Genomic DNA, 57,671 nt, shown 5'->3' on the forward strand with positions numbered 1-57,671 from the left:
GGAGGTGGGACGACGAAATCGAATTCTAACGAATGACCGATTTCTGTCCCACTCTCTTTTTTTGTTTCAAGGAGTAATTTGCTGGGTAAAATATCGATTTCTACTACCCTTCTCCTATAAAAAGTGGTAAAATGGTGGAAAGAAAGAAGGAACTGAAATGACAACATTATTTTCTAAAATCAAAGAAGTAACAGAACTTTCTGCTATCTCAGGTCATGAAGCACCTGTTCGCGCTTATCTTCGTGAAAAACTAACACCTCACGTGGATGAAGTAGTGACAGATGGGTTGGGTGGCATTTTTGGTATCAAACATTCAGAAGTTGCGAATGCTCCACGCGTCTTGGTGGCATCTCATATGGATGAAGTAGGCTTTATGGTTAGTGAAATCAAACCAGATGGAACTTTCCGAGTAGTCAGCATCGGTGGTTGGAATCCAATGGTTGTTAGTAGCCAACGTTTTAAACTCTTTACTCGCCAAGGACGTGAAATTCCAGTAATTTCAGGTTCAGTGCCTCCACATTTGACTCGTGGCACAGGTGGGCCAACCATGCCGGCTATTTCAGATATCGTTTTTGACGGTGGTTTTGCGGATAAGGCTGAGGCTGAAAGCTTTGGTATCCGTCCTGGAGATACCATCGTCCCAGATAGTAGTGCAATCCTAACAGCAAACGAAAAAAATATCATCTCAAAAGCCTGGGATAACCGTTATGGTGTTCTCATGGTTAGCGAGTTGGCTGAAAACTTATCAGGTCAAAAACTAGGAAATGAACTTTACCTTGGGGCTAACGTCCAAGAAGAAGTTGGCCTTCGTGGAGCCCACGCATCAACAACAAAATTTGATCCAGAAGTATTCCTTGCTGTAGACTGTTCACCAGCAGGTGATGTTTATGGTGGTCAAGGTAAGATTGGTGATGGAACCTTGATTCGTTTCTACGATCCAGGTCACTTGCTTCTCCCAGGTATGAAGGATTTCCTTTTGACAACTGCTGAAGAAGCTGGAATCAAGTATCAATACTACTGTGGAAAAGGTGGAACTGACGCAGGTGCAGCTCATCTGAAAAATGGTGGTGTCCCATCAACAACAATCGGTGTTTGTGCCCGTTATATCCACTCTCACCAAACCCTTTATGCAATGGACGATTTCCTTGAAGCTCAAGCTTTCTTACAAGCCTTGGTTAAAAAATTGGATCGTTCTACAGTAGATTTAATCAAAAATTATTAAACAGAAATGATGGAGGTAATAGGGATGGAAGAACCAAACCTAGAAACCTTGATACGGGATCTTTACAATCATGCCCGTCAAAACCTGAGTGAGGATTTAGTGGCTGCGCTCCTAGAGACTGCTAAGCAATTGCCCAGCACTAATGAGCGCTTGCTTGCAGTCCGACTTTCAGGGCTAGTCACACTTGAACTACTCAAGAATCCTAGAACACCTTCGCCAGAGTTAGTCAATCTGGCCCGCTTTATCAAAAAGGAAGAAGCGAGATACAGGGGTGCAGCCGCATCTTCATTTATGATTGGAGAGCTATTTAAAATGCTTTGATTCGAAAGAATCAAAGCATTTTTTTCGTTTTAAATTTGTTCTGCCAAAACCTTTTCAGCAAGGTTCATAGCGTGGTCTGATACACGAGTGTAATGTGAAATAATATCGATAAAGTTGACACCTGCTTGAGGAGAACATTCACCGTTATTTAGACGTTTGATGTGAGTCTTACGAAGGACACGTTCCATCTTGTTGATGTCTTCGTGTCGCTCGACAAGAGCTTGAGCTTTCTCGAGGTCGTTGTTTTCCACACTCTCAAGAGCATCTTTGACGAAATCACTAGTTTTAAGATAAATCTCTGCTAGTTCTTCTAAGGCAGCCTCAGAGAATTGAACATTCTTGCGTTGTAAGTAATCGTTAAGATTGATCAAAGCTTCAGCGTGGTCTCCGATACGTTCCAAATCTCGTGAAGAGTCGAGGATGTTGGTTAAGACTTCACTCTCTTTTTGACTCAATGCTTCACTAGATAGACTAATGAGGTAGCGCGTCAATTGCTCATCAATGGTATTGATGGCTTCTTCAGTCTTATGTCCCTTTTCAGCAACTTTTTCATTAGAGTTGATGATATAGTCGTAAGAGAGGTCAAAAGCTTTCGCAGCATAATTACCCAAGTGTAGCAGTTCTTTTTTAGCATTTCCAAGAGCGATAGATGGAGCTTGTTTGATCAGTTGCTCATCAAGGTAGAGAGGTTCGTATTTGACAACTTCATCTTCACCAGGGATGAGTTTAGTTACGATGAAGGCAAGAGCTCCGATGAATGGGAACTGTATAATCGTGTTGGTAATGTTGAAGGTTCCGTGGGCAAAGGCAATGGTCATTTCTGGAGCCAGATTTAAGAAACTCTCAAACCATTGGATTAAAGATGTAAATGGAACGAGGAAGATAATACAGATCACAGTCCCGATAACGTTGAAGGCCACATGGGCTGCTGCCACACGTTTGGCTGCAATATTCGCACCTAAGGAAGCAATAATAGCAGTGATGGTAGTTCCGATGTTATCCCCAAAGAGAACAGGTAGGGCTCCTTGAAGGTCAATCAGATGGCTAGCGTAGAGATTTTGTAAAATCCCGATGGTCGCTGAGGAGGCTTGAATCAGAAGGGTTAAACCTGTTCCGACAAGAACACCCAAGATTGGGTTCTTACTCAGTTCTACCATGTAGTCTTTAAAGACTTGTAAATCCTTAAGGGGTTCCATAGCGCCACTCATCAGATTGAGGGCAAAGAAGATACCACCGACACCAAAGACAATCCGTCCGATGTTATTGATGGTTCTATTTTTTGTGAAGAAGAGACAGACTGCTCCGAGAAAGAGCATAGGTAATGCGTAGTCTCCCAATTTAAAACCTATGATAAAGGACGTGACGGTTGTTCCAATATTGGCACCCATGACAATCCCAATAGCCTGACGCAAGGTCAATAGTCCGGCACTAACCAAACCAACTGTAATAACTGTAACACCTGAACTTGATTGAATCAGGGCAGTCATCCCAATTCCAACTAAAATTCCAAAGAAAGGATTGCTGGTATATTTGTCAATGTAATATCGAAGACGATCACCAGCTGCTTGTTGCAAACCGTCCCCCATGGTTTTGATACTATATAAGAATAGTCCCAAACCACCTAAAAAGTGAAATGCAATTTCCTGCCAATTAATGGACATTTTCTTTTCCCTCCGAAAACTAATCGCGGAATTTCTCCCATTCTATTTTAAAGGATTCTAAACAATCTAACAAGTAGGAAACGCAGTTTTTTTAGAAAAATATCAGTAAAATGGAGAAAAAAGGCAGTTGATTGTCTAATTTATATTATTTATTCACTCCTTTATAGATACTTTAGGATGAGTGTTGACTCTACTTATAAATAGCGTAAAATAAACATGAACAGTTCTGCTATTTGAGAGGCAGAAACTTTTTTAAAACAAAAATAAAAGCGCTTACTTTTTGGAAGTAAAAGGAGAAAAAGATGAAGAATCCATTTTTTGAGAAACGTTGTCACTATAGTATTCGAAAATTATCTGTGGGTGCCTGCTCCTTGATGATTGGATCGGTTTTGTTTGCTAACCAGGCTTTTGCAGAAGAAGTCGCCCTTCCAGCAAATGAGACCACGACCACTGCTGTGGCTGCAGAACAAGCAGCAAATAGCACAACAGAACAACCAGCAACTGCTACAACAGAACAACCAACAACAGCTTCACCTGAAGTCTTGAAGCAGTTGGAGGAGACAGAAAACAAGGTTAGTGAACAGCCTATTTCAGAAGAAAAACCAACCTTGGACCAATTGACTACAGCTGATAAGGAAGCAACTAGCCCAGTTACTGAAACTCCTAAGGTTGAAGAAACACATGCAACTACAGAAAATAAGCCAGAAGAAAAAGCTACTGTTTCTGATGTTCCTAAGAAAGAAGAAAAAAGTCTCCGACCAAAAGAAATTAAGTTTGACACCTGGGAAGATTTGTTAAAATGGGAACCAGGTGCCCGCGAAGACGATGCTATTAACCGCTCTTCAGTAGAATTGGCTAAGCGTTACCGCGGTCATGTCATCAATGAAAAAGCCAATAAGGATGCCAAAGTCGAAGCCCTTGCTAATACCAACTCTAAGGCTAAAGACCACGCTTCTGTAGGTGGTGAAGAGTTTAAAGCCTACGCTTTTGACTACTGGCAGTATTTGAATTCCATGGTCTTCTGGGAAGGCCTCGTTCCGACTCCAGATGTGATTGATGCTGGTCACCGAAATGGTGTTCCTGTGTTGGGAACTTTGTTCTTCAACTGGTCAAATAGCATTGCGGATCAAGAAAAATTTGCTGCAGCTCTTCAACAAGATGAGGATGGAACTTTCCCTATCGCTCGTAAGTTAGTTGATTTGGCTAAATATTATGGATTTGATGGATACTTTATCAACCAAGAAACAACAGGAGATATCGTAACGCCTCTTGGTAAGAAAATGCGTGACTTCATGCTTTATACCAAGGAGTATGCTGCCAAAGTCAACCACCCAGTCAAATATTCTTGGTACGATGCCATGACTTATGAATATGGTCGTTACCATGAGGATGGACTTGGTGAGTACAACTATCAATTCATGGAAAAAGAAGGCGATAAAGTGCCTGCAGATCACTTCTTTGCAAACTTTAACTGGACTAAAGAGAAAAATGATTACTCTGTAACAATGGCGGAATGGATTGGACGCAGTCAGTATGATGTTTTTGCAGGTTTGGAATTGCAACAGGGTGGTTCTTATAAGACAAAAGTAAAATGGGATGCCCTTTTTGATGAAAATGGAAAACTTCGCTTGTCACTTGGACTCTTTGCGCCTGATACTATCACGAGTCTTGGAAAGACTGGAGAAGACTATCACAAGAATGAAAATATCTTCTTCACAGGCTACCAAGGAGATCCGACTGGTCAAAAACCAGATAACAAGGACTGGTACGGCATTGCCAACCTCGTAGCTGACCGTACACCAGCAGTAGGTCGTACCTTTACAACATCCTTTAACACTGGACATGGTAAAAAATGGTTTGTGGATGGTAAAATCTCTAAGGATTCTGAATGGAACTATCGTTCTGTATCAGGTGTTTTGCCTACATGGCGCTGGTGGCAAACTTCATCAGGAGCTAAACTTCAAGCTAATTATGACTTTGAAGATGCCTACAATGGAGGAAACTCACTCAAGTTTGCAGGTGATTTAGCTGAAAACACCAATCAAGATGTTCGTCTTTACTCTACAAAACTTGAAGTAACAGATAAAACAAAACTTCGGGTCGCCCATAAAGGTGGTAAGGGAAGCAAGGTTTATGTAGAGTTTGCGACTCAGAAAAACTATACTTATGGTGGAGAGAATACTCGCAAAGAACTGACTCTATCTGACGATTGGACAAAAGACGAATTTGACTTGAGTGAATTGGCTGGGCAAAAGATTTATGGGATCAAACTCACCTTTGAAAATACTGCAACTGTCAGGGATTACCAATTCAATCTAGGAGAGTTGACTGTTACAGATAATCAAGAGGCTCCTCAAGCACCAACAACTCTAACAGTAGCTAAGCAATCTCTTAAAAACGCACAAGAGGCAGAAGCCATTGTTCAATTTAAGGGCAATAAAGATGCTGACTTCTATGAAGTTTATGAAAAGGATGGCGATGCTTGGCGTCTATTGACAGGATCATCAGCAACTACTATTTACCTACCAAAAGTCAGCCGTTCAGCTAGTGCGACTGGAACCAATCAAGAGTTGAAGGTTGTTGCAGTTGGTAAGAATGGCCTTCGCTCTGAAGCTGCAACCACAAACTTTGACTGGGGCATGACTGTCCAAGATACAAGCCTTCCAAGACCACTTGCAGAAAATATCGTTCCCGGAGCCACTGTTATTGGAAGTACTTTCCCAAATACAGAAGGTGGAGAGGGTATCGAAGGTATGTTGAATGGGACCATAACTAGTCTATCTGACAAATGGTCTTCTGCTCAGCTAAGCGGTAACGTTGATATTCGTTTGACACAACCACGCCGTGTTGTTAGATGGGTCATGGACCATGCTGGTGCTGGTGGAGAATCCGTCAACGATGGTTTAATGAATACGAAGGACTTTGACCTTTACTACAAGGATGATGCTGGAGAATGGAAACTAGCCAAGGCTGTTCGTGGCAATAGAGCTCATGTTTCAGATATCACCCTTGATAGTCCAATTACTGCGCAAGAATGGCGCTTGAACGTCATCACATCTGACAATGGAACACCATGGAAAGCCATCCGTATCTACAACTGGAAGATGTATGAAACTCTTGATACGGAGAGTCAAAATATTCCAATGGCTAAAGTTGCAGCGCGTGTCCTAACGGACAATAAGGTTCAACTTGGTTTCTCAGAAGTTCCTGCTGGAGCAACAATTACAGTCTATGACAAGGCAAATTCACAAACTCCAATCGCTACCTTAAATACAGTAGTTGGAGGAGATTTGGCGACAGATTCATTGACCTTCGAAAAACGTCCGAGCCTTCTTTACTACCGTACACAATTGCCAGGTAAAGAAATCAGTAATACCCTTGCTGTAACAATTCCTCAGGATGAGAGAAAGATTAAGGCTGTCAGTCTAGAAGTAGCACCTAAAAAAGCAACTTATCAAAATGGTGAGGAGTTGAATCTTAAAGGTGGTCTTCTCCGTGTCAAATACGAAGGGGAAGAAGCAGATGAAGTCATCAACCTCAGTCATGCAGGTGTAGTTGTTAACGGCTATGATTCTCACCATCATGGTGAACAAGAGTTAACAGTGACCTATCTTGGTTTACCGGTTGCAGGAAGCTTCAAGGTTCAAGTGACTGGTGAAGAAACTGGTCCAAAAGAAGTCGCAGCCTTGTATATTAGCAAACAACCGAAAATTGACTACTTGGTAGGCGATGCTCTGGACTTATCAGAAGGACGCTTTAAGGTCTTGTATGACGATGAAACTGAGACAGAACATAGCTTTACAGACGAGGGAGTCGAAATTACAGGCTATGATTCTCAAAAAACAGGCCGTCAAAAACTTCAGTTGCACTATCAAGGTCAAACTGTCGACTTTGATGTCCTAGTATCACCTAAAGCAGCTGTCAACGACGAATATCTGAAGCAAGAAATCACATCTGCTCAAGGACGTAAAGGAACGACAGCTTATACATTTGCGGATGCAGAAAAACAAGCAGCTCTCGTTGAGAAGATTGAAGCAGCAAAAGCTATCCTAGAAAACCACGACGCTAGTCAAGAAGCAGTTAACCAAGCCTTGAACGACTTGAAACAAGCTGGTGCTGACTTGAATGGTGTACAGCTTTATCAAGCAGCTAAGGAAGAACTTGAAACTCTTCTAGGGAAAGTTCGTGAGAAAAATGCAGATGATCCAATCATCGCTCAAGCAGAAACTCTCATTGGTTCAACAAATCCTACTCCAGAAGCCTTTGCGGACATGAAAGAAAAGCTGAATAAGAAACTAACTCCTGCAGAAGAAAGCCATCATGTAGGTAGCTTAGAAGATGAAACTGCTCCAACAGTTGAAGCTTTACCTGAGTTAGTGGTTGAGACAGAAACTCAAGTCTTCGAGCGTCAAGAACGTCCGTCAGGAGACCTCTTATTGGGTGAACGTCGAGTCGTTCAGGCAGGTGTAGAAGGTCAGACTCGTCGTCTGATTGAAGTGGATGCTAAAGGCAAACGCACTCTTCTTAAGACAGAAGTAGTCAAAGAAGCAGTGGCAGAAATTACTGAAGTTGGTACGAAGGTAGAAAGTCGTGTTCAGCCAGTGGATGGAGTCAAAGATTTGACCATTAGCAACCCAGCACTAGTGATTGAGGAAGAAACAGTTGCATACGGACATGAAGAACGACTAAACCCTAGTCTTAAAGCAGGTGAACGTCGCCTGGTTCAAGCAGGGGTTGAAGGGCTTCGTAGAAATCTTGTAGAAGTCGATGCAGAAGGCAACCGTAGTCTTAAGGGGACAGAAGTAGTTAAAGAAACCGTAACTGAGATTGTTGAGATTGGGCCAAAAGTAGCTAAAGCTCCAACTACCCAACCAGTTGAGTCTACTCCAGCGGCTCAGGACACTAAGAAGGAAATTACAAAAACAGAACCTAAGACTGAAACATCCGTTGCGCCAGTTCAAATAAGTCAAGCAGCGAAGCAAGAACCAGCAAAAGAAGAAGAACAAGTTGAGAAACCTGAAGGAAAACAACTTCCAAATACAGGTGAAGAAGTCGATGCGAATCTCCTTGCCCTTGGATTGGTTGGAGTTCTGGGTGGTTTCGGATTACTTGCCCAAAAGAAAAAAGAAGATTAAGTTATATAGTGTATCTAACATTTATTTCATACAGTAAAAAGATTTGACTATTAGTAGTCAAATCTTTTTTTAGACTTGCTGAGGTGAAAAACGAGAAGTACCTATCGTTGCTTGAGGGATTCTCTATATTTACCAATGAGAAATGGTTCAGGGGAAAAGTTTAAGGTTTTGCTATCTCTTTTATTGATTTTGTGATATAATTAACACGTAAAAAAAAAGAAGGAGTCATATCTAATGGCAAAATTGACTGTTAAAGACGTTGACTTGAAAGGGAAAAAAGTTCTCGTTCGTGTTGACTTCAACGTACCTGTAAAAGATGGCGTGATCACTAACGACAACCGTATCACTGCAGCTCTTCCAACTATCAAGTATATCCTTGAACAAGGTGGACGTGCAATCCTCTTCTCTCACCTTGGACGTGTAAAAGAAGAAGCAGATAAAGAAGGTAAATCACTTGCTCCTGTAGCTGCTGACTTGGCTGCTAAATTGGGTCAAGAAGTTAAATTTATCCCAGGTGTTACTCGTGGTGCTGAATTGGAAGCAGCTGTTAACGCTCTTGAAGATGGACAAGTTCTCTTGGTTGAAAACACTCGTTACGAAGATGTTGACGGCAAGAAAGAATCTAAAAACGATCCTGAACTTGGTAAATACTGGGCATCACTTGGAGATGGTATCTTCGTAAACGATGCATTCGGTACAGCTCACCGTGCACACGCATCTAACGTTGGTATCTCAGCAAACGTTGAAAAAGCAGTTGCTGGATTCCTTCTTGAAAACGAAATTGCTTACATCCAAGAAGCTGTTGAAGCTCCAGAACGTCCATTCGTGGCGATCCTTGGTGGTTCAAAAGTTTCAGACAAGATCGGTGTTATCGAAAACTTGCTTGAAAAAGCTGATAAAGTTCTTATCGGTGGTGGTATGACTTATACATTCTACAAAGCTCAAGGTATCGAAATCGGTAACTCACTTGTAGAAGAAGACAAATTGGATGTTGCTAAATCTCTTCTTGAAAAATCAAACGGTAAATTGATCTTGCCAGTTGACTCAAAAGAAGCGAATGCATTTGCTGACTACACTGAAGTGAAAGACACTGAAGGTGAAGCAGTAGACCCAGGATTCCTTGGTCTTGATATCGGTCCTAAATCAATCGCTAAATTCGACCAAGAATTGACTGGTGCGAAAACAGTTGTATGGAACGGACCAATGGGTGTATTTGAAAACCCTGACTTCCAAGCTGGTACAATCGGTGTGATGGACGCTATCGTGAAACAACCAGGCGTTAAATCAATCATCGGTGGTGGTGACTCAGCTGCCGCAGCGATCAACCTTGGACGTGCAGACAAGTTCTCATGGATCTCTACTGGTGGTGGAGCTTCAATGGAACTCCTTGAAGGTAAAGTTCTTCCAGGACTTGCAGCTTTGACTGAAAAATAAGAATATAAAAAAGGAGGCTGGGACAAAAGTCCTAGCCTCTCAATTGTCTTTGGATTGTCGAGCAAGACGCAGTGGTTGAGTGGGCTCTACTACGCTGATTTCATCAGCTTTTACAGCCCTACTCAACTGTGCGGAGGTGGGACGACGAAATCGAATTCTAACGAATTACCGATTTCTGTCCCACACTTTTTTTTGCGCTCTTTTAAAGTTTGAGAGTAGCGAGGGATAATTGGACAAAATCAAAAAAAAACAGTAAAATAGAGGAATACCAATCTAAATGAAATTTGAGTGATAATCGTGGAAAAAAGAGACAATCATACAAAAACAGCTATTTGCGGTATTATCAATGTCACCCCGGATTCTTTCTCTGATGGGGGCCAATTTTTTGCTATTGAAGAAGCCTTAAAACAAGCTCGAAAATTGATTGCTGAAGGTGCTACTATCTTAGATATCGGTGGTGAATCTACTCGACCTGGAAGTAGCTACGTTAAGGTTAAGATAGAAGAGGAAATCCAACGTGTTGTTCCAGTCATTCAGGCTATCCGTCAAGAAAGTGATGTTCTGATTTCGGTCGACACTTGGAAGAGTCAAGTGGCAGAAGCAGCTTTACAGGCTGGGGCCCATATAGTCAATGACATTACAGGTCTTATGGGGGATGAGAAGATGGCGGAAGTTGTTGCCAAAGCTGGAGCTCAGGTAGTCATCATGTTTAATCCAGTAATGGCACGCCCTCAGCATCCTAGTTCACTTATCTTCCCTCATTTTGGCTTTGGAGAGCCTTTTACAAAGGAAGACTTAGATGAGTTTGAAAAACTACCAGTAGAAGAATTGATGACAGCTTTCTTTGACCGTGCTCTAGTAAGAGCGGAAAAAGCAGGAATTTCGAAAGAAAAGATCATGCTAGATTCTGGGATTGGCTTTGGCTTGACCAAAAAGGAAAATCTCATACTTCTACGTGACCTTGATAAATTACACGAGATGGGCTATCCTATCTTTTTAGGAGTCTCTCGCAAGCGCTTTGTCATCAATATTCTGGAAGAAAATGGTTTTGAAGTAAACCCAGAAACTGAAGCAGGCTTCCGAAATCGTGATACTGCTTCAGCTCATGTGACCAGTATCGCTGCTAGACAGGGTGTAGAAGTGGTGCGTGTACACGATGTAGCCAGCCACAAGATGGCAGTCGAGATCGCGTCTGCTATTCGTCTGGCAGATGATGCGGAAAATTTAAACTTGAAACAATATAAATAAGATGAATAAAAACGAAACGAATCAGTGGATAGCTAACTATCGGACAGACCAACCGCATTTTGGTTTGGAGAGGATGGTGGAGCTATTAGCCCTACGTGGCAATCCCCATCTGAAACTCAAGGTTATCCATATCGGAGGCACCAATGGCAAGGGTTCTACCATAGCTTTCTTGAAAACCATGTTAGAAAAGATGGGGCTTAGAGTTGGCGTCTTTAGCTCACCCTATCTGATTCATTACACGGACCAGATTGCTATTAACGGGGAATCCATCCCAGAAGCGAGATTAGAGACCTTGATGGCGGACTATCGCTCACTACTGGAAGGAGAGCATGCTCCGGCCTTACAAGGAACGACAGAGTTCGAGATTATCACCGCTATCGCTTATGACTATTTTGCTTCTGAGCGAGTTGATGTCGCTATTATGGAAGTTGGGATGGGTGGTCTTTTGGATAGCACCAATGTCTGTCAGCCGATACTAACGGGCATCACAACTATTGGGCTGGATCACGTCGCTTTGCTGGGGGACAGTCTGGAAGCCATCGCAGAGCAAAAGGCTGGCATTATCAAACAAGGAGTTCCCCTAGTAACAGGGAATATTGTGCCTGAAGCCTTGGCGGTAATCGACCAGATTGCGAAAGCGAAACAAGCTCCTAGGCTTGCTTATAGGGATGATTATCAGGTCAGCCATCATGAGAGTATTGAAACTGGAGAGGTCTTTGACTATACAAGTTCGTTTAGACAGGGTCGTTTTCAGACAGGTCTACTTGGCATTCATCAGGTAGAGAATGCTGGGATGGCCATAACCCTGTTGGATACCTATTGCCAAGAGACTGGACGAGAATTGGCAAGTAATGACTTGATTGCTCAAGCTTTAGAAGAAACAAGTTGGCCAGGACGCTTGGAAATTGTTTCTAAAGGTCCCTTGGTGATTTTGGATGGAGCCCACAATCCCCATGCAATCAAGGCTTTGGTAGCAACCTTGCAAGAACGCTTTGCCGACTACCAGAAGGAAATCCTCTTTACTTGTATTAAAACTAAGGCTTTAGAGGATATGTTAGATTTATTAGAGAACTTACCAGGTACTAATCTTACACTAACACATTTTGAGGATGGTCGGGCGACCGACGAAGAGGTGCTAAAAGAAGCAGCCCGTTCTAGAGAGCTTAACTATCAAAGTTGGCAGGAATTTCTAGATCAAAAAATGACAGACGATGAAGAGAAAAAAACAGTTCGGATAGTGACGGGCTCCTTGTATTTCTTGAGCCAGGTGAGAGCCTATCTGATGGAGAGGAAAAACTAGAGAATGGATACACAAAAGATTGAGACAGCTGTTAAAATGATTATCGAAGCTGTTGGTGAGGATATAAACCGCGAAGGCTTGCAGGAAACTCCTGCACGTGTAGCCCGCATGTATCAGGAGATTTTTTCAGGACTTGGTCAAACGGCGGAGGAACATTTGTCAAAATCCTTTGAGATCATTGATGACAATATGGTAGTAGAAAAGGATATCTTTTTCCATACCATGTGTGAACACCACTTTTTGCCTTTTTATGGGAAAGCTCATATCGCCTACATTCCAGATGGACGAGTAGCAGGTTTGTCTAAGCTTGCACGTACAGTTGAAGTTTATGCAAAAAAACCACAGATTCAAGAACGCTTGAATATCGAAGTGGCAGATGCTTTGATGGAATATCTAGGTGCCAAAGGTGCTTTCGTTGTTATTGAAGCAGAGCATATGTGTATGAGCATGCGTGGTGTTCGAAAACCAGGAACTGCAACCTTGACAACAGTAGCTCGTGGAGTATTTGAAACGGATAAAGATCTTCGAGATCAAGCATACCGTCTCATGGGGTTATAAAAATCGATTCAAACGATTTTTTCTAGAAAGGACTAGTTATGGATCAATTGCGTATTAAAGATCTAGAAATTTTTGCCTATCATGGTCTTTTCCCTAGTGAGAAAGAACTGGGCCAAAAATTTATCATTGATGCAAGCTTATCCTATGATATGACCAAGGCTGCTACGGACTTAGATTTGGAAGCTTCTGTCCATTATGGGGAGCTCTGTCAGCAATGGACGACTTGGTTTCAGGAAACCACTGAAGACTTGATTGAAACAGTTGCCTACAAACTAGTAGAGCGCACTTTTGAAACCTATCCAATAGTTCAAGAAATTAAACTGGAACTCAAAAAACCATGGGCGCCTATTCATCTACCACTAGACACCTGTTCAGTAACCATCCATCGCCGCAAACAAAGAGCCTTTATTGCTCTAGGTAGCAATATGGGGGATAAGACGGCTAATCTCGAACTAGCTCTTGACAAGATGCGTACTCGTGGGATTCGTATTCTCAAAGAGTCTAGTGTGATTACAACTGAGCCATGGGGTGGTGTAGAGCAGGATAGTTTTGTCAATCAGGTCATTGAAGTAGAAACATGGTTGCCGGCTCCAATCTTGCTAGAAACCTTATTGGGCATTGAGTCAGAGATGGGACGGATTCGAGAAGTACATTGGGGACCTCGATTGATTGATTTGGATTTGCTCTTTGTCGAGGATCAAGTCATCTACACAGATGAGCTTATCTTACCGCATCCTTATATCGCTGAGCGACTCTTTGTCTTAGAGTCTCTGCAGGAAATTGCACCTCATTTCATCCATCCAGTCTTGGGACAACCGATTCGTCACTTATATCTTCAATTGGAGAAAGAAAATGGCCAAGGTTTCTGAAACTTATAGTAAATGGAAAAGTATAGGGGAAGGTCTTGTAGCTATTGTCTTAGGCCTTCTCTTGGTTTGTTTTGGGCAGGTAGTTCCGATACTGGGTTACCAACTTCTGATGGCCTACTTTTTCTTGTCGGCAGTGTGGCAACTATTGACGCGATGGTTTCAAGAAAAGTCCCGGAGAGAAAATATATTTGTAACTCTAGCCAAGCTCTTTCTTGCAGTCATCCTATTTGATTCAGTCATCTTACAGGGCATCGCTCTCTATCTCTTGGTTATCCTCATTGGAAGTTATCAGCTTTTTACAGGCCTAATCAGTCTGATTACCTGGTTGCTATACCGGAAAAATCATATTCATCCAAGGATTAATTACTTATTTGATGCTGTATGGATGATGGGATTTGGTCTCTATAGTATTTCTCCTTTTCATGATGCGACAAATTTTGAATTACTCTTACTTGGTTTTTACTTGATTATGTTGGGGGCAAGCAGCCTCAGAGATGGATTCTTTTTTGAAAAAGGGAGAAGTAATCCTAAGCTCAAGCGTAGAATGAGAATGACCCTGCCTATATTCATGACAGCCTTGATTCCCATCAGCACCTTACGACGATGGAATGAAAGGTTATCTAGTCATCAGGTAGAAGAAAATGAAGTGCATTTGGAGAGAAAAAATGAAAAATCTGTTGATTTAGAAATTTTCATCCATACTTCAGAATCATCTTTCTTCTTGGCCATGGGTCATGTAGATATCTGCTATCAAGGTCAGGTTATTTCCTACGGCTCTTATGACCCACATTCAGAACGCTTGTTTGGTACAATTGGCGACGGGGTTTTATTTAAGGCTAATCGTGAAAAATATATTGAACTTTGTAAGAGAGAAAGCCAGAAAACCCTATTCGCCTATGGTTTAAGCCTGTCTCAACAACAGAAAAAAGCCATCGAAGAACGATTGAGAGAGATAGAAGGCCTCTTGATACCTTGGGAGCCAAGTTCACAACTACTGAAAAGAAGGGAAGGAGAGGTCAAACATACCTACTCTTATCAGCTGAAACACGAGGCTGATGCAACCCTCTATAAGTTCACATCATCTAAATTTAAAACCTACTTTGTTCTCAGTACAAACTGTGTTCTATTGGCCGACTCTATTGTTGGAGAGGCTGGAACAGATATCCTGAGTCCCCAAGGTTTTATCGTCCCTGGGACTTATCAGGACTATCTTGATTTAGAATTTAAAAAACCGAGTGGTATCGTGGTCAGTCGTTCTATTTATTAAAAAAAGAAAACTCTAGTCAGAAGACTAGAGTTTTTAAAATAGGTCATTTTCTTCAGGTAGGAGGATGGTTTCCTTACCGTCCATATCCATAACAAGTACTTTCGGTGGGTACAATGGGTCAAAGGGATGATTAAAATCGAAGTCAATCGTAGTCGGTAGGTGCTCACTTGAAAAACGGAAGGTGATGGAACCGTTACTGTTTAAGAGCTGAAATTCCAACTCATCTTCTAATTCAAAAACATGCTTTAAAAAATGATCAATAATGTACCAGATTGAGTCAATCACATCGTCTGGGAGATTGGTTACCACACCAAAGCTGGCACAACGTCTATGAGAATCCGTAAAAGCCATCCATTCCTCCTGCTTAATTTTTTATTATCATACTGCAAACTGGCCTAAAAATCAAGAAAAGTAAACTAATTTCAGAAAATATGATTTTTGATACATTTTTTTCAAAGAAAGTTTATATATCCCTTGAAAATGCTTACAATAAATGATAAACTAGAGATAGTGTAAACATGAAAACAAAATTTTCAACATTAGAAAGGAAACGGTATGAACACAGATGATACAGTAACAATTTATGACGTTGCCCGAGAAGCAGGAGTTTCAATGGCAACTGTCAGTCGTGTAGTCAATGGCAACAAGAATGTCAAAGAAAACACTCGTAAGAAAGTTCTAGAGGTGATTGATCGCCTAGACTATCGTCCAAATGCAGTAGCTCGTGGCTTGGCAAGCAAACGAACAACAACTGTTGGGGTTGTCATCCCAGATATCACTAACACGTATTTTGCTGCGCTAGCAAAAGGAATTGATGATATTGCAGAGATGTACAAGTATAACATCGTCCTTGCGAATAGTGATGAGGATGATGAAAAAGAAGTGGCAGTAGTGAATACACTCTTTTCAAAACAAGTTGATGGTATTATCTTTATGGGCTATCACTTAACAGAGAAAATTCGCTCAGAGTTTTCACGTTCACGTACCCCTGTAGTTCTTGCAGGAACAGTGGATGTAGAACACCAGCTTCCAAGTGTTAATATTGACTATAAGAATGCTACTGCGGATGCTGTTCGCCATTTGTTGAAGCGTAACAAAAAAATTGCCTTTGTGAGTGGCCCATTGGTAGATGATATTAACGGTAAAATTCGCTTGGTTGGCTACAAAGAAGCTTTGAAAGCAGCAGGAGTCAACTATAGTGAAGGACTTGTATTTGAATCTAAATATCGCTATGATGATGGTTATGCTCTGGCAGAGCGCTTAGTTTCTTCAAAAGCAACTGCAGCGATTGTGACCGGTGATGAATTGGCAGCTGGTCTCTTGAACGGCTTGGCTGACCATGGAGTTTCAGTACCAGAAGACTTTGAAATCATTACGAGTGATGATTCTCAAATCGCTCGCTTTACTCGACCAAGCCTTACAACTATCGCACAACCCTTGTATGACTTAGGTGCGATTAGTATGCGTATGTTGACTAAAATTATGCATAAGGAAGAATTGGAGGAACGTGAAGTCCTCCTACCTCACGGTTTGACAGAACGCAAATCAACTCGCAAAAACTAATAAAAAACCAGGAATCTAGCTGATTTCCTGGTTTTTTATTATCCTTCCATATATGTTCGGAGTTGTTCGCCCTTAAGTCCGGCATTGATTGCGATAAGAAGTTTCAGTCGTGCTTTTTGAGCGTTTAGTTCTTTTACAAAATATACACCATCATTCTGAAGACAAACACCACCGCCTTCGTAGGCGTAAACAGGTTCTGCAATCCCATTGAAACAACGTGAGACTAGTGCAATAGGAAGTCCTGCTTGACTGAGAGATTTTAATTTTTCAGCTGTTTCCTTTGGTACATTTCCAGCGCCAAAAGCCTGAATAATCAATCCATCTAGTTGGTCAACAGGAAGTAAATCGAGAAGTTCATCGGTCATGCCCGCATAAACAGGGATAATAGGGACCAACCCTTGAATGCTCTCAAGGTCAAAACGAACACGAGGTTCTGCCGTTTTGAAGTAGAGAATTTCCTGCTTCATAATGAGTCCGAGTGGTCCATGAGTTGGTGTTTGAAAGGTACTAACGTTAGTAGTATGCGTTTTTGTGACATATTTAGCGGCGTGAATTTCATCGTTCATAACGACCAACACACCCTTATCTGCAGCCTTATCATCACTCGCAACGCGTAAGGCGCTAAGATAGTTGTAGACACCATCACTTCCCAGTTCATTGGAACTTCTCATAGCACCTGTCAGGACGATAGGCATATGAGGTACCTCCATGGTGTCGAGGAAATAAGCTGTTTCTTCTAGTGTATCTGTCCCATGTGTAATGACAACACCATCATAGGCCGATGCCTCTTGTTTAATCTTTTGGTAGAGGGCTAACATATGCTTAGGCTTGATATGGGGACTAGGTAAATTTAAAAAATCCAAGGAATGGACTTCGATACCTTCGAGAGGATTAGAGATATGATTCATAGGGTTATCAGCACTAGTCCTTACAGCTCCAGATTCATCTGCCTGCATGGAGATAGTGCCACCAGTATGTAAAACAAGGATTTTCTTAGTCATGATTCACTCACTTTTTCTGAAATGTGGTATAATCATTGTATCATAAAAGAAAGGAATGAGATAGAATGGAAGTCAAAGCTGTGTTTTTTGATATTGATGGAACGCTTGTAAATGACAGTAAGAGTGTTTTGAAGTCCACAAAGGAAGCTATCAAGATTGTGAAAGAACAAGGGGTGCTTGTTGGGGTAGCAACAGGGCGAGGACCTTTTTTTGTTAAGGATTTGATGGATGATTTGGATCTGGATTTTGCAGTGACCTACAATGGCCAATATATCTTTAACAAAGATCGTGTTCTTTTTGCTAGCCCTATTGATAAGAGAAGCCTCAGACAAATCATCTCTTATGCTAAGAAAAATCGAAAAGAGATTGCCATGGGAACGCGACAAGACGTTGTCGGTTCTCGGATTATGTCCTTTGGGCTCAGTCCTCTTTCACAGCTAGTTAGTCGATTTGTACCTAAATTTTTGACTCGTACTGTTAGTCATTCCTTTAATCGTATGGTCAGTAAGGCCCTTCCTCAGAAGGAAGATGATTTGTTGGACCTAATCAATCAACCGATCTATCAGGTGCTTATGTTGATGACGCCTGAGGAGACTAACCATGCTGCTGAAGAATTAAACAATCTGAAGTTCACCAGAAGTAATCCTTTCGCGGCCGATATTATCAATCAAGGGAATTCCAAGTTAGAGGGTATCCGTCGTGTCGGAAAAGAGTATGGTTTTGAACTCAATCAAGTCATGGCCTTTGGGGACTCGGATAATGACTTGGAAATGTTGGCTGGTGTTGGTATGTCTGTTGCCATGGGAAATGGTAGTAGCAGTGTAAAAGAAGTTGCTAAGCATATTACTACCAGTAACCAAGATGATGGGATTCACAAGGCTTTGGAATATTTTGGAGTCTTGGCTTCTGAAAAAGTCTTTGTCAGTCGTGACTATCATTTCAACAAGGTTAAGACCTTCCATCGTATGATGGATGAGCGAACTCAAGAAGAACCTATAGCTTGGGATTTAGAAGGGGCGACCCACCGTGCTGGCTTTAAGATTGAAGAGTTAGTTGAATTTGTCCGTGCTGCAAGCACTTCTGAAGAGGAATTCCAACAAGCTGTGCATGATTTACACCAAGCACTTGATATAGCTGCCGAAAAAGTATCTCAGTCAACACCAGCTGAGAAAACCCTCGTTGGTCAAGTGGATGCTTTGATTGACACGCTCTACTTTACTTATGGAAGTTTCGTTTTAATGGGGGTAGACCCAGAGAGAATCTTTGAGATTGTCCATCAGGCAAACATGGGTAAAATATTCCCAGATGGTAAGGCTCATTTTGATCCAGTAACCCACAAAATCTTGAAACCAGATAACTGGAAAGAAAAGTACGCTCCAGAGCCTGCAATCAAAAAGGAACTTGAGCGTCAGATTAGAGCTTATGCACGTCATAAAGAAAGAAAAAATAAACAATAAAAAGGAGCGCATTGGCTCCTTTTTTTAGTCTAATTATAAAGTTTTATCCTTGTCTCGGACGACGAGAAGGTCAACGCTTGTATGGCGTAGGATATATTCTGATGAAGATCCGACAAGCAAACGTTCGAAGGCGTTAAGCCCTGTTGCTCCAACCAAAATCAAATCAACGTGTTCTTGGTCAGGGATTGTTTTAGCCAAAAGAGTTTTAGGATTTCCCATTTCGATGACAACTTGAATATCTTTAAGACCAGCGTCTCTTGCACGCTTTTCATATTCTGCCATCAAATCTTGGGCCTCAACTTGTAACTCTTCGTAAACTTCTGCATCGAATGTTGAAATGCTTTGAAGAGCACGAGTATCGATTACATGCGCAATGGTTAATTTAGCCTGGTTACGTAATGCTGACTGAACTCCTTTGATAAAAGCCAAATCAGCTTCTTTAGAACCGTCGACTGCTACCATGATGTTTTCGTAACGTTGTGTCATAGCAAAAACCTCCTCATTTCTTATCACCTTCATTGTAATCCTTTTCACTAAAAAAGTAAAGTAAAACATAATAGCAAAAATGCTTTTTGACTTTGATTTTGAGAGTGCTATAATTAAAGGAGAGAATGCAAGAGGGAATCATATGACAAAAATTGCGGTACTTTCAGATATCCATGGAAATACAAGAGCACTGGAAGCTGTTTTAGCAGATGCAGAGAAGGCAGGCGCTGAGGAATATTGGCTTTTGGGAGATATTCTCATGCCTGGGACAGGACGAAAAAATATTCTCAGACGATTAGAAGACTTGCCGATTACGATTCGAGTTCTGGGAAATTGGGAAGAGAGTTTATGGCGAGCTGCTCATCGAAAATTAGATACAAGTAGACCTAGCCATCGCTACCTCTTGCGCCAATGCCAGTATATTATGGAAGAAATTAGTCTAGATGATATTGAAGCTCTACAGGCATTTCCCATGCACACACACCGCCAGTTTGGAAATTTGAAGGTAGGGATAAGTCATCATTTACCGGATAAAAATTGGGGAAGAGAACTGATCCATCTTGGCAAGCAGGAGGATTTTGATCGTTTGGTAACCAATCCTGACTGTGATATTGCAATCTATGGACACATTCATCAGCAGTTTCTTCGCTATGGAAGTGGTGGGCAACTCATTTTAAATCCAGGCTCAATTGGGCAACCATTCTTTTTATCAGCAAGTCTACGTGAGGATTTGCGAGCCCAATATATGATTTTGGAATTTGATAACAAAGGTTTGAAGGATATAGATTTTCGTCGCGTTGATTACGATGTTGAGTCAGAATTACAATTGGCTAGAGATTTGAAATTGTCCTACTATGAGGTGTACTATGAAAGCTTAGTCAATGGAATTCACCATACCCATAATCAGGACTTGTTGCACGAAATCGCCCAGAGTCAAGGACATGATGTTGAATTGGACGACTGGCTTAGTCGTAACTCTTGACATTACAACTCTAGGAGATATAATAATATAAGAGAAGAATGAGCTTTGTTGATAATAAAGGAGGACTGCATGCAAATTTCAAGCCGATTTACCATTGCGACACATATGTTGGTAATCATTGCCCTAAAAGGGAAGGAAAGCAAGGTGACTAGTGATTTTCTAGCTAGTAGTGTTGGAGTCAATCCTGTTATTATCCGAAAAACTTTGTCCCAACTGAAAAAAGCAGACTTGATTTCCGTCGCGCGTGGAACTGGAGGGGCAGAGATTATCAAAAATCTTGAGGATATCAGTCTTTTGGATATTTATCAAGCTGTGGAATGCCTTGGAAAGACTGGACAACTCTTTAGTTTCCATGACAATCCTAATCCTGACTGTCCAGTAGGAGCTAACATCCATGGGGTTTTAGATGAAAAGTTAGATAAAATTCAAGAAGCCATGGAAGAAGAATTAAGCCAAACCAGTCTTGCTCAAATAGTGGCAGATGCAGAAGCAAGAATAAAAGAATAAATTTTAAAATAAGGTACACCTGAATTTCTAAGCTGAAAAGCTTGGTTGTTTAGGTGCTTTTTTCGTAATTAAATATGCTGGGTGTTAGCTGAAGTGGCCTGAGAATTTAGCCAGGAATGTGGTTAGATTAGCAAGAGAAAAACAAAAATCATGTTATAATAAATAAATAGAATCGTAAGAAAGAGTGGATATTTGTGTGATAATTCCTACTTATAATTGGCAATTTGCACCTCAAGTTGAGGATGCGGATTTTACAAAAATCGCCAAGAAAGCTGGGCTAGGGCCTGAAGCTGCTCGTTTATTATTTAGCCGTGGTATTAAGGATGAAGATAGTTTGTCTCGTTTTCTGGCACCAAGTCTAGATGATTTACATGATCCCTATCTTCTCCACGATATGGATAAGGCAGTGAATCGTATTCGTCGTGCTATAGAGCAGGGGGAATTTATTCTCGTTTATGGAGATTACGATGCAGATGGGATGACATCAGCTTCAATCCTTAAAGAAACATTAGAACAATTAGGAGCCGAGTGTTTAGTCTATCTTCCTAATCGTTTTACAGATGGTTATGGTCCTAATGCTAGTGTTTACAAGTACTTCATTGAGCAACAAGGGATATCCTTGATTGTAACTGTAGATAATGGAGTTGCAGGCCATGAGGCTATTGACTTGGCTCAATCTATGGGAGTAGATGTCATTGTGACAGACCACCACTCCATGCCAGAGGTTTTACCAGATGCTTATGCAATCGTCCATCCTGAACACCCAAAAGCAGATTATCCATTTAAACATTTGGCGGGTTGTGGAGTTGCTTTTAAACTAGCTTGTGCCCTCTTGGAGGAGGTTCAGGTTGAGTTGCTTGATTTGGTTGCTATTGGGACAATTGCTGATATGGTCAGTTTGACAGATGAAAATCGCATCATGGTTCAATATGGTCTAGAAGTTTTACACAACACCCAACGAATAGGGCTTCAAGAACTATTTGAAATTGCAGGGATTTCTAGTAGTGACCTTACAGAAGAGACGGTTGGTTTTCAGTTGTCGCCTCGCTTGAATGCCCTAGGGCGCTTGGATGATCCTAATCCTGCTATTGAGTTACTAACTGGCTTTGATGATGAAGAGGTGCGTGAGATTGCCCTCATGATTCAAGAAAAAAATGAAGAACGCAAGGAAATCGTTCAAGCCATTTATGAAGAAGCTAAAAGTTTGGTAGACCCTAACAAAAGTGTTCAAGTTTTAGCCAAAGAAGGTTGGAACCCAGGAGTGCTTGGGATTGTAGCTGGTCGCTTGTTGGAAGAATTAGGGCAGACAGTTATTGTTCTGAATATTGAAGATGGCCGTGCCAAGGGGAGTGCTCGTAGTATTGAAGCAGTCGATATCTTTGAAGCCTTGGATCCGCATCGGGAACTTTTTATCGCCTTTGGTGGGCATGCAGGCGCTGCAGGTATGACACTTGAAGCGGAACAGCTAGACGCCTTATCGGAAATTTTAGAAACCTATGTAAAAGACAAAGGGATAGATGCCAAGGGCAAGAATACATTATATCTAGATGAAGAATTAGATTTGGAAAGCCTAAGTTTAGAGACGGTTAAAAGCTTTGAACGATTAGCCCCTTTTGGAATGGATAACCAAAAACCTGTTTTTTATATTCGAGATTTTCAAGTTGAAAATGCTCGTTCTATGGGAGCGGGAGATAGTCATCTAAAATTAAAGATTTCCAAAGGGACCGCGAGCTTTGAGGTAGTAGCTTTTGGTCAAGGATCAAAGGCTACAGAGTTTTCTCAGGTAAAACAACTGGAATTGGCAGTTACCCTTTCTGTTAACCAATGGAATGGGCAAACAACCCTCCAGTTGATGATGGTAGATGCCCGTGTGGACGGTGTTCAACTTTTTAACATCCGTAGTAAGAGTGTAGAGCTACCAGAGGGAGTGCCTGTCCTAGATTTTACCAGTGATTTACCAGAAATGCTTTCTAGCCCAGCAATCGTTGTAAAAAATATTCCCGAGGATCTCAGTCTTCTCAAACAAGTGTTGCAAGAACAGGATTTCTCTGCTATTTACTTTAAAAATGATATCTCTAAAGCATACTATTTGACAGGTTATGGTACAAGAGAGCAATTCGCTAAGCTTTATAAGACAATCTACCAGTTCCCAGAATTTGATATTCGTTATAAGCTCAAGGACTTATCAGCTTATTTGAAGATAGAACAGATCTTGCTAGTCAAAATGATTCAGATTTTTGAAGAACTTGGTTTTGTCACAATTGAGAATGGTGTAATGAAAGTAAATAAAGATGCTGCCAAGCGGGACATCGCTGAAAGTCAGATTTATCAAAACCTCAAACAAACTGTTAAAGATCAAGAAATGATGGCACTTGGAACAGTACAGGAAATATATAATTTCTTGATGAAAAAATAAATACAAAGAGGCTGAAGTAACCTATTTCAGTCTCTTTTTGTAAGTGATTTTTAACTTTATGTAGTAAAAGTATACAGATTTGTAACATGACTACAACATAAATCTAAAACAACTGACATGTAAATCAGGTATGATTCTCTTATCAACATAAAAATTAAAAATTATCAATAAAATTTTAGGAGAAAATTGTTATGAAAAAAACAGTTGCTAAACTGACTCTTGGTTTAACATCTACAGCTATTTTGGCTACAATTGGGGTTCAAACTGTAAGCGCAGACTCTTACGTTGTTCAAGATGGTGATTCATTTTTTGGTATTGCTGCTGCAAATGGTATGGATCCTTATGTGTTGGCGGCAAATAATGGAAAAAGCATTTTTGACACCATCCACCCAGGTGATGTGCTAGAAGTGAGTGGTCTAACTCAAGCTAGCTATTCATACAATGCTCCGGCTTATGAAGCAACTAGTACTGTGAATGGGGTAGCAACTGCTGATGTTGTCGTAAATACTCCTACAAACTACGGAAACTCATATCCTGTTGGTCAGTGTACATGGGGCGTGAAAGAAATGGCTCCTTGGGCTAGCAACTGGTGGGGAAATGCCAACACTTGGGCAATCTATGCTAGTGCACAAGGTTTTAGGACAGGAACTGTGCCTGTAGTAGGCGCAATCGCCGTTTGGGACGGTGGTGAATATGGACACGTTGCTTATGTAACAGATGTACAAAGTGAAAATTCTATCCAGGTATTGGAAGCAAACTATGATGGTAGTGGAACTCAACCAATCGGAAATTATCGTGGATGGTTTAATCCGACAGCATCAAGAGGTACTGTAAGATACATTTATCCAAATTAAAGATACTTAAAAAGATTTAGAGCTTCTAAATCTTTTTTTATGTACTCCAGCCTAGTTTTTAGGATTTTGGTCAGCTAGAAATTTCGGAGCTTCATTCGATTTAATCGTTTAATGATTTTAGACGAAGCTTAAAAAAAGAACAAAGGAAGCCCGATGTGGCTATTAGAGTGAATGTTCTCTAGTTGAAATCCTATCTTCATTTTGAAAATTAGTAAAAAAATGGTATAATGAATGGAAAAGATTCGGCTGAAAGTGAATTGGACTTTCAGAAAAAGAGAGCATTTAAAGCTCTACAAACAGTAGAAATGACTATTCGGAGGAAAAATGAATACTATTAAACTAACAACACTTGGGGGTGTACGTGAAAATGGTAAAAACATGTACATCGCAGAAATTAACGACTCGATTTTTGTATTAGATGCAGGTTTGAAATATCCTGAAAATGAACAGTTGGGTGTCGATGTCGTTATTCCAAATATGGACTATTTGTTTGAAAATAGCGACCGTATTGCTGGGGTTTTCTTAACACACGGGCATGCGGATGCGATTGGCGCCCTTCCTTATCTCTTGGCAGAAGCTAAGGTTCCTGTATTTGGCTCAGAGTTGACCATCGAACTGGCTAAACTCTTTGTTAAGGGAAATGACAGCGTCAAGAAATTTGATGATTTCCATGTGATTGATGAGAATACAGAGATTGATTTTGGTGGAACGATAGTGTCCTTTTTCCGTACAACCCACTCTATTCCAGAAAGTTTGGGTGTGGTCTTGAAAACGTCTGAAGGAAATGTTGTTTACACAGGAGATTTTAAGTTTGACCAAACGGCTAGTGAATCCTATGCCACTGACTTCGGTCGATTGGCAGAGATTGGTCGTGAAGGAGTTCTGGCTCTTCTAAGTGATTCTGCGAATGCAGATAGCAATATCCAAGTAGCCAGTGAAAGTGAAGTTGGTGTAGAAATCACGCAAACTATCTCTGACTGGGATGGACGTATCATCGTTGCTGCAGTTGCAAGTAACCTTTCTCGTATCCAGCAGGTTTTTGACGCAGCTGCGGAGACAGGACGCCGTGTTGTCTTGACAGGATTCGATATTGAAAATATCGTCCGTACAGCGATTCGTCTGAAAAAATTGTCTTTAGCAAGTGAAAATCTTTTGATTAAACCAAAAGATATGTCGCGTTTTGAAGATCATGAGTTGATCATTCTTGAAACTGGACGTATGGGTGAACCAATTAACGGCCTACGCAAGATGTCTATCGGTCGTCACCGTTATGTTGAAATCAAAGAAGGTGACCTAGTTTATATCGTTACAACACCATCAATCGCCAAGGAAGCGGTTATGGCACGTGTAGAAAATATGGTCTACCAAGCAGGTGGAGTTGTCAAGCCAATTACTCATAGCTTGCGTGTGTCAGGACATGGGAATGCGCGTGATCTTCAATTGATGATTAATCTTTTGCAACCTCAGTATCTCTTCCCAATCCAGGGTGAATACCGTGAGTTGGACGCTCATGCCAAGGCTGCTATGGCTGTTGGGTTGTTACCAGAACGCATTTTTATCCCGAAAAAAGGTACAACCATGTCTTATGAACATGGGGACTTTGTCCCGTCTGGTGCAGTTGCTGCAGGTGATGTCTTGATTGACGGAAATGCCATTGGAGATGTTGGGAATGTCGTTCTTCGTGACCGTAAGGTCTTGTCAGAAGATGGGATTTTCATCGTGGCTATCACTGTTAACCGTCGTGAGAAAAAAATCATTGCTAAAGCTCGAGTGCACACGCGTGGATTTGTCTATCTCAAGAAGAGCCGTGATATCTTGCGCGAAAGTACAGAGTTAGTCAATCAAACAGTAGAAGACTATCTACAAGGTGAAGAGTTTGATTGGGCAGAACTCAAAGGTAAGGTACGTGATAATTTGGCCAAGTTCCTCTTTGACCAAACCAAGCGTCGCCCAGCTATCTTACCAGTAGTCATGGAAGCAAAATAGGATCAAATAGCAAGAGAAAGTCGAGTTTCGGCTTTTTCTTATCTTAAATGAATAAGGAGCAAGTTATGGCAGTAATGAAGATTGAGTATTACTCAGAAGTTTTAGATATGGAGTGGGGAGTGAATGTTCTCTACCCTGATGCGTCTCGGGTTGAGGAGCCAGATTCTACGGATATTCCTGTTCTTTATCTCCTTCATGGGATGTCAGGAAATCACAACAGTTGGCTCAAACGGACCAATGTAGAGCGCTTGGTGCGAGGGACCAATCTGATTGTTGTCATGCCTAATACAAGTAATGGTTGGTATACAGATACTCAGTATGGCTATAACTACTATACAGCTCTAGCAGAAGAACTGCCTAAAGTGCTCAAACGTTTCTTCCCTAATATGTCTAGCAAGCGTGAAAAAACTTTTATCGCTGGCCTTTCAATGGGAGGCTACGGTTCCTTCAAGTTGGCTTTGTCAACCAATCGTTTCTCACACGCAGCTAGTTTTTCTGGTGCTCTTAGTTTCGAAGAGTTTTCTCCAGAGAGTCAAAATCTTGGAACGCTTGCTTACTGGCGAGGAGTTTTTGGCAAGCTTGATAACTGGGAAACTAGTCCTTATTCACTTGAAACCCTTGCTAAAAAGTCAGACAAGAAGACCAAGCTCTGGGTTTGGTGTGGCGAGCAAGATTTTTTGTATGCTGCCAATAACCTAGCGGTGAAGAACCTCAAAAGGCTTGGTTTTGATGTGACCTATAGCCATAGTGCAGGAACTCATGAATGGTATTATTGGGAAAAACAATTGGAACGGTTTTTGGCTACACTGCCGATTGATTTTGTTTTGGAAGAGAGATTGAGCTAGTTTTTTATCGATAAAATAATATAGACTATTTCTCTAAGGTTAAAAATGAAAATGAGAGTTTATTTTCACTAGACTTTTTAATTGAAAGTAGTAAAATAGTAATGAGATACTAGGTGAAAGAGAGTGAGATATGTATCGTTATCAAATTGGTATTTCTTCGTTAGAGCATGATCGATTTATCGAACAACATGAGTTGGTCAATATATTACAAAGCAGTGCCTGGGAAAAAGTGAAATCTGATTGGAATCATGAGAGACTTGGTGTTTATGAAGGGAAAACATTACTGGCTGTGGCTAGTATTCTCATTAAGTCTCTGCCTTTGGGGTATAAAATGTTTTATATTCCAAGAGGTCCCATATTGGATTATAGGGATACAGAACTTTTAAAGTTTGTCCTGCAGTCTATTAAGTCTTATGCTCGCAGTAAGAGAGCGGTTTTTGTGACTTTTGACCCAAGTATTTGCCTATCTCAAAGTTTAATCAATCAGGAAAAGACAGAATATCCTGAAAATTTGGCTATTATTGATAGTTTGCAACAAATGGGAGTAAGGTGGTCAGGAAAAACGGAGGAAATGGGAGACACTATTCAACCTCGTATTCAGGCGAAAATATACAAGGAAAATTTTGAAGAAGATAAACTTTCTAAGTCAACAAAACAGGCTATTCGAACAGCGCAAAATAAGGGAGTAGAGATCCAATTTGGTGGAACTGAATTATTAGCGCCTTTTTCCTTTTTGATGAAAAAAACCGAGAAGCGAAAAGAGATTCATTTGAGGAATGAAGATTATTATAAAAAATTGTTAGATAATTTTAAGGACAAGGCCTATATCACGTTGGCAACCTTGGATGTCTCTAAACGTTCGCAAGAATTAGAAGAACAGTTAGCGAAAAATAGAGCCTTGGAAGAGACGTTTACTGAGTCGACTCGCACTTCAAAAGTAGAAGCGCAGAAGAAGGAAAAAGAACGTTTGTTAGAGGAATTGACTTTCTTGCAGGAATATATAGATGCAGGTCAAGCAAGAGTTCCTTTAGCAGCTACCTTGACTTTAGAATTCGGACAAACTTCTGTCAATCTATATGCTGGTATGGATGATGTTTTTAAACGTTATAATGCACCAATTTTAACTTGGTATGAAACAGCTCGCTATGCCTTTGAGCGAGGTATGGTGTGGCAAAATTTAGGTGGTGTTGAAAACTCTCTCAATGGTGGACTTTATCATTTTAAGGAGAAATTTAATCCAACGATTGAAGAATACTTGGGTGAATTTACAATGCCCACTCATCCTCTCTATCCTCTGTTAAGACTTGCTCTTGATTTCCGTAAAACATTAAGAAAAAAACATAGAAAGTAAGTACATGGCACTAATTACACTCACGAAAGAAGAGTTTCGTACTTACTTCTAATCAGGTTTCTTCTCGTTCCTTTGTGCAATCTGTCCAGATGGGTGATTTGATAGAAAAAAGAGGAGCTCAAATTGTTTATCTTGCTTTAAAACAAGAAGGAGAAATTCAAGTTGCAGCTCTGGTTTATAGCTTGCCTATGCTAGGTGGTCTGCATATGGAGCTCAATTCGGGGCCGTTTTATACCCAACAAGATGCCCTTCCAGTTTTTTATGCGGAGTTAAAAGAATATGCCAAGCAAAATGGTGTATTAGAGTTGCTTGTAAAACCCTATGAGACCTGTCAAGCTTTTGACAGTGATGGGAAGCCAATAGATGAAGAAGAAAAAGTATTATCCAAGATTTGTGTAATTTAGGCTACCAATTTGATGGTTTGCCAACCGGTTATCCTAATGGCGAAGTTTTTTGGCATTTTATCAAAGATTTGGAGGGTTACGATGAGAAATCTTTGCTGAAATCCTTTAATAAAACAGTATTCGAAATATTCAATCAGCATATGATTTTAATCTGATTGTAAGAAATATAGAACGAGATGAAATTTCGAAATTCAAACAAATTATTGAAGAAACAGGGAAAAGACAAGGGTTTAAGGATAAGAATTTAGATTATTACTGTAAATTGTATGATGCTTTTGAGGACAAGGCGGCTTTTCTAATTGCTGAAGTGAATCCTAAAAAATCAATCGAAGCTCTCGATGTGAAGCAGGCTGGTCTTGATGAAAGATCAAAGCAATTTAAACAGCAATATCAAGCTTTACAAAAGAAAAAAGATCTTTTGAGGAACTTGGATAGTGAATCTGACAACATTGCTTTAGCTTGTGCTTTAATCATTTACACAAATACGTAAGTAGCATATTTGTTTGGAGGCTCATTTACAGAGTATCAGAAGTTTTCTGCTCCGTTTTTGCTTCAATATCATGCAATGAAGCAGGCTCTGGAAAGAAAAATTGGCAAATACAACTTTCTGGGTATTCAAGGGATTTTTGATGGAAGTAATGGCGTATTACGATTTAAGCAGAACTTTAATGGTTATATTGTGAGAAAGGCAGGAACTTTCCGATATTATCCAAATCCAATCAAGTTTAAGTGTTTACAATTTTTGAAAAAAATAATCGGAAGATAAGTGAACAAAGTGGTTTTAGTTTTCTTTCAGCTTACTAGAGTAAAATAAGGAATCTATCTTTAGAATGGGAATCCATGGCTTAAAGATGGGTTCTTATTTTTTTAGAAAGGTGGGCAATTATGGGCTGGATTATTCGTGTGTTATGTCGATTTTTACTAGGGATTTTTCGCATTTTTTGGCGCCTTATATGGACGCTTATCTTCTTCATTCTCATCACTTTTGGGATCCTCTGGTATGTGACAGGTGATTTACCTGCTACTTTAAATCAAGTTAGCAAAGTGGTCCAAGTCGGCCAAGCAGGTTGGCAACAATGGCAAGAAACTGGCACGTTGCAAGGTTTGTCTCAGACAGATCATCATCAAGATTCAGGAGCAAAATGGTCAAAGGCGCAAGCAACTATCTATATTGATTCTCAAATGGATGCCACTTTCCAAAAGGCCTACCTTGAAGCTATTGCCAACTGGAACCAGACTGGTGCTTTTAATTTTGAGCTTGTAACCGAACCGGACCAGGCCGATATTTTCGCTACTGAAATGAATGATGGTTCGACAGCTGTAGCAGGTGAGGCGGAGAGTCAGACAAATCTCCTAACCAAACAATTCATTTCAGTGACCGTTCGCTTGAATCATTATTATTTATCCAATCCAAACTATGGCTATACCTATGATCGTATCATGCATACAGCAGAGCATGAACTAGGTCATGCGATTGGTTTGGAACATACCAATGAAGTTTCGGTTATGCAACCAGCAGGCTCTTATTATGGAATCCAAGCTCAAGATGTAAAAGAAGTTCAAGAACTATATGAGTCTGGAGAATAAGTGATTTTCTAAGGGAACTGGAGCTCTCTGATTTAAGCAATACAGGGCGCTTTTTGCTATAATGGAACTATGAATAACTTAATTAAATCAAAACTGGAGCTCTTGCCGACTAGCCCTGGTTGTTACATTCACAAAGATAAAAACGGCACTATCATTTATGTAGGGAAGGCTAAAAATCTGCGCAATCGGGTGCGGTCCTACTTCCGTGGGAGCCATGATACTAAGACAGAAGCCCTGGTGTCTGAGATTGTGGATTTTGAGTTTATTGTCACGGAGTCTAATATTGAGGCCCTTCTTTTAGAGATTAATCTCATCAAGGAAAACAAGCCTAAGTACAATATTATGCTCAAGGATGATAAGTCCTATCCTTTCATCAAAATCACCAATGAGCGCTATCCTCGCTTGATTATCACCCGTCAGGTCAAGAAGGACGGAGGACTCTACTTTGGTCCCTATCCGGATGTGGGCGCGGCCAATGAAATCAAACGGCTATTGGATCGGATTTTCCCTTTTCGCAAGTGTACCAACTCGCCCTCTAAAGTCTGTTTTTACTACCACATCGGGCAATGTATGGCCCACACCATCTGTCAGAAAGATGAGGCCTATTTCAAGTCTATGGCTCAGGAGGTTTCTGACTTCCTAAAAGGACAGGATGACAAAATCATCGATGATCTCAAGGGTAAAATGGCAGTGGCAGCCCAAAGTATGGAGTTTGAACGTGCAGCGGAATACCGTGATTTGATTCAGGCCATTGGCACCCTTCGAACTAAGCAACGAGTCATGGCAAAAGATCTTCAAAATCGTGATGTATTTGGCTACTATGTAGAAAAAGGTTGGATGTGCGTTCAGGTTTTCTTTGTCCGTCAAGGTAAACTAATTGAACGCGACGTCAATCTCTTTCCATACTACAACGATCCAGACGAGGATTTCTTGACCTATGTGGGACAGTTTTATCAAGAAAAATCTCACTTGGTCCCCAATGAAATTCTGATTCCTCAAGATATTGACGAAGAAGCTATCAAGGCTTTGGTGGATACCAAGGTTCTCAAGCCTCAACGTGGGGAGAAGAAGCAACTGGTCAATCTAGCTATCAAAAATGCTCGTGTCAGTCTAGAGCAGAAATTTAACCTGCTAGAAAAATCAGTTGAGAAGACTCAAGGAGCCATTGAAAACTTGGGACGACTCTTACAAATTCCAACCCCAGTCCGTATCGAGTCTTTTGATAACTCTAATATTATGGGGACTAGTCCTGTCTCTGCTATGGCTGTTTTTGTCAACGGAAAACCGAGCAAGAAGGATTACCGTAAGTATAAAATCAAGACTGTGGTCGGACCAGATGACTATGCAAGTATGCGAGAGGTTATTCGCAGACGCTATGGACGCGTCCAACGTGACGGTTTGACACCGCCAGATTTGATTGTCATTGATGGGGGACAAGGTCAGGTCAATATCGCTAAACAGGTCATTCAAGAAGAGTTGGGGTTAGATATTCCGATCGCAGGCCTGCAAAAGAATGACAAGCACCAAACCCATGAATTGCTCTTTGGAGACCCACTTGAGGTGGTAGAGTTGTCTCGCAATTCTCAAGAATTTTTCCTCTTGCAACGTATTCAGGATGAAGTTCACCGCTTTGCGATTACCTTCCACCGACAACTACGTTCTACAAATTCCTTCTCCTCTCAATTGGATGGAATTGAAGGCTTAGGTCCCAAACGCAAGCAGAATTTGATGAGATATTTCAAATCTCTGACAAAAATCAAGGAAGCTAGCGTGGATGAGATTGTCGCCGTTGGTATACCAAGAGCAGTGGCAGAGGCAGTTCATCAACACTTAAATCTAGAAGTAGACTCAGGGCTAGCTCAAGTAGCTGAGAAGCCTGTCGAGTATAAGGAATAAAGCAACAGTGGAATGTTTTAGCTTTAGTGAGTGCAAGCTAGTCGGATTTGTGGTAAAATAGATAAGATATGACAAAAGAATTTCATCATGTAACGGTCATGCTCCATGAGACCATTGATATGCTAGATGTAAAACCTGATGGTATTTACGTTGATGCGACCTTGGGAGGAGCAGGACACAGCGAGTATTTATTAAGTAAGTTAAGTGAGAAGGGGCATTTATATGCCTTTGACCAGGACCAAAACGCTATTGATAATGCACAAAAACGTTTGGCGCCTTACATTGAAAAGGGCATGGTCACCTTCATCAAGGATAATTTCCGTCATTTGAAGGACCGCTTACATGACTTAGGTGTGACTGAAATTGATGGAATTTGTTATGATTTAGGTGTGTCAAGCCCGCAGTTGGATCAGCGTGAACGTGGTTTTTCCTATAAGAAGGATGCACCACTGGATATGCGCATGAATCAAGAAGCTAGTTTGACCGCTTATGAAGTCGTTAATCACTACGACTACCATGATTTGGTAAGAATCTTTTTCAAATATGGAGAGGACAAGTTTTCCAAACAGATTGCTCGAAAAATTGAACAGGCGCGTGAACAGAAACCGATTGAGACCACGACGGAATTGGCAGAGATTATTAAATCTGCCAAACCGGCAAAGGAGCTCAAGAAAAAAGGCCACCCAGCTAAACAAATTTTCCAAGCTATCCGTATAGAGGTCAATGATGAACTGGGTGCTGCAGATGAATCAATCCAGCAGGCTATGGATATGCTGGCTCTAGATGGCAGAATATCAGTGATTACCTTCCATTCGCTGGAGGATCGCTTGACCAAACAGTTATTTAAGGAAGCTTCCACAGTTGAAGTCCCTAAAGGTTTGCCTTTCATCCCAGACGATCTCAAGCCCAAGATGGAATTGGTATCTCGGAAACCGATTTTACCAAGCAAGGAAGAATTGGAAGCCAATAATCGTTCCCACTCAGCCAAGCTTCGAGTGGCAAGAAAAATTCACAAGTAAGAGGAAACCATGGCAGAAAACAGAGGAACAACGAGCCAATTGCTACAAGCTCGTATAAAAAAATTTTCACGTGTTGAAAAGGCCTTTTACCTTTCAATTGCCATCACGGCTCTCGTCTTAGCAATCAGTGTAGTCTATATGCAGACTCAACTTTTGCAGGTTCAGAGTGATTTGACAACAGTCAATTCACAAATTGAGGAAAAAAAGACAGAGTTGGATGATGCTAAACAAGAAGTTAATGAATTGATCCGATCAGAACGTTTGGCGGGTGTCGCGGATTCGCAAGACTTGCAATTAAACAATGGAAATATCCGATCGGCGGAGTAATATATGAAAACATGGAAAGAAAAAATAGTACACTTTGCCATTAAGAATCGCAGAACTCCTCTAGAAAACCGCAGACGAGTTGGGAAAAGCCTTAGTCTCTTGGCTGTCATTCTCTTTGCTGTTTTTTTGGTTAACTTTGCGGTAATTATTGGTACAGGCTCAAAATTTGGTGTTGACCTAGTTAAGGAAGCAAGCAGGGTCCACCAAACAACTCGGACAGTTCCTGCAAAACGAGGAACTATCTATGACCGTAATGGAACTCCGATTGCAGAAGATGCAACCTCCTACAATGTTTATGCTGTAATAGATAAAGAATATAAGTCCGCTAATGGTGATGTTCTTTATGTAGAAGAATCTCAGTACAACAAAGTGGCAGAAATTTTTCATAAATACTTAGATATGGAGGAGACTTACGTCAAAGACCAACTCTCTCAACCAAATCTCAAACAGGTTTCTTTTGGTGCTAAAGGGAATGGGATTACCTATGCTAATATGATGTCCATTAAACAGGACTTAGAATCTGCTAAGGTTGAGGGTATTAATTTTACGACTAGTCCAAATAGAAGTTATCCAAATGGGAAATTTGCATCATCCTTTATTGGTTTAGCACAGTTACATGAAAATGAAGATGGCACGAAAAGTCTAATTGGGACATCTGGTATCGAGAGTTCCTTAAATAGTTTATTGGCAGGGACAGATGGTATTATAACCTATGAAAAAGACCGCTTAGGAAATATTGTTCCAGGTACGGAGCAAGTTACCCGACAGACTGTAAACGGGAAAGATGTCTATACGACCCTATCTAGTCCTTTACAATCTTTCATGGAAAGTCAAATGGATGCCTTCCAAGAAAAAGTCAAGGGTAAATATATGACCGCGACCTTGGTCAGTGCAAAGACCGGTGAAATCCTCGCTACCACCCAACGACCTACCTTTAATGCAGATACCAAAGAAGGAATCACTGAGGACTTTGTTTGGCGTGATATTCTTTATCAAAGTAACTATGAACCAGGATCAGCCTTTAAGGTCATGATGTTAGCTTCTTCTATTGATAATAATACCTTCCCAAGTGGAGAATACTTCAATAGCAGTGAATTCAAAATGGCGGATGCGACGACTCGAGATTGGGATGTTAATGCTGGTTTGACTACTGGTGGGATGATGACTTTCTCACAAGGTTTCGCTCACTCCAGTAATGTTGGAACGAGTCTACTTGAACAAAAAATGGGAGATGCTACTTGGTTGGATTATCTAAAACGCTTTAAATTTGGGGTTCCAACTCGCTTTGGCTTGACAGATGAATACGCTGGTCAACTTCCAGCTGATAATATTGTTAGTATTGCTCAAAGCTCATTTGGGCAAGGAATTTCAGTGACACAAACACAAATGCTTCGTGCCTTTACAGCTATTGCTAATGATGGAGTTATGCTGGAGCCAAAATTTATAAGTGCTATTTATGATACTAACAATCAGTCTGTACGTAAGTCACAAAAAGAAATAGTAGGAAATCCTGTTTCCAAAGAGGCAGCAAGCACAACTCGAAATCACATGATCTTAGTTGGGACGGACCCTCTATATGGAACTATGTATAATCACTACACAGGAAAGCCAATTATAACAGTTCCTGGACAAAATGTAGCAGTTAAATCCGGTACGGCTCAAATCGCTGATGAGAAAAATGGAGGATACTTGGTTGGTTCTACCAATTATATTTTCTCAGTTGTGACTATGAATCCTGCTGAAAATCCTGATTTTATCTTGTATGTAACGGTTCAACAGCCTGAGCATTTTGCTTCGGTACAACTAGGAGAATTTTCCAACCCTATTCTGGAACGAGCTTCAGCTATGAAGGAGACGCTCAATCTTCAATCTACGGCTAAGAATTTGGACCAAGTGACAACTACAACTAGTTATGCCATGCCTAGTATTAAGGACTCTAGCCCTGGAGATTTAGCTGAAGAACTCCGTCGTAACCTTGTACAACCAATTGTTATCGGTTCGGGAACAAAAATCAAAGAAAGCTCTGTAGCAGAAGGAACCAATCTAGACGCCAATCAGCAAATCTTACTCCTTTCAGATAAGGTAGAAGAGATGCCTGACTTATATGGCTGGTCTAAGAAAAATGTTGAAACCTTTGCCAAATGGCTGAATATCCAAGTTGAGTTTGAAGGCACAGGAGAAACTGTTAAAAAGCAAAGTGTTCGTGCCAATACAGCTTTAAAAGATTTACAGAAAATAAAAATAACATTAGGAGATTAGAATGCTTATTTCTATCTTTGCTGGAGTGATTGCCTTTATTCTAACAGTCATAGGAATTCCAGCCTTTATCCGTTTTTACCATAAAGCACAGATTACCGGTCAACAGATGCATGAGGATGTCAAACAACACCAAGCAAAAGCTGGGACACCAACAATGGGAGGACTCGTCTTTCTCCTAGCAGGAGTTTTAGTTAGTCTGGTCCTTGCTCTCGTGACTAATCAATTAACCAATAATGTCGGAATGATCCTCTTTATCCTGGTCTTATATGGTTTGGTCGGTTTCTTGGATGATTTCCTCAAGGTTTTCCGTAAAATCAATGAAGGACTTAATCCTAAACAAAAGTTCCTGCTTCAATTAGTAGGAGGAGTCATCTTCTATCTCTTTTATGAAAGAGGAGGGGATGTCTTAAATGTATTTGGGTATCCATTGCACCTAGGCGTTCTTTACATTTTCTTTGCTCTCTTCTGGTTAGTTGGTTTTTCGAATGCTGTTAACTTGACTGACGGAATTGATGGGTTGGCAAGTATCTCAGTAGTGATTAGCCTATCTGCCTATGGAGTCATTGCTTATGTACAAAACCAATTGGATATTCTCCTAGTGATTCTTGCCATGATTGGTGGTCTTCTTGGTTTCTTTGTCTTTAACCATAAGCCTGCTAAAGTTTTTATGGGAGATGTGGGAAGTCTTGCTCTTGGAGGAATGTTGGCCGCTATTTCTATGGCGTTACACCAAGAATGGACCTTGCTCTTGATTGGGATAGTGTATGTTTTTGAAACAACATCTGTCATGATGCAAGTTACCTACTTTAAGTTGACTGGAGGAAAACGTATCTTCCGGATGACACCAGTTCATCACCATTTTGAGTTGGGTGGATTTTCAGGTAAAGGTCAAGCCTGGAGTGAGTGGAAGGTCGATTTCTTCTTCTGGGGAGTGGGCTTGGTTGCTAGTCTCGTGACCTTGGCTTTCATGTATTTATTCTAAAATAGAATATTGGAATATAAAAGAGAAGGATTTATACCCTTCTCTTTTTAGTTCCTATTTTCTTCAATTGAGGAATCCTTTTCTCAAAAAAGTAAAATTATGATAAAATGGAAAAAAGAAAGATGAGCCTATGAGTTATTTTAAAAAGTATACATTTGATAAATCTAAGTTTAAGTTAGGAATGCGAACGTTTAAAACAGGAATCGCTGTTTTTTTGGTCCTCATGATTTTTGGTTTTTTTGGATGGAAGGGACTTCAGATTGGGGCTCTTACAGCCGTTTTTAGCTTGAGAGAAGACTTTGATAAAAGTGTCCACTTTGGGACATCACGTATTTTAGGGAATAGTATCGGTGGTTTTTATGCGCTGATGTTCTTCCTCCTAAATAACTTTTTTCATGGAGCCTTTTGGGTAACTCTTCTTGTAGTTCCAATTTGTACCATGTTAACCATTATGACAAATGTTGCCATGAACAATAAGTCAGGAGTTATCGGTGGAGTTGCGGCTATGTTGATTATTACCTTATCAATTCCGAGTGGAGAGACTGTTTTGTACGTATTTGCTCGTGTATTTGAAACTTTTATGGGTGTTTTTGCAGCAATTCTTGTAAATTACGATATTGATCGTTTACGGAGCATTTTACTGAAAAAGACAAAATAATGTCACAAGATATAACATTATTGATTGACGATTGAATTTTTTTAGACTATAATAGACAGAAAGAAGGAAGTGTACATGAAGGAAAAAGAATTTCGTCGCAATATGGCAGTTTTCCCCATTGGTAGTGTTATGAAGCTGACCGATCTTTCGGCGCGTCAAATTCGTTATTATGAAGATCAAGAGTTGATAAAACCTGATCGAAACGAAGGTAATCGCCGTATGTATTCTTTGAATGATATGGATCGATTGCTTGAAATTAAAGATTATATCTCTGAAGGTCTTAACATTGCTGCTATCAAGAAAAAATATGCCGAACGTGAGGCGAAAGCCAAGAAACCAGTCAGTCAAACTGAGGTGCGTCGGGCCCTTCGGAATGAGGTTCTTCAACAAAGTCGCTTTGCTTCTCAACAATCACCTTTTGGTCGCGGTTAGGCAACCGCTAGTCGTCAAATATAAGGAGAAAAAACATGCCAATCACAGCTGCAGATATTCGTCGTGAAGTTAAGGAAAAAAATGTAACCTTTATTCGTCTCATGTTTTCAGATATTTTGGGAACGATGAAAAACGTCGAAATTCCTGCTACAGATGAACAACTAGACAAGGTCTTGTCAAATAAGGCTATGTTTGATGGGTCTTCTATTGAAGGATTTGTCCGTATCAATGAATCAGACATGTATCTATATCCAGATTTGGACTCTTGGACAGTCTTCCCATGGGGAGATGAGAACGGTAGTGTCGCAGGATTGATTTGTGATGTCTATACAACAGAAGGGGAACCATTTGCAGGAGACCCTCGTGGAAATCTTAAACGTGCTCTTCGTCATATGGAAGAAGTTGGATTCAAATCTTTCAACCTTGGACCAGAGCCAGAATTCTTCCTATTTAAGCTTGATGAAAATGGAGACCCAACTCTTGAAGTGAATGACAAGGGTGGTTACTTTGATTTGGCGCCTACAGACCTTGCTGATAACACTCGTCGTGAAATTGTAAATGTCTTGACTAAAATGGGATTTGAAGTAGAAGCCAGTCACCACGAAGTTGCTGTAGGTCAACATGAGATTGACTTTAAGTATGATGAAGTTCTTCGTGCATGTGACAAGATTCAAATCTTTAAACTTGTTGTAAAAACAATTGCGCGTAAACATGGTTTGTATGCAACCTTTATGGCTAAACCTAAATTTGGTATCGCTGGTTCAGGAATGCACTGCAATATGTCCTTGTTTGATGATAAAGGGAACAACGCTTTCTTTGATCCAAATGATCCAAAAGGAATGCAATTGTCAGAAACAGCCTATCATTTCCTTGGTGGTTTGATCAAGCATGCCTACAACTACACAGCTATCATGAACCCGACCGTTAACTCATACAAACGTTTGGTTCCAGGGTATGAAGCACCTGTTTACATCGCTTGGGCTGGTCGTAACCGTTCACCGTTGGTGCGCGTTCCTGCTACTCGTGGAATGGGAACACGTTTGGAATTGCGCTCAGTAGACCCAATGGCAAACCCATATATCGCAATGGCTGTTCTTTTGGAAGTTGGTTTGCACGGTATTGAAAACAAAATCGAAGCACCAGCGCCAATCGAAGAAAACATCTATATCATGACTGCAGAAGAGCGTAAAGAGGCTGGTATCACAGACCTTCCATCAACTCTTCACAACGCTTTGAAGGCCATGACAGAAGACGAAGTGGTTAAAGCAGCTCTAGGTGAACACATCTACACTAGCTTCCTTGAAGCCAAACGAATTGAGTGGGCAAGCTATGCAACCTTCGTTTCACAATGGGAAATTGATAACTACCTAGATCTATACTAATGATAAATCAGAAAGATTGTCCGTGAGGACAATCTTTTTTTCTTGCATTTTATATCGAGGTGTGATATATTTTATATAACGAGGTGCGATATATCGAACTGAATAGGAGGTCTGATTAAATGGAATTAACAGATAAGATTAGGCGGGTTTACCTTCCCATGACTGAAACGGGTTTTTATATTCTGTTCTGTCTGCAAAAGGAGAACCATGGTTATGGTATTACACAAAAGGTCAAAGAGATGACAGATTCGCAAGTATCCATTAGTCCTGGAACTATGTATGGAACCCTATCGAAGATGGAAAAGGATGGTTTGGTTTCCTTTGTCCGAGAAGAGGAGAAACGTAAAATCTATCAGATAACAGACTTGGGCCGAAAAGTTTTAGAGATTGAGTTGAAACGTATTGAGCGGCTCTATAGAAACAGTCGGGAGGAGCTTTGATGGAAAAGAAAGTTGTTTATAGAATTGCTACCATTGCGGATTATGATAGAGAAGCTCTCTATCTCGGAGAAATGCATGCTCAGGGCTGGAAACTTAAGGAAGTTAGTTATTCTAACTTAGTAGTTGCGGTTAAGTATACTTTTGAAAAGTGCCAACCGGAGCAGGTGGTTTATCAGTTGGACTTTTATCCTATGAAAAAGTCAGAGAGAGCTTCCTATTTACAACTATTTAAAGATTGTGGCTGGGAGCATATTACAGACTTTAATGGTTTTTCCTACTTTAGAAAGCTTTATTCTGGAGTTGAGTCGGATGCCGAGTTTGAAATTTATAATGACGCGACAGGGAAGTTAGCAATGGTCAAGAAGATTTTAACAATGCGGATGCTTCCTATTTTGCTTCTCTTTTCAGCTCTACTACCGATTTTCTCAAAGTTTGTCAGTGGAGGTAGTTCTTTCAGTTGGGGAATGTTTTTGATTGTTATCATAGACTGTACTTTATTGATAGTTTTCGCGATTCAGATTTCTTATATTTTTTGGAGATTGTTTCAAAAGTGGAGTGAATTATCTGATAAATAAAACCATTTTGGAGGTTAGACAATGAAAAGCAAAGTACAATTTCGAATGTTTACCATTTTTGATTTGGATAAGGTAGAAGATTATTTGCATGAGATGCATTTGAAAGGTTGGAAATTTAAAGCCAATCGTTTTGGCTTTTTCTATTTTGAACCATGCCGATCAGATGATGTAATTTACCGTGTGTGGAATACTAGCTACCTTAGAAAAAATGAGATAGATTTACAAAGTATTAAGGATAGAGGATGGGAATTTGTGGAAAATTGTTCTTATACTGTTTTTCGAAAAGCAACTTGTGATGTAGATTCAAATGATCAATCATTCATGGACGATCGTCTTCGATGGGCTGATGTGAAATCTAGACTTCGTATATCTACAGTTTCTATCTCTGGCGGTCTAGTTGTTTGTATGAGCCTGTTTCGCGAAAGTCTCTCTCAGTCTTTCTTCCTTATTTTTGCCCTTTATGCCCTCATGATTTCTTACCTAATCTATAGTTTTTACAGACTTAAAAAGAAATATCTTGAGAATGTAAGATGATTTTCTAGGACCTCAGACTGATTTTTAGCACTCTTGGCAAAAGAGTGCTAATTTTTTGAGTTTTTGTCTTGACATTCTTTTCTAAGGGTGTATAATAGAATCATAAGTTAGCACTTGGATACGTCGAGTGCTAAAAAGATCTATCAGAGAGGAGTGACGAGATGGTTACAGAACGTCAGCAGAATATTTTAAATCTGATTATTGACATCTTTACCAAAACGCACGAACCTGTTGGATCTAAGGCCTTGCAAGAGACTATCAACTCAAGTAGTGCTACCATTCGAAATGATATGGCAGCTCTAGAAAAGCAAGGTTTGCTTGAAAAGGCTCATACTTCCAGTGGTCGGATGCCGAGTGTGGCTGGTTTTCAATATTATGTCAAACACTCCTTATCCTTCGACCGTTTAGCTGAGAATCAAGTTTATGAGATTGTAAAAGCCTTTGATCAGGAATTCTTCAAACTTGAGGATATTCTTCAAGAGGCAACTAGAATCTTGACAGACTTGAGTGGTTGTACGGTTGTTGCACTGGATGTAGAACCAAGTAGACAGAAGCTAACAGCTTTTGATATTGTTGTCCTCGGGCAACATACAGCTCTTGCTGTTTTTACGCTTGATGAGTCTAGAACAGTTACCAGTCAGTTTTTGATTCCGAGAAATTTCTTGCAGGAGGATTTAAATCGCCTCAAGACCATGATTCAAGAACGTTTCCTGGATCAGACTGTTTTGGATATTCACTACAAGATTCGGACAGAGATTCCGCAAATTATCCAACGTTACTTCACAACAACGGATAATGTTATGGATCTTATTGAGCATATCTTCAAAGAAATGTTCAATGAAAATATCGTGGTTTCTGGCAAAGTCAATCTTTTGAATTTCGCTAATTTAGCGGCCTATCAATTCTTTGATCAGCCACAAAAGGTAGCTTTGGAAATTCGAGAAAATCTGATTGGTGACCAGATGCAAAGTGTCCGAGTTGCGGATAGCCAAGAATCCTGTTTAGCTGACTTAGCAGTGATTAGCAGTAAGTTCCTGATTCCCTATCGTGGATTTGGAATCCTTGCGATTATAGGTCCGGTCAATCTGGATTATCAACAATTGGTCAATCAACTCAATGTAGTTAATCGAGTTTTGACTATGAAGTTGACGGATTTTTACCGCTACCTCAGCAGTAATCACTATGAAGTGAATTGAGATTGAAATCATTAAAGGAGGCGAAAATGGCCCAAGATATAAATAATAAAGAAGTAAAAGAAGAGGAAGTTGTTGAATCAGTAGAAGAAACAACTCCTGAGAAGTCTGAATTGGACTTGGCTAATGAACGTGCCGAGGAGTTTGAAAACAAATATCTTCGTGCCCACGCAGAAATGCAAAACATTCAGCGTCGTGCCAATGAAGAGCGTCAACTCTTGCAACGCTATCGCAGCCAAGATTTGGCAAAAGCAATTTTGCCATCGCTTGATAACCTTGAACGCGCTCTTGCCGTTGAAGGCTTGACAGATGATGTGAAGAAGGGCTTGGAAATGGTCCAAGAAAGTTTGATTCATGCTCTGAAAGAAGAAGGAATCGAGGAAATCGCAGCTGATGGAGAGTTTGACCATAACTACCATATGGCTATTCAAACAGTCCCAGCTGATGATGAGCATCCAGCTGACACCATCGCACAAGTCTTTCAAAAAGGCTACAAACTCCATGACCGTATCCTACGCCCAGCCATGGTGGTTGTATATAACTAGGCTAGAGAACTTAAAAACCTTGTCCGAAACGACAGAAAACTATGAAGAAAGATAAAAAATTATTCAGCTTTGCAATAGTGAGCGAAGCGAACTATTGGCGATACTCCTCGCCGTGGCGCTATTTGCGCAAACTTTGAGACCTTAGGCTCAAAGTTTAGTCAAAGAGATTGACGAAGTCAAGCTCTGACGGCGCCGCCACCTAAGAAGAGTATCAAAAAGAAAAAAAAATAAAATTTAAGGAGAAAAACACATGTCTAAAATTATCGGTATTGACTTAGGTACAACAAACTCAGCAGTTGCAGTTCTTGAAGGAACTGAATCAAAAATCATCGCAAACCCAGAAGGAAACCGTACAACTCCATCTGTAGTTTCTTTCAAAAACGGTGAAATCATCGTTGGTGACGCTGCAAAACGTCAAGCAGTCACAAACCCAGATACAGTTATCTCTATCAAATCTAAGATGGGTACTTCTGAAAAAGTTTCTGCTAACGGCAAAGAATACACTCCACAAGAAATCTCAGCTATGATTCTTCAATACTTGAAAGGTTATGCTGAAGAATACCTTGGTGAAAAAGTAACCAAGGCTGTTATCACAGTTCCAGCTTACTTTAACGATGCTCAACGTCAAGCAACTAAAGACGCTGGTAAAATCGCTGGACTTGAAGTAGAACGTATCGTGAACGAACCAACTGCAGCAGCTCTTGCTTACGGTTTGGACAAGACAGACAAAGAAGAAAAAATCTTGGTATTCGACCTTGGTGGTGGTACATTCGACGTATCTATCCTTGAACTCGGTGATGGTGTCTTTGATGTATTGGCAACTGCAGGGGATAACAAACTCGGTGGTGACGACTTTGACCAAAAAATCATCGATTACTTAGTAGCAGAATTCAAGAAAGAAAATGGTATCGACTTGTCAAACGACAAGATGGCTCTTCAACGTTTGAAAGACGCAGCTGAAAAAGCGAAGAAAGACCTTTCTGGTGTGACTTCAACACAAATCAGCTTGCCATTTATTACTGCTGGTGAGGCTGGACCTCTTCACTTGGAAATGACCTTGACTCGTGCCAAATTCGATGATTTGACTCGTGACCTTGTAGAACGTACTAAAGTTCCAGTTCGTCAAGCCCTTTCAGATGCAGGTTTGAGCTTGTCAGATATCGACGAAGTGATTCTTGTCGGTGGTTCAACTCGTATCCCTGCCGTTGTAGAAGCTGTTAAAGCTGAAACTGGTAAAGAGCCAAACAAATCAGTGAACCCTGACGAAGTAGTTGCCATGGGTGCTGCTATCCAAGGTGGTGTGATCACTGGTGACGTCAAAGACGTTGTCCTTCTTGACGTAACTCCATTGTCACTTGGTATCGAAACAATGGGTGGAGTTTTCACAAAACTCATCGACCGTAACACAACTATTCCAACATCTAAATCACAAGTCTTCTCAACTGCAGCGGATAACCAACCAGCCGTTGATATCCATGTTCTTCAAGGTGAACGTCCAATGGCAGCAGATAACAAGACTCTTGGACGTTTCCAATTGACAGATATCCCAGCTGCACCTCGTGGTATCCCACAAATCGAAGTAACATTCGACATCGACAAGAACGGTATCGTATCTGTTAAGGCCAAAGATCTTGGAACTCAAAAAGAACAAACAATCGTTATCCAATCCAACTCAGGTTTGACAGACGAAGAAATCGACCGCATGATGAAGGATGCAGAAGCAAACGCTGAAGCAGATAAGAAACGTAAAGAAGAAGTGGACCTTCGTAACGAAGTAGACCAAGCTATCTTTGCGACTGAAAAGACAATCAAAGAAACTGAAGGCAAAGGATTCGATGCAGAACGTGACGCTGCACAAGCTGCCCTTGATGATCTTAAGAAAGCTCAAGAAGACAACAGCTTGGATGAAATGAAAGCAAAACTTGAAGCATTGAACGAAAAAGCTCAAGGACTTGCGGTTAAACTCTACGAACAAGCCGCAGCAGCGCAACAAGCTCAAGCAGGAGCAGAAGGTGCACAAGCAACAGGAAACGCAGGCGATGACGTCGTAGACGGAGAGTTTACTGAAAAGTAAGATGTTGAGGCGTTAAGAAAACGAAAGAAAAATAGGAAGCCATCGCCTTGTGCGATGCACAAAAGATGGCTTATCTTTTTTCCGAAGTTTTTAGCCGAAACTCAATTCAGCCTTACTAGTTCAAAAACAAAGTATAATCGACTTTGCTTTAGAATGTCGTAATGATAAGAAGAAATCCAGAGGTTGCAACCCAGCCTCTGTTTTTCGGTAAAATAGAGGATGTTGCGTATGAAAAAAGTACTTTGTATCATTTATCCTAATTTCTCTCTTTATGAGATAACCACTTTAACGAGTACTTTATCTCTGTCTTTTGACATCACGATTGATTATGTAGCTTCTGAGAATTCGATGGTGGTCTCTGAGGATGGTTTGCCCTGTCAACCGACGAAAACATTGGATCAGATCTGTATAGAAGATTATTCTTGTGTGATTTTGCCAGGAATGGTAAATATAGGTCCTGCTCTACAAGATGAGAAATTGATCTTGTTTTTGAGAAGTCTTAATGAGCAAGATATCCTAATTGCAGCTATTTCTTCAGCGCCCCTTTTATTGGCGAAAGCAGGCTTGTTGAAGGACACGAAATTCACAGGTGGGATTTGGCAAAACTTCTTTGACTATTTTGAATTTCTTCCACGAGAAAATTTCAAACCGAAAGTTCTTGTGCAAGATAAACAAATCATTACGGCTATCGGTTTTGCACATCAAGAGTTTGCAAGAAAAGTGATTCTAAGTTTAGGGCTGGCAGAGAATACGGACAACTATTTTAAAGAACAAAACGAGTATGCAGAAGAGGATTTGATATTTACTCTATCAGATGTAGAGTTTGATCAAGTGAAGCAAAGTATAGAAAACATCCTCTAAAGTTTTACATGAAAATTATAGAAAGGAACAAAGAGTGTTCGCAACTGAACATGGGTTCCAAAGTTTCTAATTTAATATAAAAGAAAGGAACAAAGAGCGTTCGGGGAATTGAACTCGAGCGGAAAGCTTGGAAATTAGATAAACCGCTTAAGAAATCAGGATTTCTTGTCGGTTTCCTAAATTTCAGTCGCTTTCTGTTCGCTCTTAGTATCTTGTATGAACAATACTGAATTTTATGACCGTTTGGGCGTTTCAAAGAATGCATCTCAAGATGAGATCAAGAAAGCCTATCGGAAATTATCTAAAAAATATCACCCAGATATCAACAAAGAACCTGGTGCTGAGGAAAAGTACAAGGAAGTTCAAGAAGCTTATGAGACCTTAAGTGATGAACAGAAACGTGCTGCCTATGACCAATATGGTGCGGCTGGAGCCAACGGTGGCTTTGGTGGTGCAGGCAGTTTCGGTGGCTTCGATGGTGCAGGCGGTTTTGGTGGATTTGAAGATATCTTCTCAAGTTTTTTCGGCGGAGGCGGTTCTTCTCGCAATCCAAACGCTCCTCGTCAAGGTGATGACCTCCAGTATCGCGTCAATTTGACTTTTGAAGAAGCCATCTTTGGTACTGAAAAAGAAGTCAAATACAATCGTGAATCAAGCTGTCGTACTTGTAACGGATCAGGTGCTAAGCCTGGAACAAGTCCAGTTACTTGTGGACGCTGTCACGGTTCTGGTGTTATCAACGTCGATACTCAAACACCGCTTGGTATGATGCGTCGCCAAGTAACCTGTGATGTCTGTCATGGTCGCGGAAAAGAAATCAAAGATCCATGTACAACATGTCATGGAACAGGTCATGAAAAACAAGCCCACAGTGTCCATGTGAAAATTCCAGCAGGTGTCGAAACTGGTCAACAAATTCGTCTAGCTGGTCAAGGGGAGGCAGGCTTTAACGGTGGTCCTTATGGAGACTTGTATGTGGTGGTTTCTGTAGAACCGAGCGATAAATTTGAGCGTGAAGGAACAACTATTTTCTACAAGTTAAACCTCAATATCGTCCAAGCAACTCTTGGTGATACTGTCGATATCCCAACCGTTCACGGTGATGTTGAATTGGTGATTCCAGAGGGGACTCAAACTGGTAAACGATTCCGCCTACGTGGTAAGGGAGCTCCGAGCCTACGTGGTGGTGCTGTTGGTGACCAATATGTCACTGTTAATGTCGTGACGCCTACAGGCTTGAACGAACGGCAAAAAGCAGCCTTGAAAGAATTTGCAGCTGCAGGTGACTTGAAAGTCAATCCAAAGAAAAAAGGCTTCTTTGACCACATAAAAGATGCCTTCGAGGGGGAATAAAAAAAAGAGCCATGAGGCTCTTTTTTGTTTGTAGATAGTAACGGAGAAAAGAATCTCCGACTGTCTCCTATTGATATTTTTGAGTGAGTAAACCAGCCTCATCCATGTCCTGGATGAGTTGCTTGAGTTCCGCTTCCTTGCCAGGTTTCACGGTGACGGTATCAATGTGCTTAATCGCCGAATTATCCTGGATATCCACCAAGGTCAACGCTTTTTCATAGAATGCGATTCCCTTTTTCATGCTTTCCGGATCATTCAAAGTTAGAATTGTGTAAGAAGAATGTGATTTCTTTCCGTTTTCTCGGAAATGCTTCTCGCCTTCCTCCTCTAAAAATTGTATTAAACCATGATTGAACAAGTTATCCCCTACTTTATAGTAAGAAATATCTCCTGTCTGTAGGACATAGACTTTGAGTCGGTTTTTAGTGAGGTTTGAACTTTCTTTAAGGACTGGGTGGCTATTGATGACCTCATCTGAGAAAGTCACATAAAAATCCAAGCCTCCCCCCTCGAATTGATAGCTACCATTTGATTCTACTTTTTCAGGAGGGAGGTCAATGGAGATAAAGATTTGTTTTAAGGCTTCCTTCCCCTCTCGGATGTCACTCGGTGAAGCCTTGAAAAGATTGGCCACTAGTAGAAATGCTAGGGTTACAAAAAGACAGAAGCAACCAGAAATAATCAAGATGACTTTTAAAAACTGTTTCATGTTTAGTCCCTCCCTTTTCTGTTCGAATCTAGTAACCCAAAATGGATTTAAGGAAAGTTGGATGCTTTCTTTTTTAGTTTTCTTCAGTTTCTCGTAGTTCTTTTATGACAGCAAGTCTTGCTTGGAGGTCTTTCTCTAAGACTTTAAATTTGTAAGTGAGGTCTTCTTGATACTCTTTGATGACTTCTTTTTGTTGATTGATAATTTGTAAGCTATTTTGGATAACATCTAAATCACCTTTGATTGCTTCAACGCGATCAGTTGTATCTAAAACTTCTTCAGTGATAACTTCACGATTTTTAACGAGGAGGTAAGATCCGACTGCTGATCCAGCAAAAAGTAGTAAATTTGATAGTTTCATAGGAACTCCTTAAGCGTTTTTGATGGTTTCAGCGACTTGGGCAAGTTTGTCAAAGTCAGGTTCATGGGCAACAAAGTCAATTTTTAGGTCATCATCTGCACCATAACGAGGAACGAGGTGGACATGGGTATGGAAAACGGTTTGTCCAGCTACCTCTTCGCAGTTGGCGATGATATTCATACCTTCAGCTTGGGTAGCTTTCATAACCTTTTGAGAAATGACTGGAACCTTAGCAAAGAGTTGGCTAGCGCTCGCAGCATCCATTTCTAAAAGATTGCGATAGTGTTCTTTTGGTACGACCAAAGTATGACCAGGTGTTACTTGAGAAATATCAAGAAAGGCAAGAACTTGCTCATCCTCATAAACCTTGGCTGCAGGGATTTCTCCTGCTAAAATCTTACAAAAAATACAATCTGACATAAAAACCACCTCTAGTGTATTGAATTTTGATATAATATAGCTACATTATACCAGATTCGGAGAAAATATGTTAGAAATTAAAAACCTGACAGGAGGCTATGTTCATGTCCCTGTCTTGAAAGATGTTTCCTTTACAGTTGAAAGCGGACAGTTAGTTGGTTTGATTGGTTTGAATGGTGCAGGAAAATCAACGACTATCAATGAAATTATTGGTCTTTTGACGCCATATAGTGGGGAGATCAAGATTGACGGATTGACTTTAGGAGAGGATGCTACGAGCTATCGCAAGAAAATTGGTTATATCCCTGAAACTCCTAGCTTGTACGAGGAATTGACTCTCAGAGAACATATTGAGACAGTTGCTATGGCCTATGGTATCGAGCAAAATCTAGCTTTTGAACGTGTAGAGCCGCTTTTAAAAATGTTCCGTTTGGATCAAAAATTGGATTGGTTTCCAGTTCATTTTTCCAAAGGGATGAAGCAAAAGGTTATGATTATCTGTGCCTTTGTCGTGGATCCTAGTCTCTTTATCGTAGATGAACCTTTCCTTGGTCTTGATCCTTTAGCGATTTCAGATTTGATTCAACTTCTAGAAGCGGAAAAGAAAAAAGGAAAGTCTATCCTTATGAGTACCCACGTTCTTGATTCTGCTGAAAAGATGTGTAACTCTTTTGTCATTCTTCACAAAGGTCAAGTAAGAGCCAAAGGAAATCTCCAACAACTCCGAGAAGCCTTTGATATGCCAGAAGCAAGCCTCAATGATATCTATTTGGCTCTGACCAAAGAGGAGGAACTATGAAGGACTTGTTTTTAAAACGAAAGCAGGAATTTCGCAAGGAATGCTTGGGCTATCTCCGTTATGTGCTCAATGATCATTTTGTCTTATTTTTGTTGGTGTTGTTAGGATTTTTGGCCTACCAGTACAACCAGTTGCTCCAACACTTTCCTGAGAATCATTTCCCAATCCTAATTTTGATTGGGATGATGTCTATTTTGCTTTTGCTTTGGGGTGGTATTGCGACCTATCTAGAAGCGCCTGACAAACTATTTCTTTTAGTTGCTGAAGAAGAAGTGAGAGAACACATACAGAAGCAAAGTATGATTTCTTTCATCTTTTGGGTCAGTGTACAGACTCTCTTTTTGCTCCTGTTTGCGCCTTTATTCTTAGCCATGGGTCTTGGTTTGCCGATTTTTGGAGTCTATCTCCTTGTCTTGGGGATAGTAAAATATGTGATTTTTCGCCAAAAGTCTAGCAACTTTTTCCTTGGAAATGGACTAGACTGGGATTATGTCATTGCACAGGAAAGCAAACGTAAGCAGTTCTTGCTTCGATTCTTTGCCCTCTTTACACAGGTCAAGGGGATTTCAAATAGTGTTAAGCGCCGAGCTTATCTGGACTTTATTCTCAAGGGAGTTCAGAAAGTACCAGGAAAAATCTGGCAGAATCTTTATCTCCGCTCCTACCTGAGAAATGGAGATTTATTCGCCCTTAGTATGCGACTCATAATCCTATCTTTGACCGCTCTCGTCTTCATTGAGCAATCTTGGATTGCAGTCGCAATTGTAATTTTATTCAATTATCTTTTGTTATTCCAGCTTCTAGCCCTCTATCATGCCTTCGACTATCAATATTTGACGCAATTATTCCCAGTAGGTAAGGGGCAAAAAGAGAAAGGCTTGAAGGAAATTTTGAGAGCGATTGGGTTCTTTGTATTAATCTTGGAAAGTCTTATAGGATTGCTTGTTTTTAAGGACAAAATTCTTGTTCTAGCACTTGTGGGAGCAAGTCTTGTCTTGCAATTTCTTTATTTGCCGTATCAACTGAGAAGATTGGTTGACGAATAGCATAAAAATTAGTAGAATAATAAGGAAACTTTATTCGGAGGAAAGAAATGGACTTGGGTGATATTGAGCTAACGCTAACCCCGATATCTGGGAAGAGCGGAAAAGCTTATATGGGAAGTTATCCTGATGGAAAACGTGTTTTTATAAAAATGAATACTTCTCCAATCCTGCCTGGTTTAGCTAGAGAGCAAATTGCACCACAATTGCTCTGGAGTCGTCGTTTACCAGACGGCCGTGATATGTCCGCTCAGGAATGGTTGACAGGAAAAATTTTGACGCCAAGCGATATGAACCGTAAACAAATTATCGATATTTTGACACGTTTACACTGTTCACGTCCCTTAATGACCCAGTTGACACGATTGGGATATGCAATGGAAACACCTTCGGATTTACTTCAGTCATGGGTAAACAAGGCTCCGGATGCTTTAAAAAACAACCAGTATCTACGTATGGTTTTAGGTGATTTGCGTGAGAATCTTCCTAGCTTTAGGGAAGACTATGCAACCATAGTCCATGGAGATGTTCGTCATAGCAACTGGTTTGAGACAGAGAGTGGCTTGATTTATTTAGTAGATTGGGATTCTGTTCGCTTGACTGATCGTATGTTTGATGTGGCCTATCTGCTCTGTCACTATATTCCAGAGTATCAGTGGCAAGAATGGCTAACTAATTATGGCTATAAGTATAATCAAACTGTCTTGAATAAGTTATATTGGTATGCTCAACTGTCATTTTTGAGCCTCATTACCAAATACTATGAAAATCAAGATTTGGATAATGTAAATCGGGAAATCTATGCTTTGCGTAGCTTCCGAGATAAGTATGGAAAGAAAAAATGAGAGTTAGAAATCGTAAAGGGGCAACAGAACTGTTAGAGGCTAATCCGCAGTATGTTGTCTTAAACCCCGCAGAAGCTAAAGGTAAGTGGCGAGATTTGTTTGGCAATGACAATCCAATCCATGTAGAGGTTGGTAGTGGCAAAGGTGCTTTCGTAACAGGAATGGCCAAACAAAACCCTGGCATCAACTATATCGGGATTGATATTCAGAAATCTGTATTAAGCTATGCTTTGGACAAGGTATTAGAAGTTGGAGTTCCCAACATCAAACTTCTATGGGTTGATGGTTCAGAATTGACCAATTATTTTGAAGATGGTGAAATTGATCGCTTGTATTTGAATTTCTCGGATCCATGGCCTAAAAAACGCCATGCGAAGCGTCGTTTGACTTATAAGAGCTTCTTGGATACTTTCAAACGAATCTTGCCTGAACATGGTGAAATTCATTTCAAGACAGATAATCGTGGCTTGTTTGAATATAGCTTGGTGAGCTTTTCACAATATGGCATGAAACTCAATGGTGTTTGGTTAGATTTACATGCCAGTGGCTTTGAGGGAAATGTCATGACTGAGTATGAGCAAAAGTTCTCAAGCAAGGGTCAAGTCATCTACCGAGTTGAAGCAGAATTTTAAGAAAAAGCTTGAAGTCAGGCTATTTGAGTGCTTATGCTTTACATTATTACTAAAAAGTGCTATACTTAATAATAAGAATATAAGAAAGAGAGGCGGGGAGATATCTTCGCCTCTTGCTTATGAGGAGGTGGACGCAATCGCAACTATCGTTGAATTAGTCAGAGAAGTCGTAGAACCTGTTATTGAAGCTCCTTTTGAACTCGTAGATATCGAGTACGGAAAGATTGGCAGTGACATGATTCTTAGTATTTTTGTAGACAAGCCTGAAGGAATCACCTTGAATGATACGGCAGACTTGACTGAAATTATCAGTCCGGTCCTAGATACTATCAAGCCGGATCCCTTCCCAGAACAATATTTCCTAGAAATTACAAGTCCAGGATTGGAGCGTCCTTTGAAAACCAAGGAAGCAGTCGCTGGAGCGGTTGGGAAATACATCCATGTCGGGCTCTATCAAGCCATCGATAAGCAAAAGGTTTTTGAAGGAACCTTGTTGTCCTTTGAAGAGGATGAGTTGACTATGGAATATATGGATAAAACTCGCAAGAAAACAGTCCAAATTCCATATAACTTGGTATCAAAAGCACGTTTAGCAGTAAAATTATAGAAAGAAAGGATAGCTTTTGAGAATTCAAAAGTAAAAAGAACATGAGTAAAGAAATGCTAGAGGCCTTCCGCATTTTGGAAGAAGACAAGGGAATCAAGAAAGAAGATATCATCGACGCAGTAGTAGAATCACTTCGTTCTGCTTACCGTAGACGCTATGGTCAATCTGATAGTGTAGCTATTGATTTTAACGAAAAGACAGGGGACTTTACTGTCTATACTGTCCGTGAAGTTGTTGATGAAGTATTTGATAGCCGTTTGGAAATCAGTTTAAAAGATGCCCTTGCTATTAATTCAGCCTATGAGCTTGGTGACAAAATCAAATTTGAAGAAGCACCAGGAGAGTTTGGTCGTGTAGCAGCCCAATCTGCTAAACAAACAATCATGGAAAAAATGCGTAAGCAAACACGTGCCATTACCTACAATACATACAAAGAGCATGAACAAGAAATCATGTCAGGTACAGTTGAACGTTTTGACAACCGCTTCATTTATGTCAATCTTGGCAGCATTGAAGCCCAATTGTCAAAACAAGACCAAATTCCTGGAGAAGTTTTTGCTTCTCATGATCGTATCGAAGTTTATGTCTACAAGGTTGAAGATAATCCTCGTGGAGTAAACGTCTTTGTTAGCCGTAGCCATCCAGAAATGATCAAACGTTTGATGGAGCAAGAAATTCCTGAAGTATATGATGGAACTGTTGAAATCATGAGCGTAGCCCGTGAAGCAGGTGATCGTACGAAAGTTGCTGTTCGTAGCCACAATCCTAACGTGGATGCTATTGGAACAATCGTTGGACGCGGTGGTGCTAACATCAAGAAAATCACTAGCAAATTCCACCCAGCTCGCTACGATGCTAAGAGCGACCGCATGGTACCGGTAGAAGAAAACATCGACGTTATCGAGTGGGTAGTGGATCCAGCTGAGTTTATTTACAATGCTATTGCTCCTGCTGAAGTTGACCAAGTTATCTTTGATGAAAATGACAGCAAACGTGCCTTGGTGGTTGTTCCAGATAACAAGCTATCTCTTGCAATCGGTCGTCGTGGACAAAATGTTCGTTTAGCAGCACATTTGACTGGTTACCGTATTGATATCAAGTCTGCAAGTGAATTTGAAGCTATGGAAGAAGCAGGTCAAGTGGATTACGCTGAAACAGACGAATTGACTGAAGAATAAGATCTGCTAGAGGAGGGAAAGATGAAAACAAGAAAAATCCCTTTGCGCAAGTCTGTTGTTTCCAACGATGTGATTGACAAGCGAGATTTACTTCGTATTGTCAAGAACAAAGAAGGTGAGGTCTTTATCGACCCGACAGGCAAGGCTAATGGCCGGGGCGCTTATATCAAGCTAGACAATGCAGAAGCCTTAGAGGCTAAAAAGAAAAAAGTCTTTAACCGTAGCTTTAATATGGAAGTTGAAGAAAGCTTTTATGACGAGTTGATCGCCTATGTTGATCACAAAGTAAAAAGAAGAGAGTTAGGACTTGAATAAGCAAAAAGTAAGTAATCTCTTGGGATTGGCTCAGCGAGCAGGGAAAATCATCTCGGGTGAAGAAATGGTTGTCAAAGCCATTCAAGACCGGAAAGTTAAATTGGTATTTCTAGCTCATGATGCTAGCCCAAATCTAACCAAGAAGATTCAGGATAAAAGCCACTATTATCAAGTAGAAGTTATTACCGTGTTTTCAACACTGGAATTAAGCATAGCAGTCGGAAAATCGAGAAAGGTTCTGGCTGTAACAGATGCTGGATTTACAAAGAAAATGAGGTCTCTTATGGAATAGAAGAGGAGGACATGATTTGTCTAAGAAAAGATTGTACGAAATCGCAAAAGAACTTGGAAAAGAAAGTAAGGAAGTTGTAGCGCGTGCAAAAGAGCTGGGCTTGGAAGTGAAAAGCCATGCTTCAAGCGTAGAGGCTGCTGCTGCTGAAAAAATTATAGCTAGCTTTAAGCCTGCTGCTCCTAAGGCAGCGGCAAAAGCAAGTGTAGAAAAGAAAGTTGAAAAGCCTGCATCAGCTAAACCAGTTGTTGCTAAGGAAGAAAGCAAACCAGCTACACCTGCAGCTTCTAAGGAAGAAAAAGTTGTAGCTGCAAGACCACAGAGTCGAAACTTTAAGGCGGAACGTGAAGCGCGTGCCAAAGAGCAAGCGGAACGACGCAAGCAAAACAAGGGTAACAACCGCGATCAACAACAAAACGGTAACCGTCAAAAGAACGATAACCGTAATGGTGGGAAACCTGGTCAAGGAAACCGTGACAATCGTCGTTTTAACGACCAAGGGAAGAAACCACAAGGTCAAGGAAATCGTGGCAATGATAATCGCCAACAAGCTGATAATCGTCCCAACCAAGCTGGCCCTCGTATTGACTTTAAAGCCCGAGCAGCAGCTCTGAAGGCTGAGCAAAACGCAGAATATGCACGCTCAAGCGAGGAACGCTTCAAACAGTCTCAAGTTGCAAAAGAAGCCTTGGCTCAAGCTAATAAACGCAAGGAGCCAGAAGAAATCTTTGAGGAAGCTGCTAAACTAGCTGAACAAACTCAGCCTGTAGTTGAAGTAGCTCCTGTAGCCAAAGAGGCTGTAGTGGATACACGTCGTAAAAAGCAAGCTCGACCAGACAAAGATCGTGATGATTACGATCATGAGGAAGATGGTCCTAGAAAACAACAAAAGAATCGAAGTAGTCAGAATCAAGTGAGAAATCAAAGAAATAGTAACTGGAATAACAATAAGAAAAATAAAAAAGGCAATAAACAAAATAACCGTAATCAGGCTCCAAAACCTATTACAGAGCGTAAATTCCATGAATTGCCCACAGAATTTGAATATACAGATGGTATGACTGTTGCGGAAATCGCAAAACGTATCAAACGTGAACCAGCTGAGATTGTTAAGAAACTATTTATGATGGGCGTTATGGCCACTCAAAACCAATCTTTGGATGGAGAAACAATCGAACTCCTCATGGTTGATTATGGAATTGAAGCTAAACAAAAGGTAGAAGTGGACAATGCGGATATCGAACGTTTCTTCGTAGAAGATGGATATCTAAATGAAGACAAGTTGGTTGAACGTCCACCAGTTGTAACTATCATGGGACACGTTGACCATGGAAAAACAACCCTTTTGGATACCCTACGTAATTCTCGTGTCGCTACAGGAGAAGCAGGTGGGATCACTCAGCATATTGGTGCCTACCAGATTGAGGAAAATGGTAAGAAGATTACCTTCCTTGATACACCAGGACACGCGGCCTTTACTTCTATGCGTGCACGTGGTGCCTCTGTTACCGATATTACGATCTTGGTCGTAGCGGCAGATGACGGGGTTATGCCTCAAACTATCGAAGCCATCAACCACTCAAAAGCAGCTAATGTTCCAATCATCGTTGCTATTAACAAGATTGATAAGCCAGGTGCAAACCCAGAACGCGTTATCGGCGAATTGGCTGAACACGGTGTTATGTCAACAGCTTGGGGTGGAGATTCTGAGTTTGTAGAAATCTCAGCTAAGTTCAACCAGAATATCGATGAACTCTTGGAAACGGTTCTTCTTGTAGCTGAAATTCAAGAGCTCAAAGCAGACCCAACCGTTCGTGCCATCGGTACTGTTATCGAAGCTCGTTTGGATAAGGGTAAAGGTGCGGTTGCAACTCTCCTTGTTCAACAAGGTACCTTGAACGTTCAAGACCCAATCGTTGTTGGTAATACTTTCGGACGTGTCCGTGCCATGACCAATGACCTTGGACGTCGTGTTAAGGTTGCAGGACCATCAACACCAGTATCCATTACAGGTCTAAACGAAGCACCGATGGCAGGTGACCACTTTGCTGTTTACGAAGATGAAAAATCTGCTCGTGCAGCTGGTGAAGAACGTGCCAAACGTGCTCTAATGAAACAACGTCAAGCAACTCAACGTGTCAGCCTAGAAAACCTCTTTGACACTCTTAAAGCTGGTGAACTTAAGTCTGTTAACGTCATCATCAAAGCCGACGTACAAGGTTCAGTTGAAGCCCTTTCTGCCTCACTACAAAAGATTGACGTGGAAGGTGTAAAAGTTACCATCGTCCACTCAGCAGTTGGTGCTATCAACGAATCTGACGTGACTCTTGCTGAAGCTTCAAATGCCTTTATCGTTGGTTTCAACGTACGTCCTACACCACAAGCCCGCCAACAAGCAGAAGCAGATGATGTAGAAATCCGTCTCCACAGCATTATCTACAAGGTTATCGAAGAGATGGAAGAAGCCATGAAAGGTATGCTTGATCCAGAATTTGAAGAAAAAGTTATCGGTGAAGCAATTATCCGTGAAACCTTCAAAGTGTCTAAAGTCGGAACAATCGGTGGATTTATGGTTACTAGCGGTAAAGTTACCCGTGACTCTAAAGTCCGCGTTATTCGTGACGGTGTCGTTATTTACGATGGTGAACTTGCAAGCTTGAAACACTATAAAGATGACGTCAAAGAAGTTACAAACGGCCGTGAAGGTGGTCTCATGATTGATGGCTACAATGATATCAAGATGGATGATGTGATTGAAGCATATGTCATGGAAGAAATCAAACGCTAAGATTCTTGCTCCTTCCTTAGGTGATGTGGGACGCAAGCAAACCGATGGTTTCATTGCTTATTTTTGAGCCTAGAGTCTCAAAAATCCCCAGTGATTGAACTAAATGATCAGCCCAATCACTTTCACCACGGCGAAAGAAGCAGATGATTTCAAATTGAACTTCGTTTCAATTTGAATTGAAAATCAATAAGTTTAAAAATAGCTAGGTCTGCTGGCCTAGCTTTTGATTCAATAGAGAGGAAGGAATAGCATGGGAAATCATTTCCGTACGGATCGTGTAGGCATGGAAATCAAACGCGAAGTCAATGAGATTTTGCAAAAGAAAGTCCGTGATCCTCGTGTCCAAGGAGTGACCATCACAGATGTTCAGATGCTAGGTGACTTGTCTGTAGCTAAGGTTTACTACACCATTTTGAGTAATCTTGCTTCAGATAATCAAAAGGCCCAAATTGGCCTTGAAAAAGCAACCGGAACTATCAAACGTGAGCTTGGTCACAATTTGAAATTGTATAAAATTCCAGACTTGACCTTCGTCAAAGACGAATCCATCGAGTATGGAAACAAGATTGACGAAATGTTACGCAATCTGGATAAAAAATAAGAAAGAGGGGTAACCCTCTTTTTTGTTTAGAAGAAGGAGGGTATTCTAGACTTAAAGGCTAATCAGAAAGAAAAAATAAGTTCTTAAAATTTCTTTTATG

52 protein-coding genes and 1 pseudogene are annotated in these 57,671 nt (G+C 40.7%); 46 read left to right on the top strand and 7 right to left on the bottom strand.

The window, feature by feature from the left end:
* Positions 1-157 precede the first annotated feature (157 nt).
* Together pepA and HMPREF2957_RS00975 are read left to right on the top strand one after the other, a co-directional pair.
* A complete protein-coding gene (gene pepA, locus HMPREF2957_RS00970; protein WP_070677022.1) occupies positions 158-1,222 on the top strand; it encodes a glutamyl aminopeptidase in 1,065 nt (354 codons plus the stop codon).
* Between the two features lie 24 nt (positions 1,223-1,246).
* Positions 1,247-1,543 carry a bacteriocin immunity family protein gene (locus HMPREF2957_RS00975; RefSeq protein WP_070677023.1) on the top strand — a complete coding sequence of 99 codons (297 nt, stop codon included), beginning with the start codon at positions 1,247-1,249 and terminating at the stop codon, positions 1,541-1,543.
* A 29-nt stretch (positions 1,544-1,572) separates the two neighbouring features.
* Here HMPREF2957_RS00975 and HMPREF2957_RS00980 read toward each other — a convergent pair whose 3' ends face one another.
* The gene (locus HMPREF2957_RS00980) at positions 1,573-3,204 is read right to left on the bottom strand and encodes a Na/Pi cotransporter family protein (RefSeq protein WP_070677024.1); all 1,632 of its coding nucleotides are present in this window, start codon (positions 3,202-3,204) and stop codon (positions 1,573-1,575) included.
* A gap of 302 nt (positions 3,205-3,506) precedes the next feature.
* Here HMPREF2957_RS00980 and HMPREF2957_RS00985 point away from each other — a divergent pair, with 302 nt between their 5' ends.
* From HMPREF2957_RS00985 to HMPREF2957_RS01015, 7 genes are all read left to right on the top strand, one after another.
* A complete protein-coding gene (locus HMPREF2957_RS00985) occupies positions 3,507-8,339 on the top strand; it encodes an endo-beta-N-acetylglucosaminidase (RefSeq protein WP_070677025.1) in 4,833 nt (1,610 codons plus the stop codon).
* Positions 8,340-8,573: 234 nt separating this feature from the next.
* Complete coding sequence (locus tag HMPREF2957_RS00990; RefSeq protein ID WP_070677026.1) at positions 8,574-9,773, top strand: phosphoglycerate kinase; 1,200 nt, start codon at positions 8,574-8,576, stop codon at positions 9,771-9,773.
* 297 nt (positions 9,774-10,070) lie between these two features.
* Complete coding sequence (folP, locus tag HMPREF2957_RS00995) at positions 10,071-11,021, top strand: dihydropteroate synthase (RefSeq protein ID WP_070677027.1); 951 nt, start codon at positions 10,071-10,073, stop codon at positions 11,019-11,021.
* A 1-nt stretch (position 11,022) separates the two neighbouring features.
* A complete protein-coding gene (locus HMPREF2957_RS01000) occupies positions 11,023-12,321 on the top strand; it encodes a bifunctional folylpolyglutamate synthase/dihydrofolate synthase (RefSeq protein WP_070677028.1) in 1,299 nt (432 codons plus the stop codon).
* 3 nt (positions 12,322-12,324) lie between these two features.
* A complete protein-coding gene (gene folE, locus HMPREF2957_RS01005) occupies positions 12,325-12,879 on the top strand; it encodes a GTP cyclohydrolase I FolE (RefSeq protein WP_070677029.1) in 555 nt (184 codons plus the stop codon).
* A gap of 38 nt (positions 12,880-12,917) precedes the next feature.
* Positions 12,918-13,748 (top strand): dihydroneopterin aldolase, encoded by an 831-nt coding sequence (gene folB, locus HMPREF2957_RS01010; RefSeq protein ID WP_049494127.1) that lies wholly within the window; start codon positions 12,918-12,920, stop codon positions 13,746-13,748.
* Positions 13,732-15,015, top strand: a complete 1,284-nt coding sequence (locus HMPREF2957_RS01015) for a DUF308 domain-containing protein (RefSeq protein ID WP_049494128.1) — start codon at positions 13,732-13,734, stop codon at positions 15,013-15,015. Before folB ends, HMPREF2957_RS01015 begins: the two co-directional genes overlap by 17 nt.
* 33 nt (positions 15,016-15,048) lie before the next feature.
* Here the strand turns inward: HMPREF2957_RS01015 and HMPREF2957_RS01020 are convergent, their stop codons facing one another.
* Positions 15,049-15,366, bottom strand: a complete 318-nt coding sequence (locus HMPREF2957_RS01020; protein WP_004251754.1) for a DUF960 domain-containing protein — start codon at positions 15,364-15,366, stop codon at positions 15,049-15,051.
* 204 nt (positions 15,367-15,570) lie between these two features.
* On the opposite strand from HMPREF2957_RS01020, the gene ccpA reads away from it, so the two are divergent.
* Complete coding sequence (ccpA, locus tag HMPREF2957_RS01025; protein WP_049494129.1) at positions 15,571-16,578, top strand: catabolite control protein A; 1,008 nt, start codon at positions 15,571-15,573, stop codon at positions 16,576-16,578.
* A 38-nt stretch (positions 16,579-16,616) separates the two neighbouring features.
* Here ccpA and HMPREF2957_RS01030 read toward each other — a convergent pair whose 3' ends face one another.
* Complete coding sequence (locus HMPREF2957_RS01030; RefSeq protein ID WP_049494130.1) at positions 16,617-17,579, bottom strand: asparaginase; 963 nt, start codon at positions 17,577-17,579, stop codon at positions 16,617-16,619.
* Between the two features lie 65 nt (positions 17,580-17,644).
* Here HMPREF2957_RS01030 and HMPREF2957_RS01035 point away from each other — a divergent pair, with 65 nt between their 5' ends.
* Positions 17,645-19,036 (top strand): Cof-type HAD-IIB family hydrolase, encoded by a 1,392-nt coding sequence (locus HMPREF2957_RS01035; protein ID WP_070677030.1) that lies wholly within the window; start codon positions 17,645-17,647, stop codon positions 19,034-19,036.
* Positions 19,037-19,069: 33 nt separating this feature from the next.
* On the opposite strand, the gene HMPREF2957_RS01040 is transcribed toward HMPREF2957_RS01035, so the two are convergent.
* On the bottom strand, positions 19,070-19,522 hold the full coding sequence (locus tag HMPREF2957_RS01040; RefSeq protein ID WP_070677031.1) for a universal stress protein: 453 nt from the start codon (positions 19,520-19,522) through the stop codon (positions 19,070-19,072).
* 142 nt (positions 19,523-19,664) lie between these two features.
* Between HMPREF2957_RS01040 and HMPREF2957_RS01045 the strand changes: the two genes are divergently transcribed.
* The 25 genes and pseudogenes from HMPREF2957_RS01045 to dnaJ all read left to right on the top strand — a co-directional run bounded on the left by HMPREF2957_RS01045 (position 19,665) and on the right by dnaJ (position 46,984).
* Positions 19,665-20,504 carry a metallophosphoesterase family protein gene (locus HMPREF2957_RS01045; protein WP_049494135.1) on the top strand — a complete coding sequence of 280 codons (840 nt, stop codon included), beginning with the start codon at positions 19,665-19,667 and terminating at the stop codon, positions 20,502-20,504.
* Positions 20,505-20,573: 69 nt separating this feature from the next.
* Positions 20,574-21,011, top strand: coding sequence for an Rrf2 family transcriptional regulator (locus HMPREF2957_RS01050; RefSeq protein WP_049494136.1), 438 nt, complete (start codon positions 20,574-20,576; stop codon positions 21,009-21,011).
* Between the two features lie 196 nt (positions 21,012-21,207).
* Positions 21,208-23,427, top strand: a complete 2,220-nt coding sequence (gene recJ / locus HMPREF2957_RS01055; RefSeq protein WP_049494137.1) for a single-stranded-DNA-specific exonuclease RecJ — start codon at positions 21,208-21,210, stop codon at positions 23,425-23,427.
* A 191-nt stretch (positions 23,428-23,618) separates the two neighbouring features.
* Entirely contained in the window at positions 23,619-24,281 is a 663-nt protein-coding gene (locus HMPREF2957_RS01060; RefSeq protein ID WP_049494138.1) for a COG3942 and LysM peptidoglycan-binding domain-containing protein, read from the top strand.
* 324 nt (positions 24,282-24,605) lie between these two features.
* Positions 24,606-26,267 carry a ribonuclease J gene (locus HMPREF2957_RS01065; RefSeq protein ID WP_049494139.1) on the top strand — a complete coding sequence of 554 codons (1,662 nt, stop codon included), beginning with the start codon at positions 24,606-24,608 and terminating at the stop codon, positions 26,265-26,267.
* Between the two features lie 65 nt (positions 26,268-26,332).
* Entirely contained in the window at positions 26,333-27,112 is a 780-nt protein-coding gene (locus HMPREF2957_RS01070; RefSeq protein ID WP_049494140.1) for an alpha/beta hydrolase, read from the top strand.
* Positions 27,113-27,242: 130 nt separating this feature from the next.
* The gene (locus tag HMPREF2957_RS01075; RefSeq protein WP_049494141.1) at positions 27,243-28,463 is read left to right on the top strand and encodes a peptidoglycan bridge formation alanyltransferase MurM; all 1,221 of its coding nucleotides are present in this window, start codon (positions 27,243-27,245) and stop codon (positions 28,461-28,463) included.
* A 4-nt stretch (positions 28,464-28,467) separates the two neighbouring features.
* Positions 28,468-29,633, top strand: a pseudogene (locus HMPREF2957_RS08850) (peptidoglycan bridge formation glycyltransferase FemA/FemB family protein).
* Positions 29,634-29,752: 119 nt separating this feature from the next.
* Positions 29,753-30,454, top strand: coding sequence for a M57 family metalloprotease (locus HMPREF2957_RS01095; protein ID WP_049494142.1), 702 nt, complete (start codon positions 29,753-29,755; stop codon positions 30,452-30,454).
* A gap of 69 nt (positions 30,455-30,523) precedes the next feature.
* Positions 30,524-32,350, top strand: a complete 1,827-nt coding sequence (gene uvrC, locus HMPREF2957_RS01100; protein WP_049494143.1) for an excinuclease ABC subunit UvrC — start codon at positions 30,524-30,526, stop codon at positions 32,348-32,350.
* Between the two features lie 68 nt (positions 32,351-32,418).
* Positions 32,419-33,369 (top strand): 16S rRNA (cytosine(1402)-N(4))-methyltransferase RsmH, encoded by a 951-nt coding sequence (gene rsmH / locus HMPREF2957_RS01105; RefSeq protein WP_036754792.1) that lies wholly within the window; start codon positions 32,419-32,421, stop codon positions 33,367-33,369.
* A gap of 9 nt (positions 33,370-33,378) precedes the next feature.
* Positions 33,379-33,696 (top strand): cell division protein FtsL, encoded by a 318-nt coding sequence (ftsL, locus tag HMPREF2957_RS01110; protein ID WP_049494144.1) that lies wholly within the window; start codon positions 33,379-33,381, stop codon positions 33,694-33,696.
* Positions 33,697-33,699: 3 nt separating this feature from the next.
* Positions 33,700-35,955 carry a penicillin-binding protein PBP2X gene (gene pbp2X / locus HMPREF2957_RS01115; protein WP_049494145.1) on the top strand — a complete coding sequence of 752 codons (2,256 nt, stop codon included), beginning with the start codon at positions 33,700-33,702 and terminating at the stop codon, positions 35,953-35,955.
* Position 35,956: 1 nt separating this feature from the next.
* Positions 35,957-36,937 (top strand): phospho-N-acetylmuramoyl-pentapeptide-transferase, encoded by a 981-nt coding sequence (gene mraY / locus HMPREF2957_RS01120; RefSeq protein ID WP_070677033.1) that lies wholly within the window; start codon positions 35,957-35,959, stop codon positions 36,935-36,937.
* Between the two features lie 130 nt (positions 36,938-37,067).
* Positions 37,068-37,595, top strand: a complete 528-nt coding sequence (locus tag HMPREF2957_RS01125; RefSeq protein WP_045614551.1) for an FUSC family protein — start codon at positions 37,068-37,070, stop codon at positions 37,593-37,595.
* Positions 37,596-37,670: 75 nt separating this feature from the next.
* Positions 37,671-38,027, top strand: coding sequence for a transcriptional repressor GlnR (glnR, locus tag HMPREF2957_RS01130; RefSeq protein ID WP_000659542.1), 357 nt, complete (start codon positions 37,671-37,673; stop codon positions 38,025-38,027).
* 35 nt (positions 38,028-38,062) lie between these two features.
* A complete protein-coding gene (gene glnA, locus HMPREF2957_RS01135) occupies positions 38,063-39,409 on the top strand; it encodes a type I glutamate--ammonia ligase (protein WP_070677034.1) in 1,347 nt (448 codons plus the stop codon).
* A gap of 119 nt (positions 39,410-39,528) precedes the next feature.
* Positions 39,529-39,849 carry a PadR family transcriptional regulator gene (locus HMPREF2957_RS01140; RefSeq protein ID WP_000423982.1) on the top strand — a complete coding sequence of 107 codons (321 nt, stop codon included), beginning with the start codon at positions 39,529-39,531 and terminating at the stop codon, positions 39,847-39,849.
* Positions 39,849-40,424 (top strand): DUF2812 domain-containing protein, encoded by a 576-nt coding sequence (locus HMPREF2957_RS09470; RefSeq protein ID WP_070677035.1) that lies wholly within the window; start codon positions 39,849-39,851, stop codon positions 40,422-40,424. Before HMPREF2957_RS01140 ends, HMPREF2957_RS09470 begins: the two co-directional genes overlap by 1 nt.
* Before the next feature lie 21 nt (positions 40,425-40,445).
* The gene (locus HMPREF2957_RS01150; protein ID WP_045614546.1) at positions 40,446-40,958 is read left to right on the top strand and encodes a DUF2812 domain-containing protein; all 513 of its coding nucleotides are present in this window, start codon (positions 40,446-40,448) and stop codon (positions 40,956-40,958) included.
* 161 nt (positions 40,959-41,119) lie between these two features.
* Positions 41,120-42,154: a heat-inducible transcriptional repressor HrcA gene (gene hrcA / locus HMPREF2957_RS01155; protein WP_070677036.1), complete on the top strand. Its 1,035-nt coding sequence runs from the start codon at positions 41,120-41,122 to the stop codon at positions 42,152-42,154.
* A 26-nt stretch (positions 42,155-42,180) separates the two neighbouring features.
* Positions 42,181-42,696, top strand: a complete 516-nt coding sequence (gene grpE, locus HMPREF2957_RS01160) for a nucleotide exchange factor GrpE (RefSeq protein WP_070677037.1) — start codon at positions 42,181-42,183, stop codon at positions 42,694-42,696.
* Between the two features lie 250 nt (positions 42,697-42,946).
* Complete coding sequence (dnaK, locus tag HMPREF2957_RS01165; RefSeq protein WP_070677038.1) at positions 42,947-44,770, top strand: molecular chaperone DnaK; 1,824 nt, start codon at positions 42,947-42,949, stop codon at positions 44,768-44,770.
* A gap of 228 nt (positions 44,771-44,998) precedes the next feature.
* A complete protein-coding gene (locus tag HMPREF2957_RS01170) occupies positions 44,999-45,631 on the top strand; it encodes a DJ-1/PfpI family protein (RefSeq protein ID WP_070677039.1) in 633 nt (210 codons plus the stop codon).
* 216 nt (positions 45,632-45,847) lie between these two features.
* Positions 45,848-46,984: a molecular chaperone DnaJ gene (gene dnaJ, locus HMPREF2957_RS01175; RefSeq protein WP_070677040.1), complete on the top strand. Its 1,137-nt coding sequence runs from the start codon at positions 45,848-45,850 to the stop codon at positions 46,982-46,984.
* A gap of 67 nt (positions 46,985-47,051) precedes the next feature.
* Here the strand turns inward: dnaJ and HMPREF2957_RS01180 are convergent, their stop codons facing one another.
* The 3 genes from HMPREF2957_RS01180 to HMPREF2957_RS01190 all read right to left on the bottom strand — a co-directional run bounded on the left by HMPREF2957_RS01180 (position 47,052) and on the right by HMPREF2957_RS01190 (position 48,474).
* Positions 47,052-47,693 (bottom strand): hypothetical protein, encoded by a 642-nt coding sequence (locus HMPREF2957_RS01180; protein ID WP_070677041.1) that lies wholly within the window; start codon positions 47,691-47,693, stop codon positions 47,052-47,054.
* 73 nt (positions 47,694-47,766) lie between these two features.
* Positions 47,767-48,054, bottom strand: a complete 288-nt coding sequence (locus HMPREF2957_RS01185; RefSeq protein ID WP_004251799.1) for a hypothetical protein — start codon at positions 48,052-48,054, stop codon at positions 47,767-47,769.
* A 9-nt stretch (positions 48,055-48,063) separates the two neighbouring features.
* On the bottom strand, positions 48,064-48,474 hold the full coding sequence (locus tag HMPREF2957_RS01190; protein ID WP_004251801.1) for an HIT family protein: 411 nt from the start codon (positions 48,472-48,474) through the stop codon (positions 48,064-48,066).
* Between the two features lie 67 nt (positions 48,475-48,541).
* On the opposite strand from HMPREF2957_RS01190, the gene HMPREF2957_RS01195 reads away from it, so the two are divergent.
* From HMPREF2957_RS01195 to rbfA, 10 genes are all read left to right on the top strand, one after another.
* Entirely contained in the window at positions 48,542-49,273 is a 732-nt protein-coding gene (locus HMPREF2957_RS01195) for an ABC transporter ATP-binding protein (RefSeq protein ID WP_004251802.1), read from the top strand.
* Positions 49,270-50,319 (top strand): ABC transporter permease, encoded by a 1,050-nt coding sequence (locus HMPREF2957_RS01200; protein WP_004251805.1) that lies wholly within the window; start codon positions 49,270-49,272, stop codon positions 50,317-50,319. The genes HMPREF2957_RS01195 and HMPREF2957_RS01200 overlap by 4 nt, the downstream gene beginning before the upstream one ends.
* Positions 50,320-50,366: 47 nt before the next feature.
* A complete protein-coding gene (gene ccrZ / locus HMPREF2957_RS01205; protein ID WP_004251808.1) occupies positions 50,367-51,161 on the top strand; it encodes a cell cycle regulator CcrZ in 795 nt (264 codons plus the stop codon).
* Positions 51,158-51,793: a tRNA (guanosine(46)-N7)-methyltransferase TrmB gene (gene trmB, locus HMPREF2957_RS01210; protein ID WP_004251811.1), complete on the top strand. Its 636-nt coding sequence runs from the start codon at positions 51,158-51,160 to the stop codon at positions 51,791-51,793. Before ccrZ ends, trmB begins: the two co-directional genes overlap by 4 nt.
* 127 nt (positions 51,794-51,920) lie before the next feature.
* Positions 51,921-52,400: a ribosome maturation factor RimP gene (gene rimP / locus HMPREF2957_RS01215; protein WP_004251813.1), complete on the top strand. Its 480-nt coding sequence runs from the start codon at positions 51,921-51,923 to the stop codon at positions 52,398-52,400.
* Positions 52,401-52,441: 41 nt separating this feature from the next.
* Complete coding sequence (gene nusA / locus HMPREF2957_RS01220) at positions 52,442-53,578, top strand: transcription termination factor NusA (RefSeq protein WP_070677042.1); 1,137 nt, start codon at positions 52,442-52,444, stop codon at positions 53,576-53,578.
* A 21-nt stretch (positions 53,579-53,599) separates the two neighbouring features.
* Positions 53,600-53,893, top strand: coding sequence for an RNase P modulator RnpM (rnpM, locus tag HMPREF2957_RS01225; RefSeq protein ID WP_004251817.1), 294 nt, complete (start codon positions 53,600-53,602; stop codon positions 53,891-53,893).
* Positions 53,886-54,185, top strand: coding sequence for a YlxQ-related RNA-binding protein (locus HMPREF2957_RS01230; protein ID WP_004251819.1), 300 nt, complete (start codon positions 53,886-53,888; stop codon positions 54,183-54,185). The genes rnpM and HMPREF2957_RS01230 overlap by 8 nt, the downstream gene beginning before the upstream one ends.
* Positions 54,186-54,201: 16 nt before the next feature.
* Positions 54,202-56,970, top strand: coding sequence for a translation initiation factor IF-2 (infB, locus tag HMPREF2957_RS01235; protein ID WP_070677043.1), 2,769 nt, complete (start codon positions 54,202-54,204; stop codon positions 56,968-56,970).
* Positions 56,971-57,220: 250 nt separating this feature from the next.
* Positions 57,221-57,571 carry a 30S ribosome-binding factor RbfA gene (gene rbfA / locus HMPREF2957_RS01240; protein WP_004251823.1) on the top strand — a complete coding sequence of 117 codons (351 nt, stop codon included), beginning with the start codon at positions 57,221-57,223 and terminating at the stop codon, positions 57,569-57,571.
* Positions 57,572-57,671 lie beyond the last annotated feature (100 nt).

Origin of the sequence: Streptococcus sp. HMSC062D07 (genome assembly GCF_001814215.1) — a bacterium.
GTDB classification, from domain to species: Bacteria; Bacillota; Bacilli; order Lactobacillales; family Streptococcaceae; genus Streptococcus; species Streptococcus infantis_I.

Bases quoted from the DNA above. Each gene is read 5' to 3' on its own strand.
- pepA (WP_070677022.1), top strand. From the start codon at position 158: ATGACAACATTATTTTCTAAAATCAAAGAAGTAACAGAACTTTCTGCT.
- HMPREF2957_RS00975 (WP_070677023.1), top strand. From the start codon at position 1,247: ATGGAAGAACCAAACCTAGAAACCTTGATACGGGATCTTTACAATCAT.
- HMPREF2957_RS00980 (WP_070677024.1), bottom strand. From the start codon at position 3,204: ATGTCCATTAATTGGCAGGAAATTGCATTTCACTTTTTAGGTGGTTTG.
- HMPREF2957_RS00985 (WP_070677025.1), top strand. From the start codon at position 3,507: ATGAAGAATCCATTTTTTGAGAAACGTTGTCACTATAGTATTCGAAAA.
- HMPREF2957_RS00990 (WP_070677026.1), top strand. From the start codon at position 8,574: ATGGCAAAATTGACTGTTAAAGACGTTGACTTGAAAGGGAAAAAAGTT.
- HMPREF2957_RS01000 (WP_070677028.1), top strand. From the start codon at position 11,023: ATGAATAAAAACGAAACGAATCAGTGGATAGCTAACTATCGGACAGAC.
- folE (WP_070677029.1), top strand. From the start codon at position 12,325: ATGGATACACAAAAGATTGAGACAGCTGTTAAAATGATTATCGAAGCT.
- folB (WP_049494127.1), top strand. From the start codon at position 12,918: ATGGATCAATTGCGTATTAAAGATCTAGAAATTTTTGCCTATCATGGT.
- HMPREF2957_RS01015 (WP_049494128.1), top strand. From the start codon at position 13,732: ATGGCCAAGGTTTCTGAAACTTATAGTAAATGGAAAAGTATAGGGGAA.
- HMPREF2957_RS01020 (WP_004251754.1), bottom strand. From the start codon at position 15,366: ATGGCTTTTACGGATTCTCATAGACGTTGTGCCAGCTTTGGTGTGGTA.
- ccpA (WP_049494129.1), top strand. From the start codon at position 15,571: ATGAACACAGATGATACAGTAACAATTTATGACGTTGCCCGAGAAGCA.
- HMPREF2957_RS01030 (WP_049494130.1), bottom strand. From the start codon at position 17,579: ATGACTAAGAAAATCCTTGTTTTACATACTGGTGGCACTATCTCCATG.
- HMPREF2957_RS01035 (WP_070677030.1), top strand. From the start codon at position 17,645: ATGGAAGTCAAAGCTGTGTTTTTTGATATTGATGGAACGCTTGTAAAT.
- HMPREF2957_RS01040 (WP_070677031.1), bottom strand. From the start codon at position 19,522: ATGACACAACGTTACGAAAACATCATGGTAGCAGTCGACGGTTCTAAA.
- HMPREF2957_RS01045 (WP_049494135.1), top strand. From the start codon at position 19,665: ATGACAAAAATTGCGGTACTTTCAGATATCCATGGAAATACAAGAGCA.
- HMPREF2957_RS01050 (WP_049494136.1), top strand. From the start codon at position 20,574: ATGCAAATTTCAAGCCGATTTACCATTGCGACACATATGTTGGTAATC.
- HMPREF2957_RS01060 (WP_049494138.1), top strand. From the start codon at position 23,619: ATGAAAAAAACAGTTGCTAAACTGACTCTTGGTTTAACATCTACAGCT.
- HMPREF2957_RS01065 (WP_049494139.1), top strand. From the start codon at position 24,606: ATGAATACTATTAAACTAACAACACTTGGGGGTGTACGTGAAAATGGT.
- HMPREF2957_RS01070 (WP_049494140.1), top strand. From the start codon at position 26,333: ATGGCAGTAATGAAGATTGAGTATTACTCAGAAGTTTTAGATATGGAG.
- HMPREF2957_RS01075 (WP_049494141.1), top strand. From the start codon at position 27,243: ATGTATCGTTATCAAATTGGTATTTCTTCGTTAGAGCATGATCGATTT.
- HMPREF2957_RS01095 (WP_049494142.1), top strand. From the start codon at position 29,753: ATGGGCTGGATTATTCGTGTGTTATGTCGATTTTTACTAGGGATTTTT.
- uvrC (WP_049494143.1), top strand. From the start codon at position 30,524: ATGAATAACTTAATTAAATCAAAACTGGAGCTCTTGCCGACTAGCCCT.
- rsmH (WP_036754792.1), top strand. From the start codon at position 32,419: ATGACAAAAGAATTTCATCATGTAACGGTCATGCTCCATGAGACCATT.
- ftsL (WP_049494144.1), top strand. From the start codon at position 33,379: ATGGCAGAAAACAGAGGAACAACGAGCCAATTGCTACAAGCTCGTATA.
- pbp2X (WP_049494145.1), top strand. From the start codon at position 33,700: ATGAAAACATGGAAAGAAAAAATAGTACACTTTGCCATTAAGAATCGC.
- mraY (WP_070677033.1), top strand. From the start codon at position 35,957: ATGCTTATTTCTATCTTTGCTGGAGTGATTGCCTTTATTCTAACAGTC.
- HMPREF2957_RS01125 (WP_045614551.1), top strand. From the start codon at position 37,068: ATGAGTTATTTTAAAAAGTATACATTTGATAAATCTAAGTTTAAGTTA.
- glnR (WP_000659542.1), top strand. From the start codon at position 37,671: ATGAAGGAAAAAGAATTTCGTCGCAATATGGCAGTTTTCCCCATTGGT.
- glnA (WP_070677034.1), top strand. From the start codon at position 38,063: ATGCCAATCACAGCTGCAGATATTCGTCGTGAAGTTAAGGAAAAAAAT.
- HMPREF2957_RS01140 (WP_000423982.1), top strand. From the start codon at position 39,529: ATGGAATTAACAGATAAGATTAGGCGGGTTTACCTTCCCATGACTGAA.
- HMPREF2957_RS09470 (WP_070677035.1), top strand. From the start codon at position 39,849: ATGGAAAAGAAAGTTGTTTATAGAATTGCTACCATTGCGGATTATGAT.
- HMPREF2957_RS01150 (WP_045614546.1), top strand. From the start codon at position 40,446: ATGAAAAGCAAAGTACAATTTCGAATGTTTACCATTTTTGATTTGGAT.
- hrcA (WP_070677036.1), top strand. From the start codon at position 41,120: ATGGTTACAGAACGTCAGCAGAATATTTTAAATCTGATTATTGACATC.
- grpE (WP_070677037.1), top strand. From the start codon at position 42,181: ATGGCCCAAGATATAAATAATAAAGAAGTAAAAGAAGAGGAAGTTGTT.
- dnaK (WP_070677038.1), top strand. From the start codon at position 42,947: ATGTCTAAAATTATCGGTATTGACTTAGGTACAACAAACTCAGCAGTT.
- HMPREF2957_RS01170 (WP_070677039.1), top strand. From the start codon at position 44,999: ATGAAAAAAGTACTTTGTATCATTTATCCTAATTTCTCTCTTTATGAG.
- dnaJ (WP_070677040.1), top strand. From the start codon at position 45,848: ATGAACAATACTGAATTTTATGACCGTTTGGGCGTTTCAAAGAATGCA.
- HMPREF2957_RS01180 (WP_070677041.1), bottom strand. From the start codon at position 47,693: ATGAAACAGTTTTTAAAAGTCATCTTGATTATTTCTGGTTGCTTCTGT.
- HMPREF2957_RS01185 (WP_004251799.1), bottom strand. From the start codon at position 48,054: ATGAAACTATCAAATTTACTACTTTTTGCTGGATCAGCAGTCGGATCT.
- HMPREF2957_RS01190 (WP_004251801.1), bottom strand. From the start codon at position 48,474: ATGTCAGATTGTATTTTTTGTAAGATTTTAGCAGGAGAAATCCCTGCA.
- HMPREF2957_RS01195 (WP_004251802.1), top strand. From the start codon at position 48,542: ATGTTAGAAATTAAAAACCTGACAGGAGGCTATGTTCATGTCCCTGTC.
- HMPREF2957_RS01200 (WP_004251805.1), top strand. From the start codon at position 49,270: ATGAAGGACTTGTTTTTAAAACGAAAGCAGGAATTTCGCAAGGAATGC.
- ccrZ (WP_004251808.1), top strand. From the start codon at position 50,367: ATGGACTTGGGTGATATTGAGCTAACGCTAACCCCGATATCTGGGAAG.
- trmB (WP_004251811.1), top strand. From the start codon at position 51,158: ATGAGAGTTAGAAATCGTAAAGGGGCAACAGAACTGTTAGAGGCTAAT.
- nusA (WP_070677042.1), top strand. From the start codon at position 52,442: ATGAGTAAAGAAATGCTAGAGGCCTTCCGCATTTTGGAAGAAGACAAG.
- rnpM (WP_004251817.1), top strand. From the start codon at position 53,600: ATGAAAACAAGAAAAATCCCTTTGCGCAAGTCTGTTGTTTCCAACGAT.
- rbfA (WP_004251823.1), top strand. From the start codon at position 57,221: ATGGGAAATCATTTCCGTACGGATCGTGTAGGCATGGAAATCAAACGC.